Source organism: Pseudomonas sp. PS01303 (genome assembly GCF_029959385.1).
In the GTDB taxonomy this organism is placed as follows: Bacteria; Pseudomonadota; Gammaproteobacteria; order Pseudomonadales; family Pseudomonadaceae; genus Aquipseudomonas; species Aquipseudomonas rustica.
Genome location: NZ_JASCPK010000033.1, coordinates 1 through 49,105, shown reverse-complemented (window position 1 = coordinate 49,105; position 49,105 = coordinate 1). Strand labels below are relative to the sequence as shown.

The 49,105-nt window shown below is 59.9% G+C and carries 45 protein-coding genes; 26 read left to right on the top strand and 19 right to left on the bottom strand.

Translation table 11 applies throughout. From position 1 onward, the window contains the following. Positions 1-85 precede the first annotated feature (85 nt). Positions 86-805 carry a 4'-phosphopantetheinyl transferase gene (locus tag QMX93_RS12465; RefSeq protein ID WP_282356241.1) on the bottom strand — a complete coding sequence of 240 codons (720 nt, stop codon included), beginning with the start codon at positions 803-805 and terminating at the stop codon, positions 86-88. A 195-nt stretch (positions 806-1,000) separates the two neighbouring features. Continuing rightward, positions 1,001-1,792, bottom strand: coding sequence for a dienelactone hydrolase family protein (locus QMX93_RS12460; RefSeq protein WP_282356239.1), 792 nt, complete (start codon positions 1,790-1,792; stop codon positions 1,001-1,003). A gap of 144 nt (positions 1,793-1,936) precedes the next feature. On the opposite strand from QMX93_RS12460, the gene QMX93_RS12455 reads away from it, so the two are divergent. The 3 genes from QMX93_RS12455 to QMX93_RS12445 all read left to right on the top strand — a co-directional run bounded on the left by QMX93_RS12455 (position 1,937) and on the right by QMX93_RS12445 (position 4,713). Continuing rightward, positions 1,937-2,542 carry a hypothetical protein gene (locus QMX93_RS12455; RefSeq protein WP_053122800.1) on the top strand — a complete coding sequence of 202 codons (606 nt, stop codon included), beginning with the start codon at positions 1,937-1,939 and terminating at the stop codon, positions 2,540-2,542. 150 nt (positions 2,543-2,692) lie between these two features. Further along, positions 2,693-3,370, top strand: a complete 678-nt coding sequence (locus QMX93_RS12450; protein ID WP_053122799.1) for a response regulator transcription factor — start codon at positions 2,693-2,695, stop codon at positions 3,368-3,370. Beyond that, complete coding sequence (locus QMX93_RS12445) at positions 3,367-4,713, top strand: ATP-binding protein (protein WP_053122797.1); 1,347 nt, start codon at positions 3,367-3,369, stop codon at positions 4,711-4,713. The genes QMX93_RS12450 and QMX93_RS12445 overlap by 4 nt, the downstream gene beginning before the upstream one ends. A 335-nt stretch (positions 4,714-5,048) precedes the next feature. Here QMX93_RS12445 and QMX93_RS12440 read toward each other — a convergent pair whose 3' ends face one another. Beyond that, positions 5,049-6,047 (bottom strand): AraC family transcriptional regulator, encoded by a 999-nt coding sequence (locus QMX93_RS12440; protein ID WP_282356235.1) that lies wholly within the window; start codon positions 6,045-6,047, stop codon positions 5,049-5,051. A 352-nt stretch (positions 6,048-6,399) separates the two neighbouring features. Between QMX93_RS12440 and QMX93_RS12435 the strand changes: the two genes are divergently transcribed. Then, positions 6,400-7,734: a dicarboxylate/amino acid:cation symporter gene (locus tag QMX93_RS12435; RefSeq protein ID WP_053122793.1), complete on the top strand. Its 1,335-nt coding sequence runs from the start codon at positions 6,400-6,402 to the stop codon at positions 7,732-7,734. 231 nt (positions 7,735-7,965) lie between these two features. Continuing rightward, a complete protein-coding gene (locus QMX93_RS12430) occupies positions 7,966-9,147 on the top strand; it encodes a CaiB/BaiF CoA-transferase family protein (protein WP_282356232.1) in 1,182 nt (393 codons plus the stop codon). Positions 9,148-9,256: 109 nt separating this feature from the next. Here QMX93_RS12430 and QMX93_RS12425 read toward each other — a convergent pair whose 3' ends face one another. Together QMX93_RS12425 and QMX93_RS12420 are read right to left on the bottom strand one after the other, a co-directional pair. Further along, the gene (locus tag QMX93_RS12425) at positions 9,257-9,751 is read right to left on the bottom strand and encodes a SprT family zinc-dependent metalloprotease (protein WP_053122789.1); all 495 of its coding nucleotides are present in this window, start codon (positions 9,749-9,751) and stop codon (positions 9,257-9,259) included. Positions 9,752-9,879: 128 nt separating this feature from the next. Next, the gene (locus QMX93_RS12420) at positions 9,880-10,482 is read right to left on the bottom strand and encodes a Yip1 family protein (protein ID WP_053122787.1); all 603 of its coding nucleotides are present in this window, start codon (positions 10,480-10,482) and stop codon (positions 9,880-9,882) included. A gap of 458 nt (positions 10,483-10,940) precedes the next feature. Between QMX93_RS12420 and ttcA the strand changes: the two genes are divergently transcribed. Together ttcA and QMX93_RS12410 are read left to right on the top strand one after the other, a co-directional pair. Beyond that, positions 10,941-11,765, top strand: a complete 825-nt coding sequence (gene ttcA, locus QMX93_RS12415; RefSeq protein WP_038367448.1) for a tRNA 2-thiocytidine(32) synthetase TtcA — start codon at positions 10,941-10,943, stop codon at positions 11,763-11,765. 167 nt (positions 11,766-11,932) lie between these two features. Beyond that, positions 11,933-12,607 carry a DNA-3-methyladenine glycosylase I gene (locus QMX93_RS12410; RefSeq protein WP_212543822.1) on the top strand — a complete coding sequence of 225 codons (675 nt, stop codon included), beginning with the start codon at positions 11,933-11,935 and terminating at the stop codon, positions 12,605-12,607. A gap of 87 nt (positions 12,608-12,694) precedes the next feature. On the opposite strand, the gene QMX93_RS12405 is transcribed toward QMX93_RS12410, so the two are convergent. The 3 genes from QMX93_RS12405 to arsC are packed head-to-tail and all read right to left on the bottom strand — an operon-like array spanning position 12,695 to position 14,069. Beyond that, a complete protein-coding gene (locus QMX93_RS12405; protein WP_282356218.1) occupies positions 12,695-13,120 on the bottom strand; it encodes a DUF2069 domain-containing protein in 426 nt (141 codons plus the stop codon). A gap of 2 nt (positions 13,121-13,122) precedes the next feature. Further along, positions 13,123-13,719 (bottom strand): NAD(P)H:quinone oxidoreductase, encoded by a 597-nt coding sequence (gene wrbA, locus QMX93_RS12400; RefSeq protein WP_282356216.1) that lies wholly within the window; start codon positions 13,717-13,719, stop codon positions 13,123-13,125. After that, a complete protein-coding gene (gene arsC / locus QMX93_RS12395) occupies positions 13,716-14,069 on the bottom strand; it encodes an arsenate reductase (glutaredoxin) (RefSeq protein ID WP_053122778.1) in 354 nt (117 codons plus the stop codon). The genes wrbA and arsC overlap by 4 nt, the downstream gene beginning before the upstream one ends. A 113-nt stretch (positions 14,070-14,182) precedes the next feature. Between arsC and QMX93_RS12390 the strand changes: the two genes are divergently transcribed. Further along, positions 14,183-14,650 carry a TlpA disulfide reductase family protein gene (locus tag QMX93_RS12390; protein WP_159814989.1) on the top strand — a complete coding sequence of 156 codons (468 nt, stop codon included), beginning with the start codon at positions 14,183-14,185 and terminating at the stop codon, positions 14,648-14,650. Positions 14,651-14,788: 138 nt separating this feature from the next. On the opposite strand, the gene QMX93_RS12385 is transcribed toward QMX93_RS12390, so the two are convergent. Both QMX93_RS12385 and QMX93_RS12380 read right to left on the bottom strand, forming a co-directional pair. Further along, a complete protein-coding gene (locus QMX93_RS12385) occupies positions 14,789-15,193 on the bottom strand; it encodes an META domain-containing protein (protein ID WP_053122774.1) in 405 nt (134 codons plus the stop codon). Next, entirely contained in the window at positions 15,193-15,627 is a 435-nt protein-coding gene (locus QMX93_RS12380) for a hypothetical protein (protein ID WP_038367468.1), read from the bottom strand. Before QMX93_RS12380 ends, QMX93_RS12385 begins: the two co-directional genes overlap by 1 nt. Positions 15,628-15,760: 133 nt before the next feature. On the opposite strand from QMX93_RS12380, the gene QMX93_RS12375 reads away from it, so the two are divergent. After that, positions 15,761-16,216 (top strand): hypothetical protein, encoded by a 456-nt coding sequence (locus QMX93_RS12375; protein WP_282356204.1) that lies wholly within the window; start codon positions 15,761-15,763, stop codon positions 16,214-16,216. 3 nt (positions 16,217-16,219) lie between these two features. Here QMX93_RS12375 and QMX93_RS12370 read toward each other — a convergent pair whose 3' ends face one another. After that, positions 16,220-17,209: a 2-hydroxyacid dehydrogenase gene (locus QMX93_RS12370; protein WP_282356202.1), complete on the bottom strand. Its 990-nt coding sequence runs from the start codon at positions 17,207-17,209 to the stop codon at positions 16,220-16,222. An 82-nt stretch (positions 17,210-17,291) separates the two neighbouring features. Beyond that, complete coding sequence (locus QMX93_RS12365) at positions 17,292-20,045, bottom strand: response regulator (protein ID WP_053123306.1); 2,754 nt, start codon at positions 20,043-20,045, stop codon at positions 17,292-17,294. Between the two features lie 219 nt (positions 20,046-20,264). Between QMX93_RS12365 and QMX93_RS12360 the strand changes: the two genes are divergently transcribed. The 8 genes from QMX93_RS12360 (at position 20,265) to QMX93_RS12325 (ending at position 29,949) form a co-directional block, all read left to right on the top strand. Beyond that, complete coding sequence (locus QMX93_RS12360; protein ID WP_282356200.1) at positions 20,265-20,987, top strand: response regulator transcription factor; 723 nt, start codon at positions 20,265-20,267, stop codon at positions 20,985-20,987. Continuing rightward, on the top strand, positions 20,974-22,398 hold the full coding sequence (locus QMX93_RS12355; RefSeq protein WP_282356198.1) for a sensor histidine kinase: 1,425 nt from the start codon (positions 20,974-20,976) through the stop codon (positions 22,396-22,398). The genes QMX93_RS12360 and QMX93_RS12355 overlap by 14 nt, the downstream gene beginning before the upstream one ends. A 198-nt stretch (positions 22,399-22,596) precedes the next feature. Beyond that, positions 22,597-23,499: a cysteine synthase CysM gene (gene cysM, locus QMX93_RS12350; protein ID WP_053122764.1), complete on the top strand. Its 903-nt coding sequence runs from the start codon at positions 22,597-22,599 to the stop codon at positions 23,497-23,499. Then, a complete protein-coding gene (gene rlmD / locus QMX93_RS12345) occupies positions 23,499-24,875 on the top strand; it encodes a 23S rRNA (uracil(1939)-C(5))-methyltransferase RlmD (protein ID WP_282356195.1) in 1,377 nt (458 codons plus the stop codon). The genes cysM and rlmD overlap by 1 nt, the downstream gene beginning before the upstream one ends. Before the next feature lie 101 nt (positions 24,876-24,976). Next, complete coding sequence (gene relA / locus QMX93_RS12340) at positions 24,977-27,220, top strand: GTP diphosphokinase (protein ID WP_053122760.1); 2,244 nt, start codon at positions 24,977-24,979, stop codon at positions 27,218-27,220. 147 nt (positions 27,221-27,367) lie between these two features. Then, positions 27,368-28,201, top strand: a complete 834-nt coding sequence (gene mazG / locus QMX93_RS12335) for a nucleoside triphosphate pyrophosphohydrolase (protein ID WP_282356193.1) — start codon at positions 27,368-27,370, stop codon at positions 28,199-28,201. A gap of 26 nt (positions 28,202-28,227) precedes the next feature. Further along, entirely contained in the window at positions 28,228-28,770 is a 543-nt protein-coding gene (locus QMX93_RS12330; RefSeq protein ID WP_053122756.1) for a DUF2058 domain-containing protein, read from the top strand. Between the two features lie 231 nt (positions 28,771-29,001). Next, complete coding sequence (locus QMX93_RS12325; RefSeq protein ID WP_282356188.1) at positions 29,002-29,949, top strand: hypothetical protein; 948 nt, start codon at positions 29,002-29,004, stop codon at positions 29,947-29,949. 66 nt (positions 29,950-30,015) lie between these two features. Here the strand turns inward: QMX93_RS12325 and QMX93_RS12320 are convergent, their stop codons facing one another. From QMX93_RS12320 to QMX93_RS12295, 6 genes are all read right to left on the bottom strand, one after another. After that, complete coding sequence (locus tag QMX93_RS12320; RefSeq protein WP_008079144.1) at positions 30,016-30,204, bottom strand: hypothetical protein; 189 nt, start codon at positions 30,202-30,204, stop codon at positions 30,016-30,018. Positions 30,205-30,657: 453 nt separating this feature from the next. Continuing rightward, positions 30,658-31,878, bottom strand: a complete 1,221-nt coding sequence (fabB, locus tag QMX93_RS12315; protein WP_053122750.1) for a beta-ketoacyl-ACP synthase I — start codon at positions 31,876-31,878, stop codon at positions 30,658-30,660. Between the two features lie 11 nt (positions 31,879-31,889). Then, on the bottom strand, positions 31,890-32,405 hold the full coding sequence (fabA, locus tag QMX93_RS12310; RefSeq protein ID WP_003172830.1) for a 3-hydroxyacyl-[acyl-carrier-protein] dehydratase FabA: 516 nt from the start codon (positions 32,403-32,405) through the stop codon (positions 31,890-31,892). A 247-nt stretch (positions 32,406-32,652) separates the two neighbouring features. Beyond that, the gene (locus QMX93_RS12305) at positions 32,653-34,557 is read right to left on the bottom strand and encodes a response regulator (RefSeq protein ID WP_053122748.1); all 1,905 of its coding nucleotides are present in this window, start codon (positions 34,555-34,557) and stop codon (positions 32,653-32,655) included. Then, entirely contained in the window at positions 34,557-35,486 is a 930-nt protein-coding gene (locus tag QMX93_RS12300) for an ABC transporter substrate-binding protein (RefSeq protein WP_282356170.1), read from the bottom strand. Before QMX93_RS12300 ends, QMX93_RS12305 begins: the two co-directional genes overlap by 1 nt. Position 35,487: 1 nt before the next feature. Further along, positions 35,488-37,611, bottom strand: a complete 2,124-nt coding sequence (locus QMX93_RS12295; RefSeq protein ID WP_282356169.1) for a TonB-dependent receptor — start codon at positions 37,609-37,611, stop codon at positions 35,488-35,490. A 196-nt stretch (positions 37,612-37,807) separates the two neighbouring features. Between QMX93_RS12295 and QMX93_RS12290 the strand changes: the two genes are divergently transcribed. From QMX93_RS12290 to QMX93_RS12270, 5 genes are all read left to right on the top strand, one after another. Next, positions 37,808-38,833, top strand: a complete 1,026-nt coding sequence (locus QMX93_RS12290; protein ID WP_282356167.1) for an NAD(P)H-dependent glycerol-3-phosphate dehydrogenase — start codon at positions 37,808-37,810, stop codon at positions 38,831-38,833. 21 nt (positions 38,834-38,854) lie between these two features. Further along, the gene (locus QMX93_RS12285) at positions 38,855-39,202 is read left to right on the top strand and encodes a DUF4389 domain-containing protein (protein ID WP_008087808.1); all 348 of its coding nucleotides are present in this window, start codon (positions 38,855-38,857) and stop codon (positions 39,200-39,202) included. After that, positions 39,199-39,651 (top strand): phosphohistidine phosphatase SixA, encoded by a 453-nt coding sequence (gene sixA, locus QMX93_RS12280; RefSeq protein WP_053122740.1) that lies wholly within the window; start codon positions 39,199-39,201, stop codon positions 39,649-39,651. Before QMX93_RS12285 ends, sixA begins: the two co-directional genes overlap by 4 nt. Before the next feature lie 167 nt (positions 39,652-39,818). Continuing rightward, entirely contained in the window at positions 39,819-41,474 is a 1,656-nt protein-coding gene (locus tag QMX93_RS12275) for an AMP-binding protein (RefSeq protein WP_282356160.1), read from the top strand. Between the two features lie 31 nt (positions 41,475-41,505). Continuing rightward, positions 41,506-41,949 (top strand): hotdog fold thioesterase, encoded by a 444-nt coding sequence (locus QMX93_RS12270; protein ID WP_053122736.1) that lies wholly within the window; start codon positions 41,506-41,508, stop codon positions 41,947-41,949. A gap of 1 nt (position 41,950) precedes the next feature. Here QMX93_RS12270 and QMX93_RS12265 read toward each other — a convergent pair whose 3' ends face one another. Then, positions 41,951-44,947, bottom strand: coding sequence for an RHS repeat-associated core domain-containing protein (locus QMX93_RS12265; RefSeq protein ID WP_282356156.1), 2,997 nt, complete (start codon positions 44,945-44,947; stop codon positions 41,951-41,953). A 210-nt stretch (positions 44,948-45,157) separates the two neighbouring features. Between QMX93_RS12265 and QMX93_RS12260 the strand changes: the two genes are divergently transcribed. The 4 genes from QMX93_RS12260 (at position 45,158) to QMX93_RS12245 (ending at position 48,859) form a co-directional block, all read left to right on the top strand. Beyond that, the gene (locus QMX93_RS12260; RefSeq protein WP_053122732.1) at positions 45,158-45,964 is read left to right on the top strand and encodes an alpha/beta hydrolase; all 807 of its coding nucleotides are present in this window, start codon (positions 45,158-45,160) and stop codon (positions 45,962-45,964) included. Then, complete coding sequence (locus QMX93_RS12255) at positions 45,961-46,815, top strand: alpha/beta hydrolase (protein WP_282356152.1); 855 nt, start codon at positions 45,961-45,963, stop codon at positions 46,813-46,815. The genes QMX93_RS12260 and QMX93_RS12255 overlap by 4 nt, the downstream gene beginning before the upstream one ends. A gap of 115 nt (positions 46,816-46,930) precedes the next feature. After that, a complete protein-coding gene (locus QMX93_RS12250; protein WP_282356150.1) occupies positions 46,931-47,737 on the top strand; it encodes a DUF4892 domain-containing protein in 807 nt (268 codons plus the stop codon). A 69-nt stretch (positions 47,738-47,806) separates the two neighbouring features. Then, positions 47,807-48,859 (top strand): AI-2E family transporter, encoded by a 1,053-nt coding sequence (locus QMX93_RS12245; RefSeq protein ID WP_053122726.1) that lies wholly within the window; start codon positions 47,807-47,809, stop codon positions 48,857-48,859. Positions 48,860-49,105 lie beyond the last annotated feature (246 nt).

Genomic DNA, 49,105 nt, shown 5'->3' with positions numbered 1-49,105 from the left:
AGCAGGCTCACTCCTACATTTGGAATGCGTTCCCCTGTAGGAGTGAGCCTGCTCGCGATGGGGTCAGCGGCCACCCTACAAATCCTCAGGCCTTAATGCTGACCAAACTCAACAACTGCCCATCCCGCACGCCAAACTGCGCATCCAGCTCCGTCCCGCTACACCACTCAGCCGACAAATCCGTCAGCAGCCGCAACCGAACCTCACCCGCCTCAGTCCATTCGAGTACTTCCGCATGCTCGAAGTAAAAGCGCTTCTGCACAATCGGATACAGCGCTTTGAACAAACTCTCCTTCACCGAAAACGTCAGCGTCACCCATAACGCCAACTGATCCCACGAGCCTGCCGCCATGCGCTGCATTTCCGCCGGCGTGAGAATTTCTCCGGCGAGGCGTTCGGCGCGTTCGGCGTTGAGCAGGTTTTCCAGATCCATGCCCAAACCGCGCCAGTGCTGTTTATTGGCAACAATCGCTGCTGCGCGCCCGGTGCTGTGGGTGATCGAGCCGCAGATATGCGCCGGCCACACCGGTGCGCGATCTTCGCCAATCGGCGGAACCACGCTGGAGCCTTCCAGTTGCTGCAACGCTGCCCGTGCGCAGATCCGCCCCGCGAGAAACTCAGCCTGACGCTTGGCCACCGAACGCTGAATGCTCGGCGGCGGCTCGATGGCGCTGCGACGAAAGTCATCGCCGAGCAGTTGCGCCGGATCGAAGTGAGTACTGAGCAGCACGGTATCGGCCAGCACCGAGGGCAACGGCCAATCGGCATCGAGCGGGGTGCAGCAGGCGGGGAGGGTGAGGTTCATGGCGGGCATTTTGCCGGTTAGCACCCACGCTGACCAGTGCCTGCCCGTGTAGGAGCTGCCGAAGGCTGCGATCTTGATCGTTCCCACGCTCTGCGTGGGAATGTCTCAATAGACGCTCTGCGTCCGCGTTGGGACGCTCTGCGTCCCGGGCTGCATTCCCACGCAGAGCGTGGGAACGATCAGGGTCGGGGACGGTTAGCTGAAGATTTTCTGGAAGAACGCTTTCATGTCCGCCCAGGATTTTTCATCCGCCGCCTTGTTGTAACCAATATCCGGACCACCATGTTCGCCATGGCTCAAACGATCCGCATCCGGGTTGGTAAAGCCATGCTTGGCACCCTCAAGCGTGACGAACTTGTAGTTGGCCCCGGCCTTGTCCATTTCCGACTTGAAGGCGATGACGTTGTTCGGCGTGACCATGCTGTCCAGCGCGCCATGCTCCACCAGAATTTTCGCCTTCACACTGCCGGGCGTCGCCGGCGTATTGGTCGCCAACGCGCCGTGGAAACTCACCACGCCCAACAACGGCTCACCCTGACGCGCCGCGTTCAGCACCACGCCACCGCCGAAGCAATAACCGATGGCCGCGAGTTTGTTCACGTCGGTCTGTGGCTGCTTCTTCAGCAAATCCAGCCCGGCTTCGAAGCGTTTGCTCGAAGCCGCCGCATCCTTGCTCGCCGCCTGCATGAACGCCATCGCATCCTTCGGGTGCTCGGTGTTCTTGCCTTCACCGTACATATCAATCGCCAGCGCGCTGTAGCCAAGCTCGGCGAGATCACGCGCTCGGCGTTTGGCGTAATCGTTCAGGCCCCACCATTCATGCACCACGACGACGCCCGGGCGTGCGCCTTTTATAGCGTCGTCATAAGCGTAATAGCCGATCAGTTTGGTGCCGTCGGCACTCTGGTAGGGGATTTCTTCGGTCTTGATCGCTGCCTGAGTCAGGCTGCTGACCGCCAGCAAAGTGAGGGCGAGGAACAGGCGCATGGTCGGGGTCTCTTTATCGAAAGTGGTCAAAACAGCCTAGACGATTTGGTTCAGGTCAGGTTCAGAGACGGTTCAGGGGCGGTACAGGGGCTGGTCAGTAACCTTGCGCCATACCCAAACAGCACTGTGAAAGAGGAAATACCCATGACTCGTATAAACAAACTGCTGCTGGCATTTACCCTGTTGGGCTCCAGCCTCGCGGCCAATGCCGACGACACCACCAACTTCGCCGGCCTGTCCTTCGGCCAGACCAGTGACAAGATCGACAAGTCCAACGCGCTGAACGACAACCTCGGCCACCCGAACGCCACCGGCGCCATCGATGGCAACAACACTTACGGCGTACGCCTCGGTCAGCAAAACAGCCAGGGTCGCTACTACGCCACCTACGACAACGTGTCGGGCTCGCACAATGGCATTAAACTGCGGCAGGAAAATCTGCTCGGCAGCTACGATCTGTTCTACCCGGTGGGCGGCAGCACCAAGTTGTTCGGCGGTGCCACGGCGGGTCTGACTAAACTGACTCAGGATTCGCCAGGCTACAGCCGCGACAGTGACATCGGTTATGCGGTCGGCGGGCAGTTGGGTGTGTTGCAACAAGTCACCCAGAACACCTCGGTGGAACTCGGTTATCGTTACCTGATGAGCAACGCCAGCACCGAAATGAAAGAAAGCGGCGGCAGCAAACAAGGCTCGCTGGATCTGAACAGCAGCGCGCAGACTTACCTGTCGGCCAACTACAACTTCTGAGGACGACAGCGAAATCATTGTAGGAGCAAAGCTTGCTCGCGATGGCGCCGGATCAGTCGACTTCTAATTGACTGATTCACCGCTTTCGCGAGCAAGCTTTGCTCCTACAGGTGTGTTTTTGGAGATTCTGGATTTACCCGGGAGAGCGTTATGAAACTGTTGGTCGTCGAAGATGAGGCGCTGTTGCGCCATCACCTGCAAACCCGCCTCACGGAGAGCGGTCACGTGGTCGAGTCCGTGGCCAATGCCGAAGAGGCGCTGTACCAGACCGGGCAGTTCAACTTTGATCTGGCGGTGATCGATCTCGGCTTGCCGGGCATGAACGGCCTCGACCTGATCCGCCAGTTGCGCTCGGGCGGCAAGACCTTTCCGATCCTGATCCTCACCGCGCGCGGCAACTGGCAGGACAAGGTCGAAGGCCTCGCTGCCGGTGCCGACGATTACGTGGTCAAGCCGTTCCAGTTCGAAGAACTCGACGCGCGCCTGAATGCCTTGCTGCGCCGCTCCAGCGGTTTCACCCAGTCGACCATCGTCGCCGGACCGTTGCTGCTCGACCTCAATCGCAAGCAGGCGACCCTCGACGAACAACCGCTGGCGCTGACCGCCTACGAATACCGCATCCTCGAATACCTCATGCGCCATCACCAGCAAGTGGTGCCCAAGGATCGCTTGATGGAACAGCTCTACCCGGACGACGACGAGCGCGATCCGAATGTCATCGAAGTGCTGGTCGGCCGCCTGCGCCGCAAACTCGAAGGCCCGGCCGGGTTCAAACCGATCGACACCGTGCGCGGCCTCGGCTACCTGTTCAATGAGCGCTGCACTTGATTCGTTCGCTTCGCGTCCGGCTGATGCTCGCCGCCACCACGTTGGCGGTGTTGTTCATGCTCGCCTTGCTCCCGGCGATGCAGGGCGCGTTCAGCCTCGCGTTGCAGGACTCGATCGAACAGCGCTTGGCTTCGGACGTCACCACGCTGATCTCTGCCGCACGCATTGAAAACGGTCGGCTGGTGATGCCGAATCAGTTGCCGGACGAGCGTTTCAACCTCACCGATTTCCGTCTGCTCGGTTACATCTACGACCGCGAAGGGCACTTGGTCTGGCGCTCGAAAGCCACCCAGGAAGAACAGATCAACTACAAACCGCGCTACGACGGCCTCGGCAACGAGTTCGCGCGGATTCGTGAGGCCAACGGTCAGGAATTCTTCGTCTATGACGTCGAAGTCAAACTGCTCGGCGGCAAAAGTGCGGCGTTCAGCATCGTCGCCCTGCAACCGGTGCGCGAATACGAAGTCACCCTCGAAGGCTTGCGCGAAAACCTCTACCTCGGTTTCGGCGCAGCTTTGCTGGTGTTGCTGGCGCTGTTGTGGATCGGCCTGACCTGGGGCTTAAAAGCGTTGCGCCGACTGAGTCAGGAACTCGACGAAATCGAAGGCGGCACCCGCGAAAGCCTCACCGAACAACACCCGCGCGAACTGCTGCGCTTGACCGGCTCGCTCAACCGCTTGCTGCACAGCGAACGCCAGCAGCGCAGCCGCTATCGTGACTCCCTCGATGACCTCGCGCACAGCCTGAAAACCCCGTTGACGGTGTTGCAAGGCGTCAGCGAAGACATGGCCCAGCGCCCCGAAGATCGCGATCAGGCCTGGGTGCTGCAATCGCAGATCGAACGCATGAGCCAACAGATCGGCTACCAACTGCAACGCGCGAGCCTGCGCAAAAGCGGTCTGGTGCGCCATCAGGTGCGCTTGCAACCGGTGCTGAAAAGCCTCTGCGACACGCTGGACAAGGTCTATCGCGACAAACATGTACGCGTGGCGTTTGATCTGCCGGAGCATTGTTACGTGCCGATCGAGCAGGGCGCCTTGCTGGAGATGATGGGCAACCTGCTGGAAAACGCTTATCGCCTGTGCCTGGGCGAAGTGCGCATCAGCGTGCGCGAAAATCACGCCGGGGTTGAACTGTGCATCGAGGATGATGGCCCTGGTGTACCACCGGATCAGCGTGCGCGGATTCTCGAACGTGGCGAACGGCTGGATGCCCAGCATCCGGGGCAGGGGATCGGCTTGGCGGTGGTCAAGGACATCATCGAGAGTTACAGCGCCAAGCTGACGCTGGGGGATTCACCGATGGGTGGGGCGGCGTTCAGGATTCATTTTCCGGCGGTGTGATCGGGGGCTGCCCTCACCCTAACCCTCTCCCAGAGGTAGAGGGGACTGACCGAGGTGTCTGGCGTTATCCACCGACCTGAAATAGCCAGTCGATTATGGATTCAACCGCGAAGTATCAGGTCGGCGGAGATTTCGAGCATCCCCCAATCAGTCCCCTCTCCCAGAGGTAGAGGGGACTGACCTAAGTGCCTGTGGAAAATGATCGACCTGAGCGGTTTGTGTTGAATATGGATTCAACAGTGAAGTTTCAGGTCGGCGGAGATTTCGAGCATCCCCCAATCAGTCCCCTCTCCCTCCGGGAGAGGGTTAGGGTGAGGGGCTTTTGATGTGGTGCCTCACTGTTCCTGCGCCCGATAAGCCCCCGGCGTCAGCCCCGTCCATTTCTTGAACGCCCGGTGAAACGCCGACGGCTCAGAAAACCCCAACTGCTCGGCAATCTGCTGCAACGACAAATCCGCGCGTCCCAAATGGTAGATGGCGATATCCCGCCGCAGTTGATCCTTCAACTCCTGAAAACTCGTGCCTTCCTCACGCAAATGCCGGCGCAACGTCTGCGGGCTGATGTGCATCTGCGCGGCCACCGCTTCCAGATCCGGCCAATTCGCACTGTCACGGCTGAGCAAGCGGCGCAACCGACTGCTCAGGCTGTCGCCATCGTCCGGGCGCGAGAGCAGGTCGGCCGGGGAGCGTTCGAGGAAGTGTTTGAGCGTGCGCTCGTCCTGCAACAACGGCATGTGCAGGTAGCGGCTGTGAAACAGCAGGCTGCTCTGATCGCTGGCAAACGTCATCGGGCAGGGAAACAGCAAATCGTATTCCGCGCCGTGTTCGGGGCGCGGATAGCTGAACGTCACCTGCTCAAGCCGAATCCTCTGGCCAATCAGCCAACTGCCGAGGCGATGCCAGATCACCAGCAGGCTCTCGGTGAGAAAATGATCCGGATCCCACAATTGCGAATCATCAAGGCTCAAACGTACCCATTCGTCTTCGCGGCTCAGGGTCAGGCGCGGGCCTTGCGGGAATAGGCTATAAAACAATAAGCCGCGTTGCAGAGCCTTCTCCAGATTGCGGCAATGAATAGAGGCGTGGCACATCATCGCGAAGCTGCCGGGCTTGCTCGGTGCATTGCCGAAACCGAGGTATTCGTCGTCCAGCGCCAGCCACAGGCCCTGGATCAATTGAGTGAACTGTTCCGGCGCGAGACGCGCGCGAGGTTCGTCGAGCAATTCCGGGCTGATGCCCAGTTGCAGCAACAGGCTCGAATAGTCGAAACCCAGGCGGCGTGCGCCACCGAGGGCGGCACGGGCGAAATGACTGGCGATGGTGCGTTCGCGCATAAGCGACAAATCCTTCCTCAAGCGCCGGGATGGTAGCCGGGGGTGATGCGAGCAACAAGGCGGATTTCCGCCAAATTGTAGGACGACAAGCGGCGAGTTGGCGGAAATCCGCCACACTCAACTCACCGGAAGGTGACACTGAAAACACCTGCAGCCCTTGATGTCAAAAGGCTTGCTGCGAAATGCACCAAAGTGGCACGGCGTTTGCGATAAGAGCGACAGAAGCGTGCGTTTATCCCGCCCGGAAAACGCCGCTCCAACAACAAATCCCTCCAGTGCAGGAGGGTTCGCAATTCAGGTTTCGCGGCGTAACAGATGGATGTTGCACGCGGGGCTCTTGAGGAAACTTGCAATGACGACTCGTCAGCCACTGTACAAATCCCTGTATTTCCAGGTGATCATCGCGATCATCATCGGTATCGCGCTTGGTCATTACTACCCGCAGTTCGGCGTGGCGGTAAAGCCGCTGGGTGACGGGTTCATCAAACTGATCAAAATGATCATCGCTCCAATCATCTTCTGCACCGTGGTCAGCGGCATCGCTGGCATGCAAAGCATGAAATCGGTCGGCAAGACCGGTGGTTACGCGCTTCTGTACTTCGAAATCGTTTCGACCATCGCTCTGCTGGTTGGTCTGGTTGTGGTCAACATTGTGCAGCCCGGCAACGGCATGCACATCGACGTCGCCACCCTCGACGCTTCAAAAGTCGCTTCCTATGTAGCGGCGGGCGCTGACCAAAGCGTTGTCGGCTTCCTGCTCAACGTGATCCCGACCACCATCGTCGGCGCGTTCGCCACCGGTGACATCCTGCAAGTGCTGATGTTCTCGGTGATCTTCGGCTTCGCCCTGCATCGCCTGGGTGACTACGGCCGTCCGATCCTCGACTTCATCGATCGCTTCGCCCACGTGATGTTCAACATCATCAACATGATCATGAAGCTCGCGCCAATCGGTGCCTTCGGTGCCATGGCCTTCACCATCGGCGCTTACGGCGTGGGTTCGCTGGTGCAGCTGGGTCAACTGATGATCTGCTTCTACATCACTTGCCTGCTGTTCGTGTTGATCGTGCTCGGCGGCATCGCCCGCATGCACGGTTTCAGCGTGCTGAAAATGATCCGTTACATCCGTGAAGAGCTGCTGATCGTACTCGGCACTTCGTCGTCGGAATCGGTACTGCCGCGCATGCTGATCAAGATGGAGCGTCTGGGCGCGAAGAAATCGGTAGTGGGTCTGGTGATCCCGACCGGTTACTCGTTCAACCTCGACGGCACCGCGATCTACCTGACCATGGCCGCTGTGTTCATTGCTCAGGCAACTGACACGCACATGGACATCACGCACCAGATCACTCTGCTGGTGGTGCTGCTGCTGTCCTCCAAAGGCGCAGCCGGTGTGACCGGTTCGGGCTTCATCGTACTGGCCGCCACCCTGTCGGCAGTAGGTCACCTGCCAGTGGCCGGTCTGGCGCTGATCCTCGGTATCGACCGCTTCATGTCCGAAGCACGCGCACTGACCAACCTGGTGGGCAACGCTGTTGCGACCATCGTGGTTGCCAAGTGGGTGAAAGAGCTGGACACCGACGTACTGCAATCCGAGCTGGCCTCGGGTGGTCGCGGTATCGCTGATACCCGTCCTGAAGATGATCTGGGTGTGGCTGAAGGCCCAACCCCGAGCAGCGTCAAGTAAGTAAAAAAGCCCTTGTGGTGAGGGGATTTATCCCCGTTGGGTCGCGAAGCGGCCCCTTCTGAAGATAAGAGAAGGGGCCTGCTGCGCAGTCCAACGGGGATAAACCCCTTCACCACAGGGTTTTTTATTGCCTGCGATTTGAGCGTAACGGTCACACCCGCTGACATATCCGGTGATTGCTGCATCGGCAATGGCTGCCTAGGCTGGGTGCATCGCCCAAGGAGTTCGCCCATGTCTGCACCGCTGGCCTCACTGAAAATCCTCGATTTCTCCACGCTGTTGCCGGGGCCGTTCGCGTCGCTGTTGTTGGCGGACATGGGCGCCGAGGTGCTGCGTATCGAATCGCCGACGCGCATGGATCTGCTGCGCGTATTACCGCCGCACGATGGCGGGATGTCTGCCAGTCACGCCTATCTCAATCGCAACAAGCGCAGTCTGGCGCTGGATCTCAAGCAGCCCGAAGCGCTCGAGGTGATCAAGCAATTGCTGGCGGATCACGACATCGTCCTGGAACAGTTTCGTCCCGGCGTGATGGATCGATTGGGCCTGGGTTATGAAGCGTTGAAGGCGATCAATCCAAAACTGATCTACGTGTCTATCACCGGTTACGGCCAGACCGGCCCGTACAAGGATCGCGCCGGTCATGACATCAACTATCTCGCCCTCGCCGGGCTCTCCAGCTACACGGGACGCGCCGACAGCGGGCCGTTGCCGTTGGGTATGCAAGTGGCGGATGTCGCCGGTGGTTCGTTGCACGGGGTGATCGGTTTACTCGCAGCGGTGATTGCGCGTCAGCAAACGGGGCAGGGTACCCATCTGGACGTCAGCATGACCGATTGCGCATTCAGCCTGAATGCCATGGCCGGCGCCGGTTATCTCGCTTGCGGCGAGGAGCCGGGCTGGGAAGACCAGATGCTCAATGGCGGCAGCTTTTACGACTATTACCGTTCGCGGGATGGGCGCTGGATGTCGGTTGGCAGTCTCGAGCCGGCGTTCATGCAGCAGCTGTGTACGGCGCTGGGCCGGCCGGAGTTGGCGGCGCAAGGCTTGTCGCCGAAACCTGAGCAGCAGCGGGCGCTGAAGGAGGCTTTGAAGATCGAGTTCGAACGGCATGACTTCGCTGAACTGTGCGAGCTGTTTGCCGGGATCGATGCGTGTGTCGAGCCGGTGTTGAATTTGAGTGAGGCCGTGCGGCATCCGCAGTTGCAGGCGCGCGAACTGGTGACGCAGGTGCCGCGCGGGGATGGCACGACGCAGGCGCAGATGGCGTGTCCGTTGAAGTTTTCCGAGGATTTACCGGCACCACGGCATGTCGGGGCGGTGTTGGGGCAGCATACGGATGAGGTGTTGGAGGCGTTGGGGTTTAGTGCTTCGAAAATTGCGGAGCTGCGGCGGGCCAAGGTCATTCTTTAGCTCGTTCCCACGCTCTGCGTGGGAATGAATCCCGTGACGCTCTGCGTCACAGTGGACGCGGAGCGTCCATGGCGGCGTTCCCACGCCGAGCATGGGAACGATCGGGGGGTCATTCCACCCGCATCTCACCACTGAACACCAAGGTATTCCGGCAGCTACGACACAAATACCGCCGCCCCTGCCGCACCAGGCTATGCCGCTGCGCCGAGAACGGAAAATCACTGTCCACGCACGGGCATTTGTAGATATAGCGGGTAACGCTGCGACGTTTAATGGCGTAGGTATGGCAGCGATCCGGCGGCAGTTCGTAAACCCCGCGCATGATCAATTGCCATTCCTCGCCGTGCGGCTGAATGCGGTCGCCAAACAACTGATGGGCGATCAGGTGCGCAACTTCGTGGGCCACGGTTTGTTTTAGGAAATGTTCGGTGTTTTCCCGGTACAGCTGCGGATTGAAGCGCAGCAGGTTCTCGTGCAAATGCGCGACACCGGCTTTTTGCCCGCGCAGCTTGAGACTGACGACAGGGCGTTGGAAGTGACGTTTGAAAAAGGATTCAGCGAGTTGGTAACAGTCTTCGACGCGGGTATTGAGTTGCTCGGGCATGCTTGATGGATCTCCAGAGACGTCGAGTATGCCGCAACCCTGGGGACTTGCGAATCGTCGAGCTGCCGAATGGTCATCCGGCAAACGACAAGGCCGCCTCGCGGCGGCCTTTATGAACAAGACGTTTGCTAGTTGGTGTATACGGGCCCTACGCCCAGCCCCCAGACGATCACGGTAAATGCCATGATGGCGACCAGCACCACCAGACCCACCGCCAGCACTGAGCTTGAGAACAGGAAACCTTCATCCGACGGAATATTCATGAACGTCGGCAGCCCCACGTACAACAGATAAACCGTGTAACAGATGGCCGCCGTGCCGACGATCATCCCCAGCCACATATGCGGATACAGCGCCGCCAGTCCGCCGACAAACAACGGTGTTGCGGTGTAAGTGGCGAATGCGACACAACGGGCCAGACTCGGGTTGGCGTCGTATGTACGCGCCATCCAGTGCACGAAAGCGCCCATGACCGCGACGCCGCCAAGCATCGCCAGGTACGACATGACGGTCATCCAGATCGCGCTTTCAACGGTGAGCATCACCGGTGCGCGGTTGCCGATCACCCAGCCGACCTGAGTGGTGCCGATAAATGCCGAAATGGCGGGGATCGCCGCCAGAATCAGCGTGTGCGTCAGATACATGTGGCTGATGCTTTCCTCTTGGTCGCCACGGATTTCCTTCCATTCCTGATCGGGGTGGGTAAAAAGTCCCACTACGTGATGGATCATGCCAGTCACTCCTCTTGTTATTGCCATCGCCCCCCAACGGAGCGCCTACGGGCCAATGAGGCCGAGCAAAGTCAGGTCATGGATGTGTGCGACCTTATGTCGCAGTATAGAAAGGACTTAACCGCACAGGTATTAGGGGCTTAGAGCAAATCGCGCTGTAAACACGGGGCTTAATCGCCTTGGGTCTTGGTATCCACTCAAGTTGATGATTGAAATACCCTGTTGCGAGGGGATTTATCCCCGACCGGCTGCGCAGCAGCCGTGAATCCATTCACCGCGGTGTGCCATATGAATAGAGCTCTTAGGGTTTGGGGCTGCTGCGCAACCCATCGGGGATAAATCCCCTCGCCACAGGTTCTGAGTGAAAACGATTAATGGGGACAGACCACAGCCCTTCGCGCATCCAGGGTTTTTGCGTAAAATGCCGGCCTTTCGTCACACCTCACGGATTTCGCGTCATGGGCACTCTTACGGTCAACCAGAACAAACTGCAAAAGCGCCTGCGCCGCCTGGCCGGCGAAGCGGTTGCTGACTTCAACATGATTGAAGACGGCGACAAGGTCATGGTCTGCCTGTCCGGGGGCAAGGACAGTTACACCATGCTCGACGTGCTGCTGCACCTGCAGAAGGTTGCACCGATCAAGTTCGAGATCGTCGCGGTGAACATGGATCAAAAGCAGCCGGGCTTCCCCGAGCACGTGCTGCCGGCCTATCTGAAAGAACTGGGCGTCGAATACCACATCGTCGAGAAAGACACCTACTCGGTGGTCAAGGAACTGATCCCGGAAGGCAAAACCACCTGCTCGCTGTGCTCACGCCTGCGTCGCGGCACGCTGTACACCTTTGCCGACGAAATCGGCGCGACGAAAATGGCCCTCGGTCATCACCGCGACGACATCGTCGAGACGTTTTTCCTCAACATGTTCTTCAACGGTTCGTTGAAAGCCATGCCGCCGAAGCTGCGCGCCGACGACGGCCGCAACGTGGTGATCCGTCCGCTGGCGTACTGCAACGAAAAAGACATTCAGGCCTATTCGGACCTCAAAGAATTCCCGATCATCCCGTGCAACCTCTGCGGTTCGCAGGAAAACCTGCAGCGTCAGGTGGTCAAGGAAATGCTCCTGGACTGGGAACGCAAGACACCCGGTCGAACGGAAAGCATCTTCCGCAGTCTGCAGAATGTCATCCCGTCGCAACTGGCCGACCGCAACCTGTTCGACTTCACCAGCCTGAAGATCGACGAAACCGCGGCTTCGCGCTTCGTTAACGTCGTCAATCTGTAAACCCCATTTTTTATGTGGCCGCGCTTTTTGTGGCGAGGGGATTTATCCCCGTTGGAGCGCGAAGCGCACCCAGAATAGTCTGGGGCTGCTGCGCTCCCCATCGGGGATAAATCCCCTCACCACAGGGCCCCGCATTAGTTTCTTTATTCAATTCACCAGGAGAGGGCATGCGCGATTACAAGTGGCTGCACGAATACTGTCTGAACCGCTTCGGTTCGGCGGCTGAACTGGAAGCCCATCTGCCCGTTCCCAAGACTCCCGCACAACTGCGCAAAATCAGCGACGACCGCTACCTTTCGACCATGGCCCTGCGCGTGTTCCGTGCAGGCCTTAAGCACAGTCTGGTCGACGCCAAGTGGCCATCCTTCGAGGAAGTGTTCTTCAAGTTCGATCCGGAAAAAGTCGTGCTGATGAGCGCCGAACACCTCGAACGCCTGATGCAGGATGCGCGGATCATCCGCCACCTCGGCAAACTGAAAAGCGTGCCGCGCAATGCGCAGTTCATTCTCGATGTGGAAAAGGACAAGGGCAGTTTCGGCGCACTGATCGCCGACTGGCCGGTGACCGATATCGTCGGCCTGTGGACGTACCTGAAAAAGCACGGCCATCAACTCGGCGGGCTGTCAGCGCCGCGGTTTTTGCGCATGGTCGGCAAGGATACTTTTGTACCGAGCTACGACGTGGTCGCGGCGCTCAATGCGCAGAAGATCGTCGACAAAGTGCCGACCAGCCAGCGTGATCTGGCGATTGTGCAGAATGTCTTCAATCAGTGGCATGAAGAGAGTGGCGGACGGCCGATGAGCCAGATTTCGATGATGCTTGCTTACACCGTCAACCATTGAATCGCTAAAAGATCGCAGCCTTCGGCAGCTCCTACAGGGAAATGCATTCCAAATGTAGGAGCTGCCGAAGGCTGCGATCTTTTTCCATCAGGCGACGCTGATCTCGCCTTCACCCGCCAACTTGCGGTTCAACTGATACCGCCACCGCACATACAGCAGCGCGGAGCAAAACACCGCCAGGCTCGCGACCATCTCCAGCACGCCAAACAACTGCCGGTTCGGGTCATACGCCGCCAGTGCGCCTTTGATGAAATACAGATTCACCACAAAACACATCCACGAGTGACCACGGGCGCTGCCCATAATCATCGCCGGGGCGAGAACCAGCCACGGGATCAGCTCGACCAGCAGAATCACCCACGGCCGCGCGCCGTGCAGGTCGGCGAAGATCAAATAGTACGCAGCGAGCAACCCGGCCAAAGCAAAAAAGCTCAGCAGACTGACCACCCGCATCGCTTTCACGCGCGGCACAAGCCACTCGACCGAGGGCAGGACTTTCGGCTTCTTCGCCACTGTCAGCCCTCCAGTTTCTGCGCAGTCTTGGCCAGACGCAGGCCAAGCGCGCGGCACAGCGCGACTTCGTGCTGATCCAGACCCTTTTTGCCGTCCGCCCCAGCATGATGGCTGGCGCCGTAAGGCGTGCCGCCGCCCTGAGTTTCCAGCAGCGCCGATTCGCTGTACGGCAGACCGGTGATGAGCATGCCGTGGTGCAGCAGTGGCAGCATCATCGACAGCAGCGTGGTTTCCTGACCGCCGTGCAAACTGGCGGTGGAAGTGAACACGCCGGCCGGTTTGCCAACCAGAGCACCGGTCAGCCACAGATTGCTGGTGCCATCCAGGAAGTATTTCAGCGGCGCGGCCATGTTGCCGAAACGCGTCGGGCTACCGAGGGCCAGGCCGGCGCAGTTTTTCAGATCATCCAGCGTGGCGTAGAGCGCGCCTTCGTCCGGAATGCTTGGCGCAACGGCTTCGCACTCGGTGGAGATCGCCGGCACGGTACGCAGACGCGCTTCGAGGCCAGCCTGCTCGACACCGCGAGCAATCTGCCGCGCCATCTCGTTGGTCGAGCCATTGCGGCTGTAATACAACACCAGAATGTACGGCGCGCTCACGGCAGCAACTCCAGCACATTTTCCGGCGGACGACCGATCACGGCTTTGTCGCCGACTTCAAGAATCGGTCGCTCCATCAGTTTCGGATGCTGGGCGATGGCGTCGATCAATTGCGCTTCGCTGAGGCTTTCATCCGCCAGTTGAAGCATTTTGTATTCATCTTCCCCGGTACGCAGCAACTGGCGTGCGCTGATCCCGAGCTTGCCGAGCAGGGCCTTGATTTGCGCCGCATTCAGCGGGGTTTCGAGATAACGCACGACGTTTGGGCTCAGGCCGCGGGCTTCGATAAGTTCCAGCGCGCCGCGGGATTTCGAGCAGCGCGGATTGTGATAAAGCGTCAGATCGGTCATGGCGGGTCGCTTCTGGCGTAAAGTGGCGGCTATTCTAACTGTGCAGCGCGCAATCCAGAACCGTCAGAGGCGATGGGTCGCAGGCGCGTTTAAATTTTCACAAGGAACATGACATGACACGGCGATTGGCAGCGGCATTGACGATTATCGGGGCGTTGATGCTGGGGGGCTGCGGCAACGACTACGGCATCGACCAGAACGGGCAGAAAGTCGCGTCCGAGCGTCTGGACAAACAATGGGTTGTGCTCAACTACTGGGCCGAATGGTGCGGGCCGTGCCGAACGGAGATTCCGGAACTCAATCATCTGGCTGACGAGCTCAAGGGCAAGAACGTCGGCGTGTTCGGGGTTAACTTCGACAACGTGCAGGGCGCGGAGCTGAAAGAGGCCAGTGAAAAACTCGGTATCAAGTTCACCGTACTGGCGCAGGATCCGGCGGAGTTGTTCGACGTGCCGCGCAGTGAAGCGCTGCCGGTGACGTACATCATCGACAACAAGGGCAAGGTGCGTGAACAGCTGATGGGCGAGCAGACGGCGGCGGGGGTGATGGCGAAGCTGGAGGCGTTGCAGGCTACTAAATAGGTTGTTGCCGGTCAGGCTCGTTCCCACGCCGGAGTGTGGGAACGATCAAAAGATCGCAGCCTTCGGCAGCTCCTACAGGGGGTACGCGGACTCATGTAGGAGCTGCCGAAGGCTGCGATCTTTTTTGCGGCTGAACAATCAACCCTCTTCCAGCCACCAACGCAAAGGCTTGCCTTCAGCCGGCCAGAAGCGCATCTGCTCGATTGGCGAGATGTCCCAGCGCTCGACATGCTCCAGCGCCTCGAGGAAGCGTTGCTCCTGCTCCATCAACGCCGGCGCGCACAGTTTGCGGGTCTTGCCGATTTTGCCGAAGCTCAGCTTGTCGCCTTCCAGCGTGTACGGCGCGAACCAATGGTTGCAGCCGCCATTGCCGTAAGCGCGACCATCCTCGCCGAGGGTCACGGTCAGATGGCTGTAATCCATCAATGGCCGTTCACCGATCCATTCCAGAATGTAACTACGGTTTTGTTGCAGTTGCACAGGCTCAGCCGCACAACCCACTAGACCAACACCGACCAACGCGGTCAGGGCAAAGCGTTTCATCACGCAGGCTCCTGGCATTTCGGGCACAGGTGCTTGTCGCCAACGGCTTTCCAGCCCAGCTCGGCAATCCGCGCGGTGGCGGCCGGTTTCTCTGCGGTTTTGCCCAGCTTGGCGTCCACGGCGAATTCAAAGCTCAGCTCTTTGGCGCAGCTGTCGCAGTTGACTTGCCAAGTGTGGATCGCCAGTTCGCCGAACACCGGGCCGGTGGTCATCGCAGTCCATTGGCCCGGCGGATTGATCAGGTGGCGAACGGTTTCGACGGTCAGGCGCATGGACAAATCCTTGCTGCCTTTGAGGGTGACCAACAGCGCGTCACCGATGCGAATCGAACCACCGTTGCCGGTGACCTGATAGCGGCCCGGAACGAGGGCGCGGCATTCGGTGAGGGTGTGTTGCGGGTTCATCAGCGTGTAGCGGAAATCGTGTTCGACCATGGGTCCTCCAAATATGCGCGACATGCTAGCACGGGCTCGATTGCAGGATGATGCGCGCGTGCGACCTTCGATCCGGTTCAAATCGACCCGCACCCATGGCAAACTGCCGCCCTCGACTCTGAAGGAACGGAACATGGCGCTGATCGAATGTTATGAATGCAAGCGGAACATCAGTTCCGAAGCCTTGGTGTGCATTCATTGCGGGGCTCCGATGGCCGAGCAAGCGGCGCATGTGCAAGCGCAGGCCGCCGCTGCCCCCACGAAGGCTTCGACGATTTCTTTCGGCAGTCTGCCGCGCAACAAGGCTGTGCCGGAGGCCGTTGTCCCGCCCGCCGTTGAACCGCTACCGAAAGTGATGCCCGCCGCAGCAGGGCGTCGCCGTCGTCAGCAAGCGGCGCAACCGGTTCCACCGCAGATCAATGCCGATGGCAGCCGCCCGGTCGAAGGCTGGCTGAAGATCATGATCTTCCTGCTGCCGATGGTGTTTGTCTGGTTCCTGCTGCGCAACGGGCACTCGGCGAAACAACGGCTGTTCGGCTTCGGCTGGCTGGCCTTGCTGATTCTGGCGTCGTCGCTGTCGCCGAAATAACGGTCAGCCCTCGACCTGGTTCTGCGGCGCACCCGCCGCCCAGGTCGCGATGTTGTGCAGCGTGGTTGCCGCGATCGCGCCCAGTGCCTCGCGCGTGAGAAACGCCTGATGCGCGGTGATGATCACGTTAGGAAAGGTCAGCAACCGCGCCAGCACATCGTCCTGCAACGGCAAGTCCGAACGATCCTCGAAAAACAGCTGTGCTTCTTCTTCGTAGACATCCAGCCCCAGATAACCGAGTTGCCCGTCCTTCAGTGCGTCGATCAGCGCTGGCGTGTCGACCAATCCGCCGCGCCCGGTGTTGATCAGCATCGCGCCGACCTGCATGTGCGCCAGTGACTCGCGGTTGATCAGGTGTTTGCTCTGCTCATTGAGCGGGCAGTGCAGGCTGATGATTCGCGACTGCGCGAGCAGCTCCGGCAAGCTCAGATAACGCGCGCCCAAAGCGACAACGTCCGGGTTTGGATACGGGTCGTAAGCGAGCAACTTGCAGCCGAAACCGTGCATGATTTTCGCGAAGGTCGCGCCGATCTGCCCGGTGCCGACGATGCCCACCGTTTTGCCAACCAGATCGAAACCAGTCAGACCGTGCAGGGTGAAGTCGCCTTCGCGAGTGCGGTTGTAGGCGCGGTGCAGACGACGGTTGAGGGCGAGAATCAATGCCACCGCATGTTCAGCGACAGCATGCGGCGAATACGCGGGGACACGCACGACCGCCAGTCCTAAACGCTTGGCGGCAGGCAGATCGACATGGTTGTAACCCGCCGAACGCAAGGCAATCAGTCGTGTGCCGCCAGCGGCGAGACGTTCCAGCACTGGAGCACTGAGATCGTCATTGATAAACGCGCAAACCACTTCGTGCTGATCGGCGAGGGCTGCTGTGTCGAGGCTGAGCCGGGCCGGTTGAAAATGCAGTTCGAGATTCGCCGGGCAGTCGGCGGCGAGGAAGCTGTCGCGGTCGTAGGTCTGACTGCTGAAAACGATCGTGCGCATGAAATCCTCCTGGAGCATCGACGCGGGTTGAAACACCCGCGAGCACTTTAGCGGCAACAGCGGTAAGCGGTGTTGCGCTGGGTCAGGCGCTGATCTTCGCTTGGGTGGCCAGGCGATTGATCGAGCGTTCCAGTTCATCCAGCGCTGCCGAGGCCTTGGGGTCGTCTTGCTTGAGCAAGGTTTCGCTGCGCTGGCAGGCCGCGCGCAATTGCGGCACGCCGCAGTAACGGGTGGCGCCGTGCAGGCGATGCACGCGCTCGAGCAAAGCGTTTTGATCGTGGCTGTCGCGGGCCGTGCGAATCGCTTCGCGGTCGGCTTCAAGCGAGGCCAGCAGCATCGCCAGCATGTCCGCCGCCAGATCGGCTTTGCCGGCGGCCAGACGCAAACCTTCGTCGTGATCGAGCACTGGCAATTCATGGTTGAGTGCAGCGCTGTCGCTGAGTCGATCCGGCGCCTGATTGCGCAACGCCAGACCGGTCCACTTCAACACCACCTGCGCCAGTTGCCGCTCGCTGATCGGTTTGGTCAGGTAATCGTCCATGCCGCTTTGCAGCAGCGCGCGTTTTTCGTTGGCCATCGCGTGGGCGGTGAGGGCGACGATTGGCAGCGGCGTGCAATGCCGCTCGCTTTCCCACTGGCGAATGGTTTCGGTGCTCTGGCGACCGTCCATGCCGGGCATCTGCACGTCCATCAGCACCAGATCGAAGGATTCCGTTTGCACGGCTTTGACAGCGGCGTAACCACTCTCGACCGCGAGGACTTTGGCGCCCATGTCTTCGAGCAAGGTCTGCACCAACAACAGGTTTGCCGGGTTGTCGTCGACGCACAGCACACGCGGCGCACGACTCGACAACGGTTCGCCCGGTTCGCTGCGCATCTGACGCGGATTGACCAGATCGGACAGTGCCCGGCGCAACTTACGCGTGCAGGCCGGTTTCGCCTGCAACTGGCTGTGCGGGTTGGGCACCGACAGATGGAACAGCGTCTGTTCGGTGGTCGGGCACAGCACCAGCACTTTGCAGCCGAGGTGTTCGAGATCCCAGATGTGCTGGTTCAAACGCTCCGGCAGCATGTCATTGCTGGTGATGCCGATCACCGCCAGATCAATCGCCTGATCCGTCTGGTGCGCGCCGGTGACGCCATTGGTCAAGGTTTCGAGGGTATTGAACGGTGTGACGTCGAGGCCGCAATCTTCCAGTTGATGCTGCAAGGCCTGACGCGCCAGTTCGTGATTTTCCAGCACCGCCACGCGGCGCCCGAGCAGCGGCGCGGCGGGCAGGTCTTCGGCGTCGTCGCGGGTTTTTGGCAGGCTCAGGCTGATCCAGAATTCCGAACCTTCGCCCGGCGTGCTGTCGACGCCGATTTCGCCGCCCATCTGCTCGATCAAGCGTTTGGAAATCACCAGCCCCAACCCGGTGCCGCCGGGCTGGCGCGACAACGAATTGTCGGCCTGGCTGAACGCCTGAAACAGTGCGCGCACGTCCTGATTCGACAGGCCGATGCCGGTGTCCTGAATGCTGATGCGCAGTTGCACGCTGTCTTCGTGCTCTTCTTCGAGCATGGCGCGGGCGACGATGGTGCCTTCGCGGGTGAACTTGATCGCGTTGCTGACCAGATTGGTGAGGATCTGCTTGAGGCGCAGCGGATCGCCGACCAGCGACAGCGGCGTGTCGCGATACACCAGACTGACCAGCTCCAATTGCTTGGCGTGCGCGGCCGGGGCGAGGATGGTCAGGGTGTCCTGCAACAGGTCGCGCAGGTTGAATGGAATATGGTCGAGCACCAGTTTACCGGCCTCGATTTTCGAGAAGTCGAGGATCTCGTTGATGATCCCCAGCAAGCTGTCGGCGGATTTTTCGATGGTGCCCAGGTAGTCGAGCTGACGCGGGGTCAGTTCGCTTTTCTGCAACAGATGCGTGAAGCCGAGAATGCCGTTGAGTGGCGTGCGGATCTCGTGGCTCATGTTGGCGAGGAACTCGGATTTGATCCGGCTCGCCTCCAGCGCTTCTTTGCGCGCCAGATCCAGTTCGATGTTCTGGATCTCGATGGTTTCCAGATTCTGGCGCACGTCTTCGGTGGCCTGATCGACGCTGTGCTGCAACTCTTCGCGGGCGTTCTGCAGGGTGCCGGCCATGCGATTGATGCCGGAAGCGAGTTCATCCAGTTCCTGACTGCCGAGCGGCGGCAGACGGGTTTCCAGATGACCGTCCTTGAGTTGCGCGACGGCCTGTTTAATCTGGCCCAGCGGACGGTTGATGGTGCGGCCCATGCGCAACGCGAGCAGCGCGGCACCGGCCAGACCGGCGACTATTAATAGAAGGCTGGCAAACAGACTGCGATAACCGCGCAGCAGCATGCCGTTGTGCGAGAGTTCCAGTTCAACCCAGCCCAATAAGCGATCGGACTCTGCCGGGATCAATTCGCCGGCGAGGTTGCGATGCTTGCCGAACACCGGCATCAGGTAACGCGTCGCGTCATTGCCGCTGCGTCGTTGCAGTTGCGCGCTGTCACCGCTCGGCGCTTGATTGAGCATGGTCGGGCCGGCGTGGGCCAGCGGCGAGCGATCCGGCGCAAGGAAGGTCACCGCGCGCACGTCGGGTTGTTCAAGGGATTGCGTGGCGATGCGCTCCAGCAACTCATTGTTGCCGTGACCCATGGCGGGCGCGACCAGCGGGGCCAGCTGTTCGGCGATCATTTCGCCGCGCTGCATCAATTGGCTCTGCAAGTCGGACTGCTGCATCCAGGTGAAATAGCCACCCAGCACCAGCGCCATCAGGCTGGTCGGCAACAAGGTCAGCAACAACACGCGACCTTTGATTCCCAGTTTCTTGAGCACGCCTATCTCCTGCATCCCGCTGATCTGTTGACTCATGCGTGCATCCGGCACGCGACATTGGCGCAGTGTAGCGATTTGCTCGCGGGCAATCTCCGGAAAAATGGTGTCGCCATCGGTCAGCGTGTGGGTGCTCGTTTGTCCGAAGGGCTAACCATCAGTTGCCCGATGCCCGGCAATCTTGAATAATCGCCCTCAACTGAGAATGACTTGCAGATACTCATGACTCCTGTTTCCGTTGGCCAGCCACGCATACTTTCCATCGAGGACGATCCGGTGCTCGGCGCCTATGTTCACGAACATCTGGGCCGCAGCGGCTTTCAGGTGACCTGGTGCCAGAACGGTCAGGAGGGCTTGAACATTGCCAAGCGCCAGCCGTTCGACGTGGTGCTGATGGATATTCTGCTGCCGGGTATGGACGGTTTGAACGTGCTGACGCAATTGCGCCAGAGCCATTCGACGCCGGTGCTGCTGATGTCTGCCCTGGGTGCCGAGGCCGATCGCATCAGCGGTTTTCGCCTGGGCGCGGATGATTATCTGCCCAAACCGTTCAGCATGGCCGAGCTGCACGTGCGCATCGAAGCGATCCTGCGCCGGGTCGCGCTGGATCGGCGTCCGGCGGCGAGTGCGCCTGCCGCGACGATCAGCGCGCTGCATTTTGACGATCAACAGTGCGACGTGTTTTTCCGCGATCAACCTGCCGGGCTGACCCGCAGCGAATTCCGTCTGCTGGAAACCCTCAACCGCAATGATGAAGAAGTGCTGAGCAAGGCCTTCCTTTATCAGCACGTTTTGCAACGCGGCTACGCGGCCCACGATCGCAGCCTCGACATGCACATCAGCCAGATCCGCCGCAAACTCAAAGCCATCGGTTACACCGAGCGGGAAGTGCGCACGGTGTGGGGCAAGGGTTATGTACTGAGCGGTGCCGATGAAACTGTCTGAACTGCCGGGCCGCCATTCGCTGTTCTGGAAACTTGCCTGCTTGCTGGTCGCCTTCTGTCTGCTAATGATCTGGCTGAGCTGGTCGTGGGGCCGCTACATGGAGGAGCGCAATCAGTTTCTCTCCGACGAGGCGCGCGGCACGCTGGCGCGGTACGCCGGGGAGGCTGAACGTGCCTGGCAGCGCGCTGGTCGCAGCGGTATTGATGACTGGTTACAGAGCATGGAATTGCGCGAGGCCAGTTGGGTCGGCGTGATCGGCGGCAATTTGCAGTCGCTGAGCAACGACCCGCTGAACGATCAGGAAACCCAGCACCTGACCTTTTTGCGCGGCCTCGACTGGCCGATTCACAAACAGGGGCGGCCGTGGCTGCGCATTCCATTTCCCAAAGACCCGGCCGCCGGCAGTCTGGTGATCGAATTGCCCGAGCGTTTTCTGCCGGGCAAATATCGGGTGTTCTGGCGGGTGATCACCAACGGCGTGATTCCGGGACTGTTCACTTTGCTGTTGTGTGTCGGGTTGTATCGCTTGCTGGTGGTGCCGCTGAATAATTTGCGCGAACAGGCCAACGCCTGGCGTGCTGATCAATTGAATGTGCGGTTGTCGAGCGGGATTACCCAGCGCCCGGATGAGCTCGGCGAACTGGCAAGGGCGTTTGACTCGATGTCCGAACGCCTGCAATCCACCGTCGCCCTGCAACAGCAATTGCTCCGCGACCTGTCCCACGAATTGCGCACGCCGCTGAGCCGCCTGCGCGTGGCCAGCGAAAGTGAGCAAGGTCTGCCGCAATTGCGCGAGCGCATCGGGCGTGAAGTCGACGGCATGCAACGGCTGGTCGAAGACACCTTGCAACTGGCCTGGCTCGACACCGACCGCACGCCACTGCCGGACGAGGCGATCCAGATTCAGGCGCTGTGGGAAATGCTTACCGACAACGCCTGTTACGAAAGCGGCTGGCCGAGCCTGCAATTGCAGTGTTCGGTCGAGGCATCGTGCTGGGTGCGCGGCAATCTGAATACCTTGGCGCAAGCGCTGGAAAACATTCTGCGCAACGCCATTCGGCATTCGCCGGAAGGCGGGATCGTCCGGCTCGATGGACGGCGTGATGGTGATTACTGGCATTTGTGGCTGGAGGATCAGGGCGGAGGCGTCGCTGACGCGGATCTGCAGCGAATCTTTCTGCCGTTTACCCGACTGGATGGCTCGCGGCCCGGCGACGGTGGGTTTGGTTTGGGGCTGAGCATTGCGCGCAATGCGGTGCAGCGTCAGGGCGGGTTTATTTGGGCGGAGAATAGCGGGGCGGGGTTGCGGCTGAATTTGCGCTTGATGGCGGATGATTGTGTTGCGCCGACTGACGCCATCGCGAGCAGGCTCACTCCTACATTGGATTTGCGTTCACCGCAGATCGTCTGAACAGCATCGATCCCCTGTAGGAGTGAGCCTGCTCGCGATGAGGCCCTTCGATTCAGTATTCACCTTAAAACTCTCACCAGTGGTGAGACAAATGCTGCTTATTCCCATAAACCATAAGCACCGCACTTTGCGTGATATGGCCTGCGCGGGTTTGCCGGTATGATAGGCGCCCCCGCACGTCTGGATTGCGAATACGCCATGACCTTGCAGTACCCAACCATCGCCGATTGCGTCGGCAACACTCCGCTGGTGCGTTTGCAGCGCCTGCCCGGTGCCACCAGCAACACCCTATTGCTCAAGCTCGAAGGGAATAACCCGGCGGGTTCGGTCAAGGACCGTCCGGCGTTGTCGATGATCACTCGCGCCGAGTTGCGTGGGCAGATCCACGCCGGCGATACGCTGATTGAAGCGACTTCGGGTAACACCGGCATTGCGCTGGCCATGGCCGCCGCGATCAAGGGTTACAAGATGATCCTGATCATGCCGGACAATTCCAGCGCCGAGCGCAAAGCGGCGATGACCGCTTACGGTGCCGAGCTGATTCTGGTCAGTCAGGAAGAAGGCATGGAAGGCGCGCGCGACCTCGCGCAGCGTATGGAAGCCGAAGGCCGTGGCAAGGTGCTCGATCAGTTCGCCAATGGCGACAATCCTGAAGCGCACTACACCACCACCGGCCCGGAAATCTGGCGTCAGACCCAGGGCACCATCACCCATTTCGTCAGTTCGATGGGCACCACCGGCACCATCATGGGCGTGTCGCGCTACTTGAAAGAGCAGAGCGATAACGTGCAGATCGTCGGTTTGCAGCCGATGGAAGGCTCGGCCATTCCCGGCATTCGCCGCTGGCCGCAGGAATACTTGCCGAAGATTTATCAGGCTGACCGTGTTGATCGCATCGTCGACATGGCGCAAAGCGAAGCCGAGGACGTCACCCGGCGTCTGGCCCGTGAAGAAGGCATCTTCTGCGGCGTGTCCTCGGGCGGTGCGGTGGCAGCGATGCTGCGCCTGTCCAAAGAAGTTGAAAACGCGGTGATCGTCGCGATCATCTGCGACCGTGGCGACCGTTACCTGTCGACCGGCATTTTCGACGCGCCCAACTGATGGCCAAGCACGAGAGAGGCCTGCGCTTTCAGCCCACTGGCGGCAGCAAGGCTGCGCAAATTCCGACCGGCAAGAAGCAGCGCTTGAGCATCGAGCGCCTGGCCAATGACGGTCGCGGTATCGCGTTTTTCGAAGGCAAAACCTGGTTCGTCCTCGGCGCCCTTGCCGGTGAAGAGGTCGAAGCGCGGGTGCTCGGCGCCCACGGTAAAGTGGTCGAGGCGCGTACCGAGCGCGTATTCACCGCCAGCGAACTGCGTCGCCCGGCGCCGTGTCAGCATGCCGGTCGTTGTGGCGGTTGCAGCGTTCAGCATTTGCCCCACAGCGAACAACTTGCCCTGAAACAGCGCATGCTCGCCGAGCAATTGTCGCGCGTTGCCGGTGTCGAACCTGAAGAGTGGGCAGCGCCGCTGACCGGCCCGGAATTCGGCTATCGCCGTCGTGCCCGGATCGCGGTGCGCTGGGACATGAAAGCGAAGAAACTCGAAGTGGGTTTCCGCGCGGCTGGCAGTCAGGACATCGTCGCGATCAGCGAATGCCCGGTGCTGGTACAGCCCTTGCAACCGATCATGACCCGTTTGCCGGAGATGCTCCGTCGCTTGAGCAAGCCGCAAGCGTTGGGTCACGTCGAGTTGTTCAGCGGCTCGTCGCTGGCGGTATTGCTGCGGCACATGGCGCCGTTGTCCGAGGCGGATCTGAGCATCCTCAAGGACTTCTGCCAATTCCATGAAGCGCAACTGTGGCTGCATGGCGAAGGCGAGCCACAGCCGGTCGATGCCACGCAGTCGCTGGGCTATCGCCTGGAGCAGTGGGATTTGAACCTGGCTTACCGGCCGGGCGACTTTATTCAGGTCAACGCTGGCGTCAACGAAGCGATGGTCGCGCAGGCGCTGGACTGGTTGAAGCCAGGCAGCGATGAGCGCGTGCTGGATCTGTTCTGCGGCCTCGGCAACTTTGCCTTGCCGCTGGCCAAATCCGTGCGTGAAGTGGTGGCGGTCGAAGGCGTGCAGACCATGGTTGATCGCGCCGCAGCCAACGCTGCTAGTAACAATTTGCATAACACAAAGTTTTTTCAAGCCGATTTATCCCAGCCTTTGAGCCATGCTCAGTGGATCGGAAACGGTTTTTCTGCGGTACTCTTGGATCCACCGCGTGACGGTGCTTTCGAGGTGGTACGCAAGCTGGCGACCCTGGGCGCGAAGCGGTTGGTGTATGTGTCGTGCAACCCGGCAACGCTGGCGCGCGACACGGTCGAATTGATCAAGCAGGGCTACCGGTTAAAACGTGCCGGGATTCTCGATATGTTTCCTCAGACGGCACATGTCGAGGCCATGGCGTTATTTGAAGCGAGCCAGGATGGCTCGTCTGAATCCGCCTGACCTGTCCGCGCAGCGCTCGCATCAGCCCCGCGAGCGCAAACGGGCAGTAGAGGTCAGCGATTTGACGCATTGAATCTGCGGCGTAGGGAAGGTAAAGCAAGATGGTACAGGTGAGAGCACACCAGCCGATCAACACTGACGGCAGTATCAATCTCGAGGCTTGGCTCGATCACGCGGTCAGTGTCGATCTGGCACTGGATCGCGAAGCCTTGAAAGAAGCCTGCGAGTTCGCTCGCGAGGCCGAACAACAGTCCAATGCCAAGAAGAATCTGTGGGCCGAAGGCTCCGGCAGTTTCAGCACGGGACTTGAGATCGCCGAGATTCTCGCCGACCTCAAACTCGATCAGGATTCGCTGGTCGCTGCGGTGCTGTATCGCGGCGTGCGCGAAGGCCAGATCGAACTCGCGGCCATCAGCCAGCGCTTCGGCCCGGTGGTGGCCAAACTGATCGACGGCGTGCAGCGCATGGCTGCGATCAGCGCCAGCCTCAGCCCGCGTCAGTCGATGGTGATGGGCACGCAAGGGCAGGTGGAAAACCTGCGCAAAATGCTCGTCGCGATGGTCGACGACGTGCGCGTCGCGCTGATCAAACTCGCCGAACGTACCTGCGCGATTCGTGCGGTGAAAACCGCCGACGATGAAAAGCGTAACCGTGTCGCCCGCGAAGTGTTCGACATCTATGCGCCGCTCGCGCACCGCCTCGGCATCGGTCATATCAAATGGGAACTGGAGGACTTGTCCTTCCGTTACCTCGAGCCCGATCAATACAAACAGATCGCCAAGTTGCTCCACGAGCGACGGCTTGATCGCGAGCGTTTCATCGCCGACGTGATGACCCAGCTCAAGGACGAATTGCAGGCCACCGGCGTTGACGCCGACATCAGCGGCCGGGCCAAACACATCTATTCGATCTGGCGCAAAATGCAGCGCAAGGGGCTGGAATTCAGCCAGATCTACGACGTGCGTGCGGTGCGTGTGCTGGTGCCGGAGATGCGCGACTGCTACACCGCGCTCGGCATCGTCCACACCTTGTGGCGGCACATCCCGAAAGAATTCGACGACTACATCGCCAACCCGAAAGAGAACGGCTACCGCTCGCTGCACACGGCGGTGATCGGCCCTGAGGGTAAAGTGCTTGAGGTGCAGATTCGTACGCACTCGATGCACGAAGAGGCCGAACTCGGCGTCTGCGCGCACTGGCGCTACAAAGGCACCGACGTCAAATCCGGTTCGAATCACTACGAAGAGAAAATCTCCTGGCTGCGTCAGGTGCTCGAGTGGCACGAAGAGCTGGGCGACATCGGTGGTCTGGCCGAACAGTTGCGCGTCGATATCGAACCGGATCGGGTGTACATCTTCACCCCCGACGGTCACGCCATCGACTTGCCGAAAGGCGCGACGCCGCTGGACTTCGCTTACCGCGTGCACACCGAGATCGGTCACAACTGCCGTGGCGCGAAGATCAACGGGCGCATCGTCCCGCTCAACTACAGCCTGCAGACCGGTGAACAGGTCGAGATCATCACCAGCAAGCACGGCACGCCGAGCCGCGACTGGCTGAACTCGAACCTCGGTTACGTCACCACCTCGCGGGCGCGGGCGAAGATTGTTCACTGGTTTAAATTGCAGGCGCGTGATCAGAACGTCGCCGCCGGTAAAACCCTGATCGAACGCGAACTGGCGCGCCTCGGTCTGCCGGCGGTGGACTTCGACAAGCTGGCCGACAAGGCCAACATGAAAACCGCTGAAGACATGTTCGCCGCCCTTGGTGCCGGCGACTTGCGTCTGGCGCAACTGGTCAACCTCGCGCAACAACTGGTCGAGCCAGAGCGTGGTAATGAACAGCTGGAACTGATACCGCGCAAAGCCACCGGTTACAAACCGGGCAAGCGCGGCGACATTCAGATTCAGGGCGTCGGTAACTTGATGACGCAGATGGCCGGCTGCTGCCAACCGCTGCCGGGCGACGCGATTGTCGGCTACATCACACAGGGCCGTGGTGTGAGCATTCACCGTCAGGACTGCGCCTCGGTGCTGCAACTGTCGGGGCGCGAGCCAGAGCGGATCATTCAAGTCAGCTGGGGCCCGGTGCCGGTGCTCACCTATCCGGTGGACATCATCATCCGTGCTTACGACCGCTCCGGTCTGCTGCGTGACGTTTCGCAGGTGCTGCTCAACGAGCGCATCAACGTGCTGGCGGTCAACACCCGCTCGAACAAAGAGGACAACACCGCGTTGATGTCCCTGACCATCGAGATCCCGGGTCTGGATGCGCTGGGGCGGTTGCTGGGGCGTATATCCCAGTTGCCGAACATCATCGAAACGCGGCGTAACCGTACCCCGTGAAGATGGCTTCGATTGATCGTTCCCACGCTCCGCGTGGGAATGCCTCAAGGGACGCTCTGCGTCCAGTGACGCGGAGCGTCACGGGCTGCATTCCCACGCAGAGCGTGGGAACGATCAAGATCGCAGAAAGGTTTAGTGAGAGTTTGTATGTACAGCCTTGAAGACCTGCTCCATCTGATGAGCCGCCTGCGCGATCCGCAGTTCGGTTGCCCGTGGGACATCAAGCAAACCTACGCGACCATCGTTCCGCACACCCTTGAAGAAGCCTACGAAGTGGCCGACGCCATTGAGCGTGGCGACTTCGATCATCTGCAGGGCGAGCTCGGCGATCTGCTGTTCCAGGTCGTCTATTACAGCCAGTTGGCCAAGGAAGAAGGGCGCTTCGAATTTGCCGGGGTGATCGACAGCATCACTCGCAAACTCATCCGTCGTCATCCGCATGTGTTCCCAACGGGCGATCTGTACGCGCCGCTGGACGTTCCGCGCTTGAGCGAAGAACAGGTCAAGCAGCGCTGGGAAGAGATCAAGGCCGAAGAACGTGCCGAGCATTCCGCTGCGCCCGAGCAACTGTCGCTGCTCGACGACGTGCCGGCCACGCTGCCAGCCTTGTCGCGTTCAGCCAAGCTGCAAAAGCGAGCAGGGCAGGTCGGTTTCGACTGGCCGGAGGCTTTGCCGGTACTCGACAAGGTGCGCGAAGAGCTCGATGAAGTCCTTGAAGCCATGTCGCAAAACGATCCTGTCGCCATGGCGGACGAGATCGGCGACTTGCTGTTTTCCGTGGTCAATCTGGCCCGGCATCTGAAGGTCGACCCGGAAACTTCGCTGCGTGGCGCCAACAGCAAATTCGAAAGACGCTTCCGTTTTATCGAACAGGCATTGCGCGACACCCACCGTCCCATAGAAGATTGCACCCTCGAAGAGTTGGACGCCCTGTGGGGCGAAGCCAAACGTCAGGAAAAGAATGCGCCCAGCTGCGGCTGAGCAACTGCCCAAGTGAGTAAGCATTAATGAGTATTTCCCTTCGCGACCAGTTGCTCAAAGCAGGCCTGGTCAACCAAAAGCAGGCCAAGCAGGTCGGCAAAGACAAGCAGAAGCAGCAGCGTCTGGCGCACAAAGGCCAGATCGAACTGGATGACTCGCAACAGCGCGCCGCTCAGGAAGCCAAGGCCGAGAAGGTCAAGCGCGACCAGGAGCTGAACCGCCAACAGCAGGAGAAAGTTGAAGCCAAGGCGCGTGCTGCTCAGGTCAAGCAACTGATTGAAGTCTCGCGTCTGCCGAAGCTGACCACCGAGGACTACTACAACTTCGTCGACGACAAGAAGGTCAAACGCATTTCGGTCAACACGCTGATGCGCAACAAGCTCAGCAGCGGTTCGCTGGCGATCGTCCACCATGCCGGCGGCTACGAAGTGATTCCGCGTGAAGCGGCCTTGAAGATTCAGGAGCGCGATCCGCAGCGCATCGTGCAACTCAACGTGCAGACCGAAGAAGTCAGCACCGAGGACGATCCGTACGCGGCGTATCAGATCCCTGATGATCTGATGTGGTAATGGTTTTAATGTTCTAGCGGCTTACATCTTTGCTAGTACTTTGAAAGTGTTTATATATTGAACCCGCCGATTCGTATCGATACGATCGGCGGGTTTTCTTTTGGCAGAAATTATCGTGTTTGAAGTGTGAGGGTTTTGCGCTGCTCATAAATAGCGCGTTGCACTTTTATATAGGTGTTTTTGTGTGGGGGGAATAAATGGAATTAACTTGAATGAATAAGGATATTGCTGATGTTATTAAGCATTGCTTCGTTGCGCCAACCCACTTTTAATCCGCAGTTTTCTCAGTTGCGGGCGCCTGGCCAATCAATTACCGATTACGTGGTCAGCGAACTGGATGCCCGGGTCGAGTTTGTGCGCCGCAAAATCAGGATCGCTGCCAAGGCCGCTGCAGCAGACCATGACGGCTCGGAGTGCCTGTTCTTCACCTTGCCTGAATTCTTCTGGAACATCCCTTGGCGTGAGGTCGACAGCGAGGACGAGCTGCATGAATTGACCACCGCTTACCTGGAAAAAGTACCTGCGTATATTTCGTCGTTAATGAAAGATCTGCCAGTTGAACGGTACGGCAAGATTGTCCTGTTGGCGGGCAGTTGTGCGACCTTGGTAAAAGTGGGGGAGGGTGATGCGAGTTATTACGAAGTCATTAATTACTTGCTGACGATTACCAATAAAGAATATGAAGCAGATATCCCGTTGATGTCGATGTGGCCAAAGCGACATGTTTCCGGTATCGACTTTGGTCGGAATGTCGGTAATCAAGACGGCTTCTGGTTCTTCAGGCTGTTTGACGAGTTTGTCATCAAGATCAAGGACTACAGCGACGTCAGCGCTGAGCACAGTTACTTCGGCGGTTACCAGGGGCTGTTTATCAATAGTCTTGTGCCGGGCTGCCCGTTCGGCATTAACGTGTGCCTTGATTATGCCGTGCTGAAGGAAGGTGAGCGGGATAAGGAAGTTGAAATCCCTGAAGTGAAAATCGACTTTCTGATTGCCTGTGGCATGTCGTTTGACTACGACAAGCAGCACCCGACTGCCGTGCAATACTCGATCAGGAATGACGGCATGGGCGGTGGTGCATGTGAGGTGGTCAGACTCGAGGAGGGGCTGATCGTCGATGAAATAGCTTCGGAGGAGATCGACGACAACCTTTATTTGAATGTGATTCGCGTGGTGTGAAGGTTCTGATGTTGTTGCAGCCTGCCACCCCGAAAGGGGCAGGCTGCAACTCTGAAGAGTGGTGAGTCAGGCGGATCGTAGATCCCGTTGCTGTTCTTGCACTTCCAGTTCGGCCTTATAGTTGTGGGCATCGATCTCGTTGTGGAACATGCCGACCAGCAAGTCTTGTTGATGCACATCCCAGATCCGTATACCCGCGGCTACGCCTTCATGGGACATGTGTGAATCGTCGCGTTCAGTTACTTTTACAGTCATCTGCTAGCTCCAATCTCTGGTTTATCTGCAGCAAGGCGTGTGCAGGACTCTTTTATATGTTTTGTTAGCTTGCTAAGTAAACGGCTGATTTGTGCAATGTGTTGTTGCGGTTTTTGCAACAGTGCTGCAGCCCCCGTAAACCGCGACATTCGGTCGCAGGGGGCAAAGTTTCATGACAGAAGTTTCATTTCCAGAAGCACTAAAACTCCCCTGTGGGAGCGGGCTTGCTCGCGAATGCGGTGGGTCAGGAATTGATCGTTCCCACGCTCCGCGTGGGAATGCCTCTTGGGACGCTCTGCGTCCAGTGACGCGGAGCGTCACGGGCAGCATTCCCACGCAGAGCGTGGGAACGATCAGATAGGGGATTTGTGTTGGGCCAGGTGTTTTCTTCAGACGAAAAAAAACGCCCCGAACCAGTCGGGGCGTTTTCAGGTGTGGCTCAAGCTCGGGGAATTACTTGCCTTCCCAGCGCTTCAGTACCAGCGTGGCGTTGGTGCCGCCGAAGCCGAAGCTGTTGCTCATCACGGTGTTGATGGTGGCGTTCTCGCGGGTCTTGGTCAGCACCGGCAGATCGGCCACTTCAGGATCCAGCTCGTCGATGTTGGCGGAGCCGGCAATGAAGTTGCCTTCCATCATCAGCATGCAGTAGATCGCTTCGTGAACGCCGGCAGCGCCCAGGGAGTGACCGGACAGGCTCTTGGTCGAGCTGATCGCAGGTGCCTTGTCGCCGAACACTTCACGCACACCTTTCATTTCCGCAACGTCGCCGACCGGAGTCGAAGTGCCGTGGGTGTTCAGGTAGTCGATCGGGGTATCAACGGTGGACATCGCCATCTGCATGCAGCGGATCGCGCCTTCGCCGCTTGGGGCAACCATGTCGTAGCCGTCGGACGTCGCGCCGTAGCCAACGATTTCGGCGTAGATTTTCGCGCCACGGGCCAGAGCGTGTTCCAGCTCTTCAACCACGACCATGCCGCCACCGCCAGCGATGACGAAACCGTCACGGTCTTTGTCGTAGGCACGGGAAGCCAGTTCCGGAGTGTCGTTACGCTTGCTGGACAGAGCGCCCATGGCGTCGAACAGGAACGACTGGCTCCAGTGCTCTTCTTCACCGCCACCGGCGAAGACGATGTCCTGCTTGCCCATCTGAATCTGTTCCATGGCGGTACCGATGCAGTGAGCACTGGTGGCGCAGGCAGAAGCGATGGAGTAGTTCAGGCCTTTGATCTTGAATGGCGTGGCCAGGCAAGCGGAAACGGTGCTGCTCATGGTCCGCGTTACACGGTATGGGCCAACGCGCTTCACGCCTTTCTCGCGCAGGATGTCCAGCGCTTCCATCTGGTTCAGCGTGGAAGCACCACCGGAGCCAGCAACGAGGCCGGTACGCGGGTTGGACACTTGCTCTTCGGTCAGGCCGGAGTCAGCAATGGCGTCTTTCATGGCCAGGTAGGCGTAAGCCGCTGCGTGGCCGACGAAGCGATAGATCTTGCGATCGATCAGCTCTTCAAGGTTGAGGTCGATGGAGCCGGAAACCTGGCTACGCAGACCCATTTCGGCATATTCCGGGTTGAACCGGATGCCAGGGCGGCTTGCACGCAGGTTAGCGGAGACGGTCTCTTTGTCATTGCCCAGGCACGAAACAATGCCCAGACCAGTGATAACGACGCGGCGCATGCGAATAACCCTTAGAAGTTGTCAGTGGAGGTGAACACGCCGACGCGAAGGCCTTCGGCGGTGTAGATTTCGCGACCGTCAACAGACACCGAACCGTCGGCGATGGCCAGGTTCAGCTTGCCCTTGAGGACGCGCTTGATTTGAATGTTGTAAGTGACTTTCTTGGCGGTCGGCAGTACCTGACCGAAGAATTTCACTTCGCCCGAACCCAGCGCACGGCCACGGCCCGGCAGGCCTTGCCAGCCCAGGAAGAAGCCGACCAGTTGCCACATGGCGTCCAGACCCAGGCAGCCCGGCATCACCGGATCGCCTTCGAAGTGGCACGCGAAGAACCACAGGTCAGGGTTGATATCCAGTTCGGCGACCAATTCACCTTTGCCGTACTTGCCACCCTCTTCACTGATATGGGTGATGCGATCCACCATCAGCATGTTCGGGGCGGGCAGTTGCGCGTTACCTGGGCCGAACAGCTCACCGCGACTGCAGCGCAGCAGATCTTCCCGAGTAAAGGCGTTTTGTTTGGTCATGCGAGCTCCTCAATAATCCCATGCGGCAGGTGGGGCAAATCTTCCCGACCGTTCGAAGCGTTCATGCCTCGAACCGGCAGCCTACTCATAGACTATTGCGTTGTGGTGAAAGTCACAGCACCAAGGACATGAATGTACACTTGTGCACTGAAATTTTTAATCAAGCCCCTTTTGAGGCTCGTTCGGGTGCCTAAGACTGCCGCACTTTCGCTTTTCACGCCAGTCGCAGATGGTCGAAAGGCCCACTCTACGACACCCAGCGCTGCAGAATCTGCTGCAGATCATTACGTTTGAACGGCTTCGCCAGATAATCGTTCATACCCGCCTGCAGGCAGGTTTCGCGGTCGCCCTGCAAAGCGTTGGCAGTCAGCGCGATGATCGGCACGTCGGTGCGCCCGGGCAGACAGCGAATCTGCCGAGTCGCCTCGTAGCCGTCGATAATCGGCAAGCGGCAATCCATCAGAATCACTTCGAAATCATTTTCTTCGGCACTGCGCACCGCTTGCGCGCCGTCGGTGGCCACGCTGACAGTAAAGCCCAGACTGCGCAGCATCGCTTCAATCACCGTTTGATTGACCGGGTTGTCCTCGACCAGCAGCACATTGCGCCCTTCACCGTGGCCGTCGCCATTCAGCGTGCGTGGCGCGGTTAGTTGAGGCAACGCCTGCTTCGACAGCGCCAGCGGAATCTCTAGGGTAAACACCGAGCCGCGGCCTTCCTCGCTTTGCGCGCGCAATGTGCCGCCCATGCGCTCGGCCAGCGTTCGCGCGATCGGCAAACCGAGGCCGGTACCGCCGTAACGCCGTGAAATTGAACTGTCCGCCTGCTGGAACGCGTTGAACATCAGCTCCAGACTCTCCGACGAAATACCGATGCCGCTGTCGCGCACCGAGCAGGTGAACCACAGCAGTTCGTGATCCAGCGACTGCCACTGCGCCTCGATGCTGACCCGGCCCTGTTCGGTGAACTTCAGCGCATTGCCGACCAGGTTGACCAGAATCTGCCGGATCCGCGTCGGATCGCCCTGTACCTGCAAGCCGCGCATGTCTTCGGGAACCCGCAGATTCAACGCCAGACCCCGTTGCACGGCGCTGTGCTGGAACGACTGCGCGCAGGCACTGATCAACTCGGCGAGGTTGAACGGAATATGTTCCAGCTCCAGTTCCGAACGTTCGATCCGTGAGAAATCGAGAATATCGTTGATGACTTTCAGCAAGTGTTCGGTGGACTCGGAGGCGAGGGCGGCGTACTCGACCTGCTCCTCGGTCATCTCAGTGGTTTCCAGCAGTTGCAGCATGCCGAGTACGCCGTTCATGGGCGTGCGCAGTTCATGGCTCATCATCGCCAGAAAGTCGGATTTGGCGTTGTTGGCCTTCTCCGCTTCCTCGCGGGTCTGGATCAATTGCGCCATCGCCTGATGCTGTTCGCGGCTGGCCTGTTCCAGTGCTTGGGCAAGGTTATTGATGTGCTGCGACAGCGCGCCGAGTTCGGTGTCATCGACAATCGGCAGCGGAGTTTTGTACTCGCCTTCCTGAATCGCCTTGACCGCATTGCCGATGTCGCGGATCGGCTGCGACAGACTGCCGGCCAGACGCCGCGCCAATACGAAGGTGAAGAGCAGGGCAAACAGCGCGAGAATTCCGGCCTTGAGCAGAATTTCCTGCTGACGCTGATTAAAGGCATCGTTGGACAGACCGACGATCACCCGCCCCAGATAATCCTCGCCGGCCGCCGCGTTATTGGCTTTGGTGTCCTGGAAAAAATCATTGTGCAGAGCGATCCGTTGCAATCGCACCGGCGCCTGAAACACCTCGACCTGATGCGGTTGGCTGTGGGACGCCGCCGGTTGCTCGACGTACACCAGAATCCGGTTGGCGCTGTCCTGCACCTCAAGGAAACGCACATTCGGCGTGGCCAGCGTGGCCCTGAGCAGACTTTCCAGCACTTCATTGTTGCCGGAAATCACCCCGTATTCGGTGGCTGGCGCCAGTTGGTTGGCGATCAACTGACCGGTGTGAGTCAGCTCCTGACGCAAATCCTGAATGCGCACAAAGGTGAAGAAGCTGATCAGCAACAAGGTCAGCAACAGCGCCGGGCCCAAGCTGATCAGCTGAGTGCGGGTGTTGATGTCCCAACGGCGACGGAAACTCATCAGTGGCGTTCTCCTTCAGCCAGCGTTCTGGCGACAGACGCTTCATTCAACGGTTCGATCCCTAAGGAACGCGCCACCTGCGCATTACTTGAGACTTTAAAACGTTCGGGATAGAGGGTTCGCGGCCAGCGCGTGGTGGGCTGGTCGAGCAAATCATCCAGAATCGCCAGCCAGTCGCTCTGGTCGCTGTAACTGCTGGCGAGGCTGCCGGCGCGCACAAAAGCGGCATTCGGTCCAATTAGCGCAACGTGCCGCGCGTAGCTGCTGAGCAACAGGTTCTTCGCGGTTTTCGGGTTGTACAGGTCGGGGTCGTCGAGGCCGAGCAGCACGTCGCTGTTTTTCAGGACGATTTGCAAGGGGCGACTGTCGTTGGTGTTGTCCCAGCGCTGGCTGAAGATCTGCAAATTCAGCGGCTCGGCAACCATGTTCAATTCCTTGAGGAGGAATTCGCTGTGCTCATCGAACAGCACGCCGACCCGCTTGGCCTGCGGCAGAATCCGTCGGATCAATTGCAACTGGCGAGCCAGCGGCGGATCGCTCCACAACAGGCTCAGGTGCGGTGGTTGCGCTGTGCCAAAACGTTGCCGTGCTTGCAGACGGCTGATGCGCAGCACCAGCGTTGCCGGGCCTTGGGCATCTTGCAGGCGCCAGTCCAGCGCGGGCAGGTCAAGCAGGATAAGCCGCAGGCTGAACGGTAATTTACCCGGTGCCGGCAGGCTTGCCAGTGGCTGAAAACGCACGTTATCTGTCGGGCGCAATTCGCTCAGCGCTTCGACGAACGCCTGCACACCGGGGCTTTCTTCGGTGCCGGTCAACAGAATGTCGGCGGCTTGCACCCCGACGCCGTGCAGCCACGCGGTCAAAAACAGGCAGAGCCCGGCCAGCCATTGGCCCAGGGTTGGCGTCTTCCGTGACGTGCCCGATCGCATCCTAGAACTCCAACTCGGCGCTGAAGTACATGACTCGGCGCTCGTCGTAGTTGTTGTCAACGAAAGTGGTCGGCTCATGGTCGAGGCGCTGTTGCAGCACGCCGGCCAGTTGCAACTGCGCCTTGCCCAGCGCGATGCGTTTGGCGATGCGCGTGTCGACCCGTTCGAAGCGGTAGCCGTTGAGGGCGTTGTCGCCGTAATAGAAGAGGGCACTGTTCCAGCCGTGGCCCCAGTCGCGCAGCCAGCCGGCGGAACCGCTGTTGCGCGAAGTGAATTGCTGATCCAGTGGATTACTCGCCTCGGCATCGACGAAGGCATACGTGAAGCGCAAACGGTCGGCCCGGCTCACGCGCCAGTCGAGCTGGGTTTCAGTGCCGCGAAAACGTGAGCTGTTGGCGTTGCTGGCGATGTACTGATTGTTGCGCAACGGCTCGCTGATCATCCCGGTGATTTCGTCGTAGAACAGTTTCACGTCGAGGGCCAGGCCGAGCTCGGCGAAATAGCCGTTGTAGCCCAACTCGCGCGAGCGCATGTGTTCCTGATCAAGATCGCCCGGGCCACGGGTCTTGACGAAATAACGCGCCGAAGACTGGCCGTAGGCCGAGGGCCGCAGGTTGCTCACCTGATAGCTCCAGTTGACGTTGTTTTCGAACATGTCCGGCGAGCGGATCGCTTCCGAGTACACCGCGCGCAGGCTGTGGCGCGGATTGATCAGGTAGTTGAACGCGAAACGCGGGGTTAGCGAACTGCCGATCAGTTGCGTGTCCTCGAACATCGCGCCGCCCTGCAACAACCAGTGTTCTGTCGCGCGCCATTCCAGTTGGCCGAACGCGCGCCAGGTGGTGTCGTCCAGTGTGCCGTTGAAATAGGTTTCGGAGTCGGCGCGGTCGTAACGATAGTTCATGCCGCTGACCAGACGCAGGCTGTCGGACAGGCTGAGGGTGTCCTGCAATTCGAGGTCGTAGCGCGATTCGCGGGCGCTCTGGTCGATGTCACCGCACAGGGTTCGGCTGGCACCGTTGCGCCATTGATCGAGCACTTGGTTGGCCAGGGCCATTTCCTGCGGCGTACCGGGCGCGGCACCGGGGCCGGTGAACTGGGTGATGTTGCGCGCCAGGCGTTCGGTGTAATTCGGGTTGAGCTGCCACAGTTGCGTCAACTCAGGGCTGAACGACACTTCGGCATCACAGGCGCGCCAGGTTTGCTGACGATCCCAGTGTTGCGCCGAGGCTTGTACATAAAGGCTGTGCTCGGGATTGATGTCGAGATTCCAGCGCACCGAACCAGCGTAATCCTTCGCCACCACGTCGGAATTGTTCCCGGCCGCGGTAATCCCCGAGAACACCGGGTGGTAGGTGTAGGGCCGCTGGTTGGTGCCGTCCTTGGCGTTGACCTGCCAGTCGAGGCTCTGGTTATCGCTGAGGGTGTGGCTGACCGCGAGGCTGAAGCGGTTCAAGCGGCGGCTGTCGCGATAGTCGTCGCCACGGCGATCGCTGTCGAAACCGTCATCTTCCTGACCGGACAACGACAGGCGCAGATCGCCGCCATTCCAACCGGTGCCCTGACTGGCATAGAAATCATTGATGCCGCGCTGGCCACGGGTGATTTTCAGTCGCGTGCCGTGACTGTCCGCCGGGTGACGGGTGATGATGTTGACCACCGCCATCAGCGCGTTGGCGCCGTAGCTGACGGTGTTCGGGCCGCGAAAGACTTCGATTCGCTCGATGTCTTCCATGGCCACCGGAATATCGCTCCAGTCCACCGTGGCCAAACCGGCGCGGTACACCGAACGGCCGTCGATCAGCACTTGCATGCGCCGCGCTTCGGTGGCGTTGGTGCCGTGGTAATTGACCGCCGCCTGATTGCCGCTGATGTTGCCGACCATCATTCCCGGCACCAGCCGCAGCAGTTCGCTGATGTCGCGAGCGCCGCTGGCGTTGATCAATTCGCTGTCGAGTACGGTCATGCTTCCCGGCACTTCCGCCGGCGTCTGCTTCAAACGCGTGGCGGTCAGCACCTGCGGCAGCGTTTCGCTGTCGATGAACAGGTCGTCTGCCAGCACCACCGGGCTGAATAACAGCGCCAGCAACAGTGACGAACGCGGAGGAGGGGAACCGACGGACACGACACAGCCTTGAAAGCAAAGAATTGGCGCGCATGTTAACCGAGGACAGCGACTTTTCCAGTCACGTTGCGGGCATTTTCCTAGGTTTTATTGGTCTTCTTCCTACAAGTGTCGGTAATTGTTGCGGGGGCTGGCCGCGACCGGGTCGCCCCGTATAATGCCGCCATCGCCACTGGTATGGATTAACGGATTGCATATGACTGAACAGCGCCCGATTGCGGTCCTGGGAGGCGGAAGTTTTGGTACCGCCGTGGCCAATTTACTGGCCGAGAACGGCCATCAAGTCCTGCAGTGGATGCGTGACCCCGAACAGGCTGAAGCCATCCGGGTCAATCGCGAAAACCCGCGTTACCTCAAAGGCATCAAGATTCTGCCGGGCGTGACTGCGGTCACCGACCTGCAAGCCACGCTCGACGCCTGTGAGTTGTGCTTTGTCGCGCTGCCGTCCAGCGCGCTGCGCACGGTGCTCGCTGCCCACGCCGAGCGCCTCAGCGGCAAGATGCTGGTCAGCCTGACCAAAGGCATCGAGGCGCAGACCTTCAAACTGATGAGCCAGATTCTCGAAGAGATCGCCCCGCAAGCGCGCATCGGCGTGCTGTCCGGGCCGAACCTGGCGCGCGAAATCGCCGAGCACGCGCTGACCGCCACGGTGGTCGCCAGTGAAGACGAAGATCTGTGCAAAGCCGTGCAAGCCGCGCTGCACGGTCGCACCTTCCGCGTTTATGCGAGCGCCGACCGTTTTGGTGTCGAGTTGGGCGGGGCGTTGAAAAACGTCTACGCGATCATCGCCGGCATGGCGGTGGCGCTGGAGATGGGTGAGAACACCAAAAGCATGCTGATCACCCGTGCCCTCGCGGAGATGACCCGGTTTGCGGTGAATCAGGGCGCGAATCCGATGACCTTCCTCGGCCTGGCCGGTGTCGGCGATTTGATCGTCACCTGTTCGTCGCCGAAGAGCCGCAACTATCAGGTCGGTTTCGCCCTCGGTCAGGGTCTGAGCCTTGATGAAGCGGTGTCGCGTCTCGGTGAAGTCGCCGAAGGCGTAAATACGCTGAAAGTGCTCAAGGCCAAGTCGCAGGAAGTCGGCGTGTACATGCCGCTGGTCGCCGGGCTGCACGCGATCCTGTTCGAAGGACGCACGCTGGAGCAGGTCATCGGTCTACTGATGCGCGCCGAGCCGAAAACCGACGTCGACTTTATTTCCACCAGCGGTTTCAACTGAGTGAGCCGGGAGTAGCAAGCCATGAACGATCCGAAAACCGAAGCCAAGTACGAATCCATCCTTCTGCGTGTGCTGTGGATGATCGTTTACGTACTGGTCTGGCAAGTGGCGCAGTTCATCCTCGGCGCGGTGGTGCTGGTGCAACTGATCTATCGTTTGATCTATGGGGCGCCGAGCGCCAGCCTGATGAATTTCGGCGACAGCCTGAGCCAGTTTCTGGCGCAGATCGGCCGTTTCGGCAGTTTCCACAGCGACCAGAAACCGTGGCCGTTCGCCGACTGGCCAACGCCGCGTACCCCGGAAGGTGAAGCGCCTCACGCCGTCGCGCCGGCACCGCATCCGGTTCGAGATGAGGAACCCAAACTATGAAACTCTGGGTATTGCGTCACGGTGAAGCGGTGCCTTACGGCTCGTGCCCCGACTCCGAACGGGAGCTGACCGACCACGGTCGCAAAGAAGCTTTGAGCAGCGCTGCCCATTTGATCGGCCAGCCGCTGACGGCGATCTACGCCAGCCCGTATTTGCGTGCGCAGCAGACCGCGCAGATTGTGCGCGAGGCACTGGGTTTTGAGCCGGAGATTCGTACGGTTGAATGGCTGACGCCGGAGGTTGATCCGGACAAGGTCACCGATCAATTGGTCTCGGTGAGCAATGTGCTGCTGGTCAGCCACAATCCGTTGGTGGGCAATCTGCTCAGCTATTTGCAGCATGGCGCCGGTTATCCGCCGGAGAAGGTCAGCACTGCCGGGTTGGCCGAGCTGGAAAGCCCTGAGTTGCTGATTGGCTCTATGACCCTTAACAGTCTCAAACATCCTTAAAAGCAAAGATCGCAGCCTTCGGCAGCTCCTACATTGGAATGCATTTCCCTGTAGGAGCTGCCGAAGGCTGCGATCTTTTGATCTTGTTTCTTTTGGTAAAAAATCCAACCAAGCACTTGCTTGGTTGACTACGCTTGCTCCAGACCTAAAAAACAGGAGCGAGTCGCATGTCTGCCGCCTTCCGTTTGCCGCTGGACGTGTTCTACGAACGAGAAGCCCGGCACCCGCGCCAGCGCTTTCTCGTGCAGCCCATCGGTGGCGGGCAAGTCGAGACCCTGAGCTGGGCCGACGTCGGCCATCAGGCCCGCTGCGCCGCGCATTGGCTGCGCGCTCGCGAGTTGCCGCAAGGCAGCCACATCGCCCTGATCTCGAAAAACTGCGCGCACTGGATCATCGCCGACCTCGCGATCTGGATGGCCGGGCACGTGTCGGTGCCGCTCTATCCCAATCTCACCGCCGATTCCGTGGCGCAGGTGCTCAACCACTCTGAAAGCGTGCTGGCGTTTATCGGCAAACTCGATGACTGGCCGAGCATGTCCAAAGGCGTGCCGGATGATTTGCCGACCATCAGCCTGCCGCTGCACCCGCCCGGCGACTTCGATTTCAGTTGGGCTGACTTGCAGCGCAGCTCACCGATTCAGGACGATCCGCGTCCCGCCGCCGAGCAACTGGCGACGATCATCTACACCTCCGGCACCACCGGCCTGCCCAAAGGCGTGATGCACAGTTTTGCCAATCTCGGTTTCGCCACGACGCGCGGCACGCAGCTGTTCGGGCTCAACGAGACTGACCGGCTGTTGTCGTACCTGCCGCTGTGTCATGTTGCCGAACGGATGTTTGTGGAACTGGCCTCAATCTACACCGGGCAAACCGTGTTCTTCGCCGAAAGCCTCGACACCTTTATCACCGACTTGCAGCGCGCACGGCCCACCGCAATGTTCGGCGTGCCGCGTATCTGGACCAAATTCCAGATGGGCGTGTACAGCAAGATCCCGGCGAAGCGTCTGGATTTCCTCCTCGGCCTGCCGTTCATTGGCAAACGCGTCGGCCACAAAGTGCTCGCGGGGCTGGGGCTGGATGCCTTGCGCGTGGCGTTGTCCGGCGCGGCGCCGGTGCCGCAGACCTTGCTCACCTGGTATCAGAAACTCGGCCTCGATGTACTCGAGGTTTATGGCATGACCGAGAGTTGCGGTTATTCGCACATCTGCCTGCCGGGGCAATACAAACAGGGCTGGATCGGCAAGCCCTGTCCGGATGTCGAGGTGCGCATCGATGAAACCGGCGAAGTGCAGGTGCGCAGTCAGGCGACCATGCTCGGCTATTTCAAGGATCCCCAGAAAACCGCTGAAACACTCACCGAGGATGGCTTCCTGCGCACCGGCGACAAGGGCGAACAGGATGCCGAAGGGCGCTTGCGCCTGACCGGGCGGCTGAAGGAAATCTTCAAAACCAGCAAGGGCAAATACGTCGCCCCGGCGCCAATCGAAAATCGCCTGGCAGTGCATTCGCGCATCGAACAGGTCTGTGTGGTCGGCGATGGTTTGAGTGCGCCGCTGGGCTTGTGCGTGCTGTCGACGGTCAATCAGGAGGAGGGCCGGGCGAGTCTGCATTCCAGCCTGGAAAAACTCCTCGAAGAGGTCAACGCCGTGCTCGACAAGCACGAACGCCTGCGCCGGCTGGTGGTGGTCAAGGACAGTTGGGCGGTGGAAAACGGTTTTCTCACGCCGACCTTGAAGATCAAACGCAACGTCATCGAAGACACTTACGGTGCGCGCTTTGAAGAATGGAGCGAGCGTAGCGAGGCGGTGCTGTGGCAGGATTGAGCGACGACTAAAACAACAAAGGAAGTCTGCGATGAGTTTGTGGCGTACCACTCCGAACATCGAGCAGTTGAACGCGATCCAGAAAAACACCATCGGCGAAGTGCTGGACATTCGCTTTGAATCTTTCGACGAAGAATCGCTGACCGCGAGCATGGTCATCGACCATCGCACCCATCAACCGTACGGTCTGCTGCACGGCGGCGCATCGGTGGTGCTGGCGGAAAGCGTCGGTTCGATGGCCAGTTACCTGTGCATCGATGCCAGCAAGTTTTATTGCGTGGGGCTGGAGATCAACGCCAACCATTTGCGTGGTTTGCGCAGTGGTCGGGTGACGGCAGTGGCCAAGCCGATTCATATCGGCCGCACCACGCATGTCTGGGACATTCGGTTGACCAGCGATGAGGGTAAAGCCAGTTGCGTGTCGCGGCTGACCATGGCGGTGGTGCCGTTGGGGCAGACGCCGCCTGCGCAGTAAGTCAATGGCTGCGCCGAAAGGTGAAGGATTGCATGGGCAGATCAGCCGCATGCGGTGTCTCCGGGTGGTAGTCAGCGGGTGCGGCGTTTCTCCACATTCTGTTCGGTGGCGTAAAACGATCCAGCGTGAAGTCCGCATCGTCGGCCCTGACCAGTTCGAAGGCACCGCGCTCCACATATTGCCCAACGTAAGTGCGCGCCTCGGTCGGGGTTCCGAGGGCAGAGATCACAGTCGAGTTTGATCGGGAGTCTGCAATGCCGCTGGTCAGTGGCGTGGCAAGCAATGTCAACGAAGCTGTCAGGGTTGAGCCGGCGGTGCGCGTTGATACGCCGTAAACCCATTCCACCGGCCTGGGCAGCGTGAGCGTATTGTGTTCGGGGCTGACGTATGCCCCTCCTCGCAAGGAATTAATGGTTGTGATGGACACCCCGTCCAGGCCTTCGACGGCGGCGCTGACGACCACCCCGACACCGGTCGCAAGGTCGGCACGCGCTGCGCCGCTGGCCGAAAGCAACCCACCATAAGCGGCCATACGCAGTGCCGTTGTGATACCGGAGGGGGCGATTGTCACGCTGGGGCCAACGTTGGCGAGCGCGCGTTGCGCGGTTTCACGCGTCATGTTTCCGGACGTGCTGGCGAGAATACTGATTGCTGTGAGGTTTACTGCCTGCGAGTCGGCGAAGTATGCATAAGCTGGCGCCGCAGCACCGATCGTGGCGCCGGCAAGGCCAAAAAAACCGGCCATGGCAATTTGTATGGTGCGGCCGAGGTTGTAGTGGCTGGCAACGCGACTGCCCAACCCGATACCCATGGATCCACCGGCTGCCGCGCCGACCAGACTACCGGCGATGGTCAGTCCCACGTTGGCGCCGAAATCAGGGTGCGATTCCGGGTCGCCAGAGGCCCATTGCGCTAATCCTGCGGCGGCAAAATATCTCACCGTGCTTCCGGCCAGTGCACTCACGCCATCTCGGGCAAACGTGGCCAGCGCCGCCGCGGTACCTTCTGTCACCGTGACCAGCCCCTGAAAATCGACATTGCCGACCGGATTGCCATGCACCATGGCAAACAGATTCAGGCCGTCCGCAGTGCCCAGCGGATCAGCATTGAGCCAGCGCTGCAGCCATGGCGCGTAGTAACGAAAACCGTAGTAATACAAACCCGTGGCGTCACGCTCTTTGCCCGAATAGCGCAGGGTTTTGTAACTGGCTTGGACCTGACTGCGCCCGGCCCACCAACAGGTTTCGCCGTAGGGGTAATAGTCCTCCCGCGAAATCAGTTGTGCCTGTGCGTCCAGCTCCACGGTGCTGGAATTCAGGTGATCGCTGAAGCTGTAGCGTTGCTGATCCTGCACCATGCCCGCCGGCAGGCCTTTCGCCCAATGCAACACCTGGAGGGTGGCGCGTGCGGCCTTGATCGAGATGACGTGGACAATCTGGTCTGGCTCAGTGCGAATCTCCAGACCGGGCAAGTAACGGGTTTCACTATCGCGCGTCAGCGTGCCGGTGAAACGCTGACTGATTTTGCGCTGACGCTGGCCACCACCGTCATACACATAGAACTCGATGTCATCTGGCTCATCGGCACGGACGATCTGGCTAACCTGCCGTAATTCATTACGCCGATCCCATTGCAGATAGTGTCCATGCTGCAAAAGCAGGCGATTGCCGCTGGCGTCGTACCTCGCAGCAATTTCGCCTTCATCCGGCAACTGGCCGTCAGGTTTTTCCGCCAGGCTACGATTACTGAAGTGAGCGACGGCCGTGCGTTCGGTGCGGTTGCCGCTGGCGGCGCGGTGTTCCATGCGCAGTAAATTACCGGCGCAATCGTAGGTGTAGGTGCGCGTGTAGTTTTCCAGTTGTGCCGGATCGGCAGGCGAGGAAAACTCCGGTAACTGTGGGCCGCCAGTGGCGTTACGGATCTGCCGGCCACTGGCCTCAATCAAGCGCGAGAGACTGTCGTAGCGATAGCGACAGGTCGCTTCGGTGCGCTGGTTGCGGTGAAAGTGAGCGGGCGCTGCGTGATCGGCGATGCGGGTGATGTTACCGCTCGCGTCATATTCGTACGTCAGATCCTGCACCGTCTGGTCATCATTTGTCTGACTGAGCAGATGCTGCAGGCGACCGTCATCAGCGCCGAACCGTGCTCGAGACACCACGCCGTTCCCTGCACGTTGATGTTCCAGATGGCCTTCGGCGTTGTACTGAATATCGCTGGCTATCGTCTGGCTCTGCGGGTTGGCTGCCATCGTCAGATGGATTTCGCGTAACTGACCGACGCGATCCTGCAACAGTGTTTGCCGATTGCCCAGCGCATCGGTCTGGCTGATCAACTCCCCTATGGCGTTGTAGATGCAGAACGTCGTTGCGGGGTCTCCTTCCAGAAAGTGATCGCGCTCGGCGCGCGTTTCCGGCCAGTTCACCGCCCAGACGGGGTCAGCGCAGAAGGCACGACCGCATTGCAATAGCAGGCCAGTCAGACTGAATTGCGCAAAAAGCAGGGTGCCTGCCGTATCGTCGTGCCGAATCAATCGGCCGCGACGGTTATGGACGATTTCCGTCGATTCATCGCCATAGGTGAAACGCTCCGTGCAGTGTTCAGGCCCGCTCTCTGCGTGCTCGAATATCGCGCTCGGGCGGCGCAGCGAATCGAGGCCCGTGCGTCGGTGGTTGCGTTTCTGATCCCAGCCTTCAAGGCTGAAACCGTCCGCTGCGATCAGGCTCAAGCGCCAGCCGGCGTCGGTGTTTTCATTTAACAGCGGCGATCCCGAGAGGCTGAACACGTTGCTCTGATTCGCCGGGGCCGAAGGATCGAGTTGATGTCGGAGGAACAGTCTCGGATCGCGGCTCTGGAGCGCGCGTCCTGATGCATCGTAAATCTGTTGAGTGACGTAGCTTTCAATTGCCGCACTCGCGTCGCGGTGATGATAGGACACGCTGCGCACGGGCAGCCCCCTCGGATCGCGCGCTTGAATGGCCGGCGTGTTCGCGTGAGTCATGAGCAGCCAGCGCCAGACAAAGGGGGTAGGTTTTTATCGGCCTGAGCAGGGCGCCTGTCAACTGACAGAAGTGACAGTTGACAAGTGCCACAACGGCGCCTGCCATAGCCGTGGCGCGACTGTCATCATTCCTGGCAGTTACGGTCATTGCTGTCGCGCGCCGTCTTGCGGACAATCAACGCCACGTTTCCCGCTCATGGATGTACCGGTATGTCGCAACCCATCTTTTTCGCCCACGCCAACGGCTTCCCTTCGGGCACCTATGGCAAGTTGTTCGCGGCGCTGGCGCCCGAATACCGGGTCGCGCATCTCGAGCAGCATGCCCACGACCCGCGTTTTCCGGCGGATGACAACTGGTACAACCTGGTTGATGAGCTGATCCATCATTTGCAGCAGCAAGATCAACCGGTGTGGGGCGTAGGCCATTCGTTTGGCGGCGTGCTGCACCTGCACGCGGCACTGCGTTGCCCGGAGTTGTATCGCGGCGTGGTGATGCTCGATTCGCCGGTGCTCACGCGCACCGATCAATGGGTGATTCGTGCGGCCAAGCGTTTTGGCTTCATCGACAAACTGACCCCCGCCGGTCGCACCTTGGGCCGCCGAGAAGAGTTCGCCGATCTCGACAGTGCGCGCAGCTATTTTGCTGGCAAAAGCCTGTTTCGTGGCTTTGATCCGGAATGCTTCGACGCTTATCTGCAACACGGTTTGCACAAGGTCGGCGACAAGCTGCGCTTGCGCTTCGACCCCGCCACTGAGATCAGTATCTACCGCGGCGTGCCGCACACCAGCCCTGGCCGCACCGGGCAATTGCAAGTGCCGCTGGCGGTGGTGCGCGGGCACAAGAGTCGCGTGGTCATGCGCCATCACACGCGGTTCGTTTCGCGACTGGCGCAGGGCGAAGCGCTGAGCATGCCCGGCGGCCACATGTTTCCTCTTGAGCGCCCGCAGGACACCGCGCGGCTGCTGAAGACTCTGTTCACGCGCTGGGAAAACCGTCAGGACAAGGATTGCGCATGAGCCCGACTTTCGAAGAAGTGCGCCTGAGCCTGCCGCATATCGAACTGGCCGCGCATTTGTTCGGCCCCGAGGACGGTCTGCCGGTGATCGCCCTGCATGGCTGGCTCGATAACGCCAATAGCTTCGCGCGGCTGGCACCGAAGCTCAAAGGCTTGCGCATCATTGCACTGGACATGGCCGGGCACGGCCATTCCGGGCATCGTCCGAACGGCGCCGGTTACGCGCTGTGGGACTACGCCCATGACGTGCTGCAAGTCGCCGAGCAACTGGGCTGGAAGCGTTTCGGTCTGCTCGGGCATTCGATGGGCGCGATTGTTTCGCTGGTGCTGGCGGGTTCGTTGCCGGAGCGCATCACCCATCTGGCGCTGATCGACGGCGTGATTCCTCCTACAGACAAAGGCGAAAATGCCGCCGAGCGCATGGGCATGGCCCTGCAAGCGCAACTGGATCTGCGTGAGAAGCGCAAACCGGTCTACAACACCCTCGACCGTGCGATCGAGGCACGGATGAAAGGGTTGGTGGCGGTCAGTCGTGAGGCGGCCGAACTCTTGGCCCAGCGCGGTTTGATGCCGGTGCCGGGCGGTTACACCTGGCGCACCGATAATCGCCTGACCTTGCCGTCGCCGTTACGTCTTACCCAGGAACAGGCGATGGCTTTCGTCGCGCGCATCAGTTGTCCGGCGCAACTGGTCGTCGCGGCCGACGGCATGCTGGCGAAACATCCGGAGCTGCTGGAACGTCTACCCTTTAGCCGGGAACAGCTGCCGGGTGGCCACCATTTGCACCTGAACGATGAGGCCGGTGCCGACCTTGTCGCAGACTGTTTCAATCGGTTCTTCGCCATTCCTTGACTTGCTGCGGGCAACTGTCGAGGCTGGGCGGGTTGAAATGGGAGACAACCACGATGGATTTCTATACCGCTGCGACCTCGAATCACACAGTCATGCCGATCCGATGAGCCTGACTATGCGGTCACTCAGTCTGTTGGCGCTGTGCTGTTTCAGTTCCTTTTCATTCGCCGCCGATGTGCCCGGCAGTCAGGATCTGCAGATGGTGCCGCGTCTGGCCGATGCGCAGATTGTCGACTATCACGCTCCGGTGGAGCTGGAGCGCATCTACCCGATGGGCTCGATCCGCAAGATCAGCGGCCAGTTGCGCTTTGACGGCCAGGTCACCGCCCGAGGCCAAACTACGGCGGTGACCTATGAGTTGCCACCCGAACATTCCGCCACCGAAGCCTTCACCGCTGCCCGCGAAGCCCTGCAAAAGCAGGATGCCGAGTTGCTGTTCTGGTGTCAGGCGCGTGATTGTGGCGAGAGCAGCCTGTGGGCCAACGAGGTGTTCGGCAACTCCAAGCTTTATGGCGCTGATGAACAGCAGGCGTACTTGCTGTTGAGGCTGGCAGCTCCGCGCGACAACACGCTGGTGGCGCTTTACAGCATCACGCGCGGCAATCGCAAAGCCTATCTGCACGTTGAACAGTTCGAAGCAGCGGCGCCGCTGGGCGAGTTGTTGCCAACCTCGGCGACCTTGTTGCGTCAATTGAAAAGCACTGGTGAGCTGGATTTTCCGAACCGCGTGGATGCTCCGGATGACGCTTGGCTGCGGCTGATTTCCCGTGGCTTGAATCTCGACACGACGTTACGCGTGACGGTGTCCGGGCCCAAGGCCGAGGCGTGGCGTCAGGCCTTGATCAATCAGGGCGTACGTGCGGCGCGCATGGAGACCGGCAGCGTCGATGGTGTTGGCCTGCGCATCGATCTGTTGCGATAAGCTGTATCGGGCGAGCGCGCGCGGCGTGTTCGCCTACTCTTGGCCTGACTGACTTTTTCGGAATCTTACATGCTCAATAACGATCGCCTGCTGGTGCAGATCCTCCTGCTGGTGTTGTTTGGCGCCAGCCTGTGGGTGATGGCGCCATTCTGGTCGGCGCTGTTCTGGGGCGCAGTGCTGGCGTTTGCCAGTTGGCCGCTGATGCGCCTGCTGACCCGCTGGCTCAATGGCCGGGAATCGCTGGCGGCAGCCATTTTGACGTTGGGCTGGATGTTGCTGGTGGCGGCGCCGCTGGTTTGGCTGGGGTTCAACCTGGCAGATCACGTGCGCGATGCCACGGGTTTCATCAAGGACGTGCAGGTCGACGGTTTGCCGGAAGCGCCGGTGTGGCTGGGGACTGTGCCGTTGGTGGGCGAGCGTCTGGTCGGCATCTGGGACAGTATTGATCAGCAGGGCGCGGCGCTGATGGTGTCGATCAAGCCTTATCTGGGGCAGGTCGGTAACTGGTTGCTGGCGCGCAGTGCGCAGATCGGGGGCGGCATTCTTGAGCTGACGCTGAGTATTGTGTTTGTGTTCTTTTTCTACCGTGACGGGCCGCGACTGGCGGCGTTTGTTCATGGTTTGCTGGAGCGGTTGATTGGTGATCGCGCCGGGTATTACATCGAGCTGGTGGCCGGTACGGTGCAGCGGGTGGTCAACGGGGTGATCGGCACGGCAGCGGCGCAGGCGGTTCTGGCGTTGATCGGGTTTTTGATTGCCGGGGTACCGGGGGCGCTGGTGCTGGGGATTGTGACGTTCCTGCTCAGTCTGATTCCGATGGGGCCGCCGTTGGTGTGGGTGCCGGCGACGGCCTGGCTGGCGTGGAAGGGTGAGTATGGGATGGCGGTGTTCCTCGGGATTTGGGGGACGTTTGTCATCAGTGGCGTGGATAACGTGCTCAAGCCGTATTTGATCAGCCGCGGGGGGAATTTGCCGTTGGTGATTGTGTTGCTTGGGGTGTTTGGCGGGTTGATTGCGTTTGGGTTTATCGGGTTGTTTATTGGGCCTACGTTGTTGGCGGTGGCTTATAGTTTGTTGACGGATTGGAGTAAGAGTCAGGGTAGGGTTGAGGATCGGCGCTGAGTTGTTTGGGCATATCCGTTGCTGCGGGTGTGGCTGATTATGGTTTCGCCCTTACGGCGAGTCACCTTTTCCAAACGCCGAAAAGGTAACCGAAAAGGCTTTGCCCTGACGTTCGGCCCTCGCTGGGGCTCGGGTTCCTTCGCTCCGGGATTGATCCGGGGTTCATCGCCTACGGTTTGCTTCGCTGCACCTCCTCTCGATGTGTTTGGCTGCGCCAAACGGTCGCTGCGCTCCCCCCCCGGATCA

Coding starts and splice junctions, on each gene's coding strand:
- QMX93_RS12465 (WP_282356241.1), bottom strand. CDS start 805: ATGAACCTCACCCTCCCCGCCTGCTGCACCCCGCTCGATGCCGATTGG.
- QMX93_RS12460 (WP_282356239.1), bottom strand. CDS start 1,792: ATGCGCCTGTTCCTCGCCCTCACTTTGCTGGCGGTCAGCAGCCTGACT.
- QMX93_RS12455 (WP_053122800.1), top strand. CDS start 1,937: ATGACTCGTATAAACAAACTGCTGCTGGCATTTACCCTGTTGGGCTCC.
- QMX93_RS12450 (WP_053122799.1), top strand. CDS start 2,693: ATGAAACTGTTGGTCGTCGAAGATGAGGCGCTGTTGCGCCATCACCTG.
- QMX93_RS12440 (WP_282356235.1), bottom strand. CDS start 6,047: ATGCGCGAACGCACCATCGCCAGTCATTTCGCCCGTGCCGCCCTCGGT.
- QMX93_RS12435 (WP_053122793.1), top strand. CDS start 6,400: ATGACGACTCGTCAGCCACTGTACAAATCCCTGTATTTCCAGGTGATC.
- QMX93_RS12430 (WP_282356232.1), top strand. CDS start 7,966: ATGTCTGCACCGCTGGCCTCACTGAAAATCCTCGATTTCTCCACGCTG.
- QMX93_RS12425 (WP_053122789.1), bottom strand. CDS start 9,751: ATGCCCGAGCAACTCAATACCCGCGTCGAAGACTGTTACCAACTCGCT.
- QMX93_RS12420 (WP_053122787.1), bottom strand. CDS start 10,482: ATGATCCATCACGTAGTGGGACTTTTTACCCACCCCGATCAGGAATGG.
- ttcA (WP_038367448.1), top strand. CDS start 10,941: ATGGGCACTCTTACGGTCAACCAGAACAAACTGCAAAAGCGCCTGCGC.
- QMX93_RS12410 (WP_212543822.1), top strand. CDS start 11,933: ATGCGCGATTACAAGTGGCTGCACGAATACTGTCTGAACCGCTTCGGT.
- arsC (WP_053122778.1), bottom strand. CDS start 14,069: ATGACCGATCTGACGCTTTATCACAATCCGCGCTGCTCGAAATCCCGC.
- QMX93_RS12390 (WP_159814989.1), top strand. CDS start 14,183: ATGACACGGCGATTGGCAGCGGCATTGACGATTATCGGGGCGTTGATG.
- QMX93_RS12385 (WP_053122774.1), bottom strand. CDS start 15,193: ATGAAACGCTTTGCCCTGACCGCGTTGGTCGGTGTTGGTCTAGTGGGT.
- QMX93_RS12380 (WP_038367468.1), bottom strand. CDS start 15,627: ATGGTCGAACACGATTTCCGCTACACGCTGATGAACCCGCAACACACC.
- QMX93_RS12375 (WP_282356204.1), top strand. CDS start 15,761: ATGGCGCTGATCGAATGTTATGAATGCAAGCGGAACATCAGTTCCGAA.
- QMX93_RS12370 (WP_282356202.1), bottom strand. CDS start 17,209: ATGCGCACGATCGTTTTCAGCAGTCAGACCTACGACCGCGACAGCTTC.
- QMX93_RS12360 (WP_282356200.1), top strand. CDS start 20,265: ATGACTCCTGTTTCCGTTGGCCAGCCACGCATACTTTCCATCGAGGAC.
- QMX93_RS12355 (WP_282356198.1), top strand. CDS start 20,974: ATGAAACTGTCTGAACTGCCGGGCCGCCATTCGCTGTTCTGGAAACTT.
- cysM (WP_053122764.1), top strand. CDS start 22,597: ATGACCTTGCAGTACCCAACCATCGCCGATTGCGTCGGCAACACTCCG.
- rlmD (WP_282356195.1), top strand. CDS start 23,499: ATGGCCAAGCACGAGAGAGGCCTGCGCTTTCAGCCCACTGGCGGCAGC.
- relA (WP_053122760.1), top strand. CDS start 24,977: ATGGTACAGGTGAGAGCACACCAGCCGATCAACACTGACGGCAGTATC.
- mazG (WP_282356193.1), top strand. CDS start 27,368: ATGTACAGCCTTGAAGACCTGCTCCATCTGATGAGCCGCCTGCGCGAT.
- QMX93_RS12330 (WP_053122756.1), top strand. CDS start 28,228: ATGAGTATTTCCCTTCGCGACCAGTTGCTCAAAGCAGGCCTGGTCAAC.
- QMX93_RS12325 (WP_282356188.1), top strand. CDS start 29,002: ATGTTATTAAGCATTGCTTCGTTGCGCCAACCCACTTTTAATCCGCAG.
- QMX93_RS12320 (WP_008079144.1), bottom strand. CDS start 30,204: ATGACTGTAAAAGTAACTGAACGCGACGATTCACACATGTCCCATGAA.
- fabB (WP_053122750.1), bottom strand. CDS start 31,878: ATGCGCCGCGTCGTTATCACTGGTCTGGGCATTGTTTCGTGCCTGGGC.
- fabA (WP_003172830.1), bottom strand. CDS start 32,405: ATGACCAAACAAAACGCCTTTACTCGGGAAGATCTGCTGCGCTGCAGT.
- QMX93_RS12305 (WP_053122748.1), bottom strand. CDS start 34,557: ATGAGTTTCCGTCGCCGTTGGGACATCAACACCCGCACTCAGCTGATC.
- QMX93_RS12300 (WP_282356170.1), bottom strand. CDS start 35,486: ATGCGATCGGGCACGTCACGGAAGACGCCAACCCTGGGCCAATGGCTG.
- QMX93_RS12290 (WP_282356167.1), top strand. CDS start 37,808: ATGACTGAACAGCGCCCGATTGCGGTCCTGGGAGGCGGAAGTTTTGGT.
- QMX93_RS12285 (WP_008087808.1), top strand. CDS start 38,855: ATGAACGATCCGAAAACCGAAGCCAAGTACGAATCCATCCTTCTGCGT.
- sixA (WP_053122740.1), top strand. CDS start 39,199: ATGAAACTCTGGGTATTGCGTCACGGTGAAGCGGTGCCTTACGGCTCG.
- QMX93_RS12275 (WP_282356160.1), top strand. CDS start 39,819: ATGTCTGCCGCCTTCCGTTTGCCGCTGGACGTGTTCTACGAACGAGAA.
- QMX93_RS12270 (WP_053122736.1), top strand. CDS start 41,506: ATGAGTTTGTGGCGTACCACTCCGAACATCGAGCAGTTGAACGCGATC.
- QMX93_RS12265 (WP_282356156.1), bottom strand. CDS start 44,947: ATGACTCACGCGAACACGCCGGCCATTCAAGCGCGCGATCCGAGGGGG.
- QMX93_RS12260 (WP_053122732.1), top strand. CDS start 45,158: ATGTCGCAACCCATCTTTTTCGCCCACGCCAACGGCTTCCCTTCGGGC.
- QMX93_RS12255 (WP_282356152.1), top strand. CDS start 45,961: ATGAGCCCGACTTTCGAAGAAGTGCGCCTGAGCCTGCCGCATATCGAA.
- QMX93_RS12250 (WP_282356150.1), top strand. CDS start 46,931: ATGCGGTCACTCAGTCTGTTGGCGCTGTGCTGTTTCAGTTCCTTTTCA.
- QMX93_RS12245 (WP_053122726.1), top strand. CDS start 47,807: ATGCTCAATAACGATCGCCTGCTGGTGCAGATCCTCCTGCTGGTGTTG.